Here is a 57,486-nt window from a genome sequence, read left to right on the forward strand (position 1 = left end):
CTTTCACTTCGGTTTCCACGCCGCGAATGCGCGCCTTGTTGACGTTGTAGTATTTAAAGATCGGATTGCCGTTGCTGTCGAAACCAACGAAGTTCGGGTAAGTCGGCGCTTCCGTTCTGCTGGCGGTACGGTTGATGCCAATCATATCGTCGACGTTGTTCTGGAAGGCGGTCACGCTGCCCGTTACGCCGTCTAAAATCCCTTCGTCACCGGCAAAGTACAGGCCCAGCTCGAAGCTTTCGCTGGTTTCCGGCTTCAGATCCGGGCTGCCGATAATCTTACAGCTGCCGCGGCAGGAGTTGCTGCTCCAGTCCGGGCTAAGCTGCAACAAAGAAGGCGCTTTAAACGCCGTCGCCCAGCCGCCTTTTACCGTAACGGTATCGGTCGCGCTATAGACCAGGTACGCACGCGGGCTCCAGTGGTCGCCGTAGGTTTCGTGATCGTCCATGCGCACGCCGGTGGTCAATGACAGCGGCTCGAAGATGCGCCATTCGTCTTCCACAAACAGGGCGTACTGGCTGGCGGAGGTGGCGGAACTGCTGCCGCCGGTCAGGTTAACCGGGTCGGTGAGCTTATCGTGACGCCATTCGCCGCCGAAGGTCAGCAGCTGGTTAATCTCGCCCAGCGGCAGGGTCAGCTTGCCGTCAACGCTGTTGTTGCGGGCGGTAATAGGATCGCTGTTGCCGGGGTTCAGGTTATCCACTTTGTCGCCGTAGAAGCGCAGCTCGGTATTACCGTAGTCCCAGCGGCCGTTGTGGGAAAGAGAGTAGTCCTGGCGCTCCATGCGGTTTTTGTTCAGCGAGTCGGAATCGCGGTCCTGGCGGTCAAAGCCGTAGCCAAAAAGAACTTCCTGATTATCCGTTGGCGTCAGCGTGAACTCCGTGCTGGCGCCGCGCGTGGTGTAGCCTTCAATGCGCGGCGTTTCGCCAGAAGCGGCCGTATCGGACGGCTCCTGCTTATCTTTTTCACGCTTGCCGAGGTTGCCGTACACTTTTACGCCCAGCAGGTCGTCAATCAGCGGCCCGCTGGTAAAGAAGTTGCCGTTATAGGCATCACCGCGATCGCGGTTTTCCTGAATGGTTGAATCCAGAGAGACGGTGCCGTGCCACGCCTTGCCCACTTTGCGGGTGATAATATTCACCACGCCGCCCAGCGCATCGGAACCGTACAGGGAGGACATCGGGCCGCGCACCACTTCGATACGCTCAATGGCATCCACCGGGATCCAGTTGAGGTCGAAGTCGTTGTGGCGGAAGACGGCGTTGCGGGAGTTGACCCGCTTGCCATCCACCAGGATCAGCGTATAGCTGCTGCTCAGGCCGCGAATGCTGACGCCCTGGCGGTTATCGCCCTCGTTGGTCAGCTGCACGCCGGGCACTTCCTGGAGCACGTCTTTCAGGTTCTGAATCGGTTTCTTTTGCAGGTCTTCCTGCGTGATTACGCTGATACTGGCGGGGGCATCTTTGAGGTTTTGTTCGGTCGCTGAAGCGGTCACAACCACGGTGTCTTCACGACTCTCTTCGCGCTCAACCGCTGCGGCTGGAAACGCCAGCGTGATAACCGACGCGCACAGTCCTCCCCGGACGATGGGATTCAACCTTAACATTCCTTTTCTCTCCATGAGGTAAATACAACAAAGTCTTACGTTGAATGCGCTCACATTCCTTGCTGCGCCATCCGCTACTTTGGCGGGCGGCTGCGGTCGTGCTAAAAAACTGCCGACACCATAAATTAAATGATAATGATTATCAATTGAATTGTTAATATTTACTACGGAGGGGGGAATGATGGAGAGAGGGGTAAAGAAAAGGGCGCGAAAATCGCGCCCTTTTTCACCGGTAAAGCTTATTTCTTAACGCTTGCCGGGAAGGTCATTTCGCTGTACTTCACGAAACGCGTGCCCTTGGTGATCCTGTAGCCGAACCAGATGGCGAGGAACAGCGGGATGCCGATATAGGTCGCCATGACGCCGCCCCAGTCTATGGTATCGGCCAGGAATGCTTCGTAGTTCTGGCCCAGCGTGATGATCAGGCACAGCACGAAGGCGAACATTGGCCCCAGCGGGAAGAAGCCGGAGACGTACGGCAGATCTTTAATGTCGTAGCCCTGCTTCACGTAGCCGCGACGGAAACGGTAGTGGCTGATGGCAATGCCCAGCCAGGCAATGAACCCGGTCATCCCCGAGGTGTTAAGCAGCCACAGGTAAACGGTCTGGTTGCCGAACATGGAGGTCAGGAAGCACAGCGCGGCAATCACGGTGGTTGCATAGAGCGCGTTACGCGGTACGCCGCCTTTAGAAAGCTTAGAGAAGATACGCGGCGCTTTGCCATCGCACGCCAGGGTGTAAAGCATACGGGTGGACGCATACATGCCGGAGTTGCCCGCAGACAGCACCGCGGTCAGGATCACGGCGTTCATGATTGCCGCCGCTGACAGCAGGCCAGCGTGCTGGAAGACCAGGGTGAACGGGCTGACGCCGATGTCTTTCACGTCGTTACGCAGCAGGCTCGGATCGGTATAAGGAATGATCAGGCTGATAATCAGGATGGCGAACACGTAGAACAGCAGGATACGCCAGAATACCTGACGCACCGCGCGGGGAATGTTCTTGCCGGGATCTTCAGACTCGCCCGCGGCAATACCAATCAGCTCGGTACCCTGGAAGGAGAAGCCGACTATCATCGCCACCCCAATCATCGCCGAGAAGCCGCCCGCGAACGGCGCATCGCCAATCGACCAGTTGCTCCAGCCCGCAGGCTGCTCGCCTTTGAAAATGCCGAAGATCATCAGTACGCCAACCGCAATAAAGATGATGACGGTGGTCACCTTGATCAGTGAGAACCAGTATTCCGCTTCGCCAAAGCCTTTTACGGAGATGTAGTTGAGCAGGAACATGATGCCGAGGAACAGCGCGCTCCAGATCCAGCCCGGGGTGTCCGGGAACCAGTAGTTCATCACCAGCTGCGAGGCCACGAGGTCAACGGCGATGGTCACCGCCCAGTTGTACCAGTAGTTCCAGCCCAGCGCGAAGCCGAAGCCTTCTTCTACGTACTGCTGACCATAGGTCGCAAAGGAGCCGGAGACCGGCATATAGGCAGCCAGTTCGCCCAGGCTGGTCATCAGGAAGTAGACCATCAGGCCGATGAGCATGTAGGACAACAGCGCGCCGCCGGGGCCCGCCTGAGAAATGGTCGCCCCAGAGGCGACAAAAAGCCCCGTGCCGATGGAGCCGCCAATGGCGATCATCGTCAGGTGGCGCGCTTTTAGCTCACGACGTAAGCCAGGCGCTTGTGTGGTTTTATCTTGAGAAACCATAGAATATTGCGGTCCATCCAAAAAATGAGGCGAGATTGTAGCAAAACAACCCGCGACATATAGCGTAAATGACGGGTTATAAGAGAGCTTCATGATCGACGGCGGATTATAAGTAAAGCACTTATCGGTGGCTTTACCCGCATTTCTGGCTATCTTTTAGACAGCGGCCTCGCGCGGCTTCAGGGCTGTCTTATTTTTGACATCCTTTCCTGCTTATTCTGAGCCCGGTGCAATAAAGCGGATCGCAGCAAAGCCGCTGATATAACTTAGCAACGCCTGTTAATCCGATCGGATATATCCTGCTGATTTAGTTGGTAATGATAATTATTATGTTATTATCATATATTCATGACGTTAATCATTTCAGTCACCCCATGCGGTCTGACTGATTGATGCTGTGCCCGCAGTTTGCGCAGCAGCGCCTGCCAGGCCTGGCCACTGAGGAAGATTATGGACCACATCGTTTATGTCGTTGATGATGACCAGTCGGTCAGGCAATCGATTGTCCGGCTGCTGGACTCGGCGGACTACAGCGCCGCTGATTTCGCCTCCGCCGACGCCTTTCTTGCCCACCCCTTCGCCGACCTGCCCGGCTGCGTGATTTTAGATATGCAGATGCCCGACAGGGACGGGCTTGAGGTAGTCGAGGCGCTGAAGGCCTGCGGGCGGGAAATGCCGATCATCTTTCTCACCGGCTACGGCACCATTCCCCTCTCGGTGCAGGCGATGAAAGCCGGAGCCTGTGAGTTTCTGACCAAGCCGGTCAACGCCGACGATCTGCTCCGCGCGGTGCAGGAAGCGCTGACGCTGGCGGCGGAAAACTCGGATCGGCTGCGGGATTTTCACAGCCTTAAGCAGCGCCATCTGACCCTCACTCCGCGCGAACAGGAGGTGCTGGCGCTGACGATTCAGGGACTGCTGAACAAGCAAATTGCCGCCGAGCTGGGGGTAAGCGAAATCACGGTGAAGGTCCATCGCCGCAGGGTGATGGATAAAATGCAGGTGCGTTCGCTGGCTGATTTAGTGCGCCACGCCGAACGCCTGAATATCAATAAAGCCAAAGCTTCCTGAAGTCCCGTCGGCTGGAGTAAAGGCAGGGCCTCGTGCGCCCTGCCCTCATTCTGATTAACGTGCCTGCAGGAAGGCCAGCAGATCCTGATTAAGCTGCTCCTGGTGCGTCACCGCGAAGCCGTGCGGCGCATTCTCATACACCTTCAGCTCCGCTCCGCGAATCGCCTCGGCCGCCGCCCTGCCCGTCGTCTCGAACGGCACGATCTGATCGTGGCTGCCGTGGATCACCAGCGTCGGCACATCTACTTTCGCCAGATCGTCGCGGAAGTCGGTTTCCGAGAACGCCGTGACGCAGTCAATCGTCCCCTTCAGGGAGGCCAGAAGCGCGATATTCAGCGTCTGGGTCAGCACGCCCTCGGACACCGTCTGGCCCGCGTTGGTGCCGTAAAACGGCGCGGCAAAGTCGCTGATAAACTGCGCGCGGTCTTTGCGCAACCCGTCGCGGATACCCTCGAACACCGAAAGGTCAACGCCGTTCGGGTTGGCGGCGCTTTTACCAAATACCGGCGTCACCGCCCCCAGCAGTACCAGGCCCGCAAGGCGCTCGTTGCCGTAGCGGCCGATATAGCGCGCCACGTCCCCGCCGCCCATGGAGAAGCCGACCAGCGTCACCTCACGCAGATCGAGCTGGGTGATGAGGTCGTTAATATCCGACGCGAACGTATCATAGTCATAGCCCGTCCACGGCTGCTCTGAACGACCAAAGCCACGGCGGTCGAAGGCGATAACGCGGTAGCCCCGCTCGGCCAGATAGTTAAGCTGGCTGTCCCACATATCCGCATCCAGCGGCCAGCCGTGGCTGAACAGCACCGGCTTTCCCGTTCCCCAGTCTTTGTAATAAATCTGCGTGCCGTCTTTGGTTTTGATGGTGCTCATGGTGTACCCCTATGTTGGTGTGTGTTGTGAACAGGTCGGCGCCCCGGCGAGTCAGGCCGGAGCCACCAGATAACGCACCACGGGACGAGCTTCGCCCTGGTGATAAAGCTGGACGCGGCGTTCAATTTTCCGGTCGTTCATGGTGTAGCGCTCTTCCTGGCGCAGGTGCTCAACCCACGAGCCGACCAGAAAGGTTTCGACGAAGATGCCCGGCTGCAGAATGTCCTCATACACCGACCAGCTCATCGCCCCGCCCCGCCGCCGCACGCGGCGCATATCCTGCATGCAGACCGTAAAGCCACGGGCGTCTTCCGGCCTGATGAGATATTCGTAGCTCACCATCACCGGACCGCGATCCAGGCGGACGTCCAGCTCGATTGCCGCCAGGTTGTCGCTGCTGGCCTCAAGATTAAGATCCGGGTCTTTATTCAGCCGCCAGCGAAGGACGGTGGCGCTGCCGAGCACCATGCCCAGGGCCGCCGCGCAAAGCGAAGCCGCGATGCCGTAGTGGGAGGCGATCTGGCCCCACAGGGCGCTGCCCAGGGTCATCGACCCGAAGAAAACGGTGAGATAAACCGCCAGCGCGCGGGCCTTCACCCACTTAGCCGCGCTGCGCTGGGCGCCGAGGTTGAGCGTCGAGAGCACCGCAATCCAGGAAAATCCGGTAAAAAACTCGCAGGCGTTAAGCAGCCAGAAATGCCGCACGAAGGCCAGAGCGAGCATGGTGGCGGCAAACATCAGGCTTGCCAGCACCATCAGACGGTCAGGATTAAAATGCGTGCGCAAACGCGGCAGCATCACCGCGCCGAAAATCGCGCCCAGCCCGATAGAGGCCAGCATGATGCCGTAGCCGCCGGGGCCAAGGCCCAGCTCGCGGCGGGCAACCAGCGGCAACAGCGCCCAGCCCGCGCTGCCAAACAGGAAAAAGGCGACGGTGCGGGCCAGCACGTTTCGCAACACCGGCGCGGCGTGAACGTAGCGCACCCCGGCGCGCACGGCGGAGAAAAAGTTTTCCGCGGGCAGCCGCTGGACGGCGGGTTCGGTTTTCCAGCGGTACAGCACCCAGGCCACGCCCAGCACCGACACCGCGTTCAGGGCGAACACGACCCAGGCTCCGGCAAAAGAGAGGATCAGCCCGCCCAGCGCCGGGCCGATGGCGCGGCTGATGTTAATCCCCAGCGAGTTCAGCGCGATGGCCGCGCCCAAATCCTGTCTGCTCACCAGATCCGGCACGATCGCCTGAAAAGGCGGGGAGCTCATGGCCGCCCCGGTGCTCATCAAAAAGGCGGCGATCAGCAGTACGGCAGGCGTCACCAGCCCCGCCACCGACAGCAGCGTCAGCCCGACGGCGGCGATTAAGGTCCACAGCTGGGAAAACAGCAGGTATTTACGTCGGTCAACAATATCCGCCATCACCCCGGACGGCAGCGCGAAGAGAAACATCGGCAGGCTGCTGGCCGCCTGGATCATCGCCACGGACAGCGGGTCGGCGCTGAGCGTGAGCATCGTCCAGTTCATGCCCACATCGTTCATCCATGAACCGATGTTGGAGACGACGGTGGCTATCCACAGCATGCGGAACACCCGCTGGCGCAGCGGCTGCCAGGGGGAACCTGTTACTCCGCCCGCCTCCGTCAGCGCCTCGGCGCTGACGTGGTGAACCTCATTTACCGTTGCCATACCGCCACTCCTGTCGTCTGTCCGCGCCAATACGCCAGCCTCCCGGTCCGGTTAGCGCAAGCGTGGTAAAGATGATGAGCAGCAGCCAGCCGAACTGCCCTTCGGCAACGCTCCAGCCGGGATGCACCACCAGCATCGCCACCAGCAGCACGGCGATGATCGGCAGGCAGGCCAGGCGCGCCCGGTAGCCGACGATAATAAACAGCGGGCAGATGACCTCGGCGAAAATAGCGGGCAGCAGGCTCATGTACGGCCCCATGCCGAAAGGATCCTCGATGCGCGTCAGCTCTTCGCTGAAGTGAAACACCTTCGGCAGCCCGTGCACGTAAAGCAGCAGCAGGCTCCCCGCCAGGCGCAGGAAGAACAGCCCAAGGTCGATCCGGGGCGGGAAAGAGACGTTCGATGAACTCTTCATGATTAAAACGCAAAGCAGCTGCAGCCGAGCGCGCCCCAGAATGCAGAATCATCCGCAACGGGTACGCCTGCGCCGCGGGCGAGATCGTGATTATGAGTATGCACGCCACACGGGCCGGAACAGTGGTGCGCCTGGGGCATCATGCCAGCCCGGCTAGCCACAGGCGGCGCGGCACGATAGTGCCCCGGGACGTTAACCACCGGCGACCACTCCGGCAGGACCGGAATCGACGGCGGCGACAGCGGCCCGAACGCGCCTGCGGCATAGACAATATTGCCGTCAACGACCGTCAGCACGGATTCGATGCCTTTGATCTCTTCTTCGCGGACGCGGAAATAGTCCTGGCTGAGCACCGCCATGTCCGCCAGCTGCCCTTTTTTGATCTGCCCTTTTTTGCCCTGTTCGCTGGAGAACCACGCGCTGCCCTGGGTCCAGAGCATCAGCGCGGTTTCGCGATCCAGCCGCGCGTTGACGTCATACATCTGCATGCCGCCGACGGTGCGCCCGGACACCAGCCAGTACAGCGCCGTCCACGGGTTATAGCTTGCTACGCGGGTAGCATCCGTTCCCAGCCCCACCGGCACGCCGGTTTCCAGCATGCGGGCAACCGGCGGCGTGTGGCGGGTCGCTTCGATACCGTAACGCTCGGCAAAATATTCGCCCTGGAATGCCATGCGGTGCTGAACGGCAATGCCCCCGCCCAGCTCCTTAATACGGTCGATATTTTTCTGGGTGACGGTCTCGGCGTGGTCAAAGAACCAGTGCAGGCCGTTGAACGGAATATCGCGGTTAACCTTTTCAAACACGTCCAGCATGCGGCTGATGGATTCGTCGTAGGTGGCGTGCAGGCGGAACGGCCAGCGGTGTTCCACCAGATGGCGCACCACGCGCTCCAGCTCGTCCTCCATACCCGGCGCAAGATCCGGGCGCGGCTCGAGGAAATCTTCGAAGTCGGCGGCGGAAAAGACCAGCATCTCGCCCGCGCCGTTGTGGCGGAAGTAGTCGCTGCCCTGGCCCGGCGTCAGCATGTCGGTCCACTTTTCGAAATCTTCCAGCTCGTGGCCGGGGCGCTGGGTAAACAGGTTATAGGCGATGCGCAGGGTCATCTGCTTCTTCTGGTGAAGTTCGGCTATCACCTCGTAATCTTCCGGGTAGTTCTGGAAGCCGCCCCCCGCGTCGATGGCGCTGGTCAGCCCCAGGCGGTTCAGCTCGCGCATAAACTGGCGGGTGGAGTTAATCTGCTGCTCCAGCGGCAGCTTCGGCCCTTTGGCTAAGGTAGAGTAAAGGATCATCGCGTTAGGGCGGGCAATCAGCATCCCGGTCGGGTTGCCGTTGCCGTCGCGCTGGATCTCACCGCCCGGCGGGTTTGGCGTGTCTTTGGTGTAGCCCACAACCTTCAGCGCCGCGCGGTTCAGCAGCGCACGGTCATAGAGATGCAGAATGAAAACGGGCGTCTCCGGCGCGGCCTCGTTAATTTCATCCAGCGTCGGCATGCGGCGTTCGGCAAACTGGAACTCCGTCCAGCCGCCCACCACGCGAACCCACTGCGGCGAAGGCGTGCGCAGCGCCTGCTCTTTCAGCATCCGCAGCGCGTCGGCCAGCGACGGCACGCCCTCCCAGCGCAGCTCAAGGTTGTAATTCAGGCCGCCGCGAATCAGGTGCAGGTGCGAATCGTTAAGCCCCGGAATGGCCGCGTGCCCCTTAAGGTCGACTACCTTCGTCCCTTCGTCGTGGTGCTGCATCACCTCGGCGGTGGTGCCCACTTCAATAAACTTTCCGTCGCGGATCGCCACCGCTTCCGCCAGCGGGTTTTCGCGGTCGACGGTGTGAAACTGCCCGTTAACCAGAATTAAATCAGCTTTGCCCAGCGCAACCATACATCCTCCACTCTCAGGTTTCCGGTTCGGGCAGCCGCCCTCCCGGAGAAGAATACGGGCCGCAACGGGCCACGTGAATGGAGGTGAGTATGTGAATGAGGGTCAGAAAAGACTAGTTATACAAAGGGATAGTTATACCAAAGTATAGTTATACCTGAGGATAGTTATACCATCAGATAATAGTTTTACCCGGCTGGCCGACCTACCATTCAGCCCGTCGATAGCCTTCATTCACGGCGGCTGTCCCGGCTGTCGCTGCGCCAGAAGCGCGGCGGTTTTGATACTTTTAACCTCATACCAACGGGTAATTTTATGACAACCTCTAAGCTTGAAGTCCTCACGCCTGCCAACTGTCAGATGATTTTTATCGATCAGCAGCCCCAGATGGCCTTTGGCGTGCAGTCCATCGACCGCCAGGTGCTGAAAAACAACACCGTCGCCCTGGCGAAGGCCGCTAAGGTCTTTAATATTCCGACGATTATTACCACCGTTGAAACCGAGAGCTTCTCGGGCAATACCTATCCCGAGCTGCTGGACGTGTTCCCCGGCAAAGATATCCTTGAGCGCACCTCAATGAACTCCTGGGACGACCAGAAGGTCCGCGACGCGCTGGCGGCAAACGGCAAGAAGAAAGTCGTGGTCTCCGGCCTGTGGACGGAAGTGTGCAACAACAGCTTCGCCCTGTGCGCCATGCTGGAAGGCGACTATGAAATTTACATGGTGGCGGACGCCTCCGGCGGCACCTCCAAAGAAGCCCATGATTACGCCATGCAGCGCATGATCCAGGCCGGCGTGATCCCGGTAACCTGGCAGCAGGTGATGCTGGAGTGGCAGCGCGACTGGGCGCACAAAGAGACCTACAACGCCGTGATGGACATCGTTCGCGAACACTCCGGCGCTTACGGTATGGGCGTTGATTATGCCTATACCATGGTGCACAAAGCCCCTTCCCGCCAGAAGAGTGAGCACACCACTCTCGCTGCGGTAGCCGCGCGCTAATCCGCTCCGCTGACCGGCAGCAAACCGGTCAGCCTGCCCTGTGGAGAATTAAGATGAGTGCAGGACTGCTATCCCTGTTCGCGGGCGTGGTAATTGGCCTGCTGTACGCCCTGCTGAAGGTCCGTTCACCGGCTCCGCCCGCCGTCGCGCTGGTGGGCCTGCTGGGCATGCTGGCCGGTGAGCATCTGACTTCCGAAATGCTCAGGCCGGTACAGACGGCGGCGCAGCAAAGCTGTCAGCTGCCGTCCGCGACCTGCGCCGAAAGAGGTAAATAATGAAGACATGGCTTGTTTCTCTGGCCGTTGGCCTGCTGGCCGGCGCGCTTTACGCCGCGGCGGATATTCATTCACCGGCACCGCCGGTTATCGCCCTGCTCGGCTTATTCGGCATGCTGGTTGGGGAGCAAATTATCCCGATAGCCCGCAGGCTTTTCAGCCGCCAGCCGCTGACCCTCGCCTGGTTCCGCCACGAATGCGTGCCTAAAATCAGCGGCACCCCGCCGCCCGCAGTCGCCACGTCAGACGCCGAGGGCCGCAAGCTCCAGCGATGACCGGTGAGAGGAATGACCCGATGACGCTGCCGCAGCGTATTGCCATTGTCGATGACGAACCTTCCGTACGCAGCGGGTTGAGCAACCTGCTGCGCTCCGACGGCTATTCAACGGCCTGCTTTGCCTCCGCCGAGGCGCTACTGGCCGATCCCGGCGCGCTGGCGGACGCCGCGCTGCTCGTGATTGATATCAAGCTAAAAGGCATGAGCGGCTTCGAACTCTTCAACCATATGAAAACTCACGCCGCCTCCGCTGCGCCGGTCATTTTTATCTCCGGCCACGGCGACGAGCAAATGCAGCGGTACGCTCTTGAGCAGGGCGCCGCTGCTTTTTTACGTAAGCCCATCGACATTGAGCAGCTGCTGAACCATATTCAGAACGAGCTAAGACCCGGTAAAACATAATAAGAACGCATCGCGTGAGACCCCCTAATGAATAACAAGCCGACCCCGTCCGACCGTGCCGTTCTTGCCGACCTTCAGGAAGGGCAGCTATTTTCCTTCAGGGACGACGTGATTTTTACGTCGCTTATCAGAGAAGGCAGCATCGCCTGGATGAACGGCAGGCACCCCTTTTCAGACGGAGCCTTTATTCTGGCGACCGCCGTGAGCGATGAGGCGGAGCCGGACGCGACGCAGCTGCTAAAAAATGAGTTTGCGCTGCGCCCCTGGCTGTCCAGCGCCTGGGCCGTGAAGCCCGCAGCCTGCACCCAGTATCGCGGCCGCTACGCCCTGGTTTATCCGACCTTCTCCTTCGAACCGCTGACGCGGGTGACGGGCCAGCCGATGAGCTGCATCGCCAGCTTCCTGGCGCTGGCCATCCGCATTTGCCATCCGCTGCGCCTGATGCACATGCGTAACCTGATTCACGGCGACATCAAGCCTGGCCATATCTTTCTCAACGGCGACGCCGCCTGCCGCCTCGCGGGCTTCGGCCTGACTACCGGCACCTCGAAAGAGCTGAAGCAGGCCCGGCTCGCTTTCTCCGGCGGCACGCTTGCCTATATGTCACCGGAGCACACCAACCGCACCCAGCGGCCGGTGGACAGCCGCAGCGATCTTTATAGCCTCGGCATTGTGCTGTACGAGCTGCTGACGGGGACGCTGCCCTTCGACCTGAGCGCCGGGGGGCTGGCCGAGTGGGCGCATCATCACATCGCCTCTGAACCCCGCCCGCCGCATCTCGTCAGAAACACGATTCCGGTGATGCTTTCCGGCATCATTCTGCGCCTGCTCGCCAAGTCGCCGGATAACCGTTACCAGACCGTGGATGGCCTGGTGGCGGATTTGCGCCGCTGCCAGGCCACGCTCGACGAAAACAGCGACATCCCGCCTTTTACGCCGGGGTTACAGGATCTTTCCCCGGAGGTGCATCTCACCGACACGCTGTACACCGCGCATCCGCAGTCGCGGGAGCTTGTCGCGGCCTTCGACGAGGTTAATCAAAGCGGTAATCACCTGCTGGTGGCGATCGGCGGTCCGTCCGGGATCGGTAAGTCCTCCCTGATTGCCTCAGCCCTGAAGGAGCTGCAGAACAGGCATGCTCTGCTCGCCATAGGCAAGGTCGATCAGTTTTCCGCTTCGCTGCCTTACGGCGTGCTGACTTCTGCGTTCCGTTCGCTGACGCTGACCCTGCTCGGCCTGCCCGCTGAAGAAGTTGCGGTATGGAAGATGCGCCTCTCGCGCGCCCTTGAAGGCTACGAGGGGCTGGCGATTAATCTTGTTCCCGAACTGGGGCTGCTGATTGACGCGAAGTCCCACCGCGCGCCCGATCCGCTGTCGACGGATGCCAGGGCGAGATTTGATCATATGGTGCTGAACCTGGTCACTACCTTTGCCACGCCGGGCTGCCCGCTGATCCTGCTGATAGACGATCTGCACTGGATTGACACCGCCAGCCTGCACGTCCTGACATTTATCCTGAAAAACAGCGCCGCGCTGCCGCTGCTGATGGTCATTGCCCTGCGGGAAGGCGCAGCGCCAGACAAGAGCGGAGTTTCCGGCGCGCTGGAACAGCTGTCCGGGGCCGCGCAGCGGCTAAAGGCGATTGCCCCAGCCCCGCTGTCGGTGAAGGCCATCGCCCGCTGGCTGGCGGATGTTTTCCAGCAGCGCTCGGCGGACACCCCGGACCTTGCCAGACTGATCCATGAGAAAACAGGCGGTAATCCGCTCTTTTTGCACGAGTTCTTCAAGCGCATCGTGGAGGACGGGCTGGTTACCCACAGCAAATACCAGGGGAAATGGCACTACGATCTGGCGGCGATCCGGGCGCGCCATTACACCGAAAACGTCGTCAGCCTGGTGCTTCAGCAACTGGAGAAAATGCCGCCGGAGACCCGCAGGCTGCTGGGAAGCCTCGCCTGCCTCGGCAGCCGGGGCGAGCTGGATACCGTCAGCCGCGTGCTGAGCATCTCCGATGCCGATATCCGCTATCAGCTGCATCCTGCCGTCACGGCGCAGCTGCTTACCCTGTCGACGGACGGCTGGGCCTTTACCCACGACAAGGTGCAGGAGGCGGCTTTTGCCCTGCTGGACAGCGCCGAAAAAGGCCGTCTGCATCTCACCACCGCCAGCATTATGGCGGAGGCCTCCCGGCTGGCAGCGGGCAACGAAATGCTGTTCCGCGCCATCCACCACGTCTCGGCGGCGATAGACTGCGTTCAGCCGCCCGCGCAGCGCAAAATGTTCCGCGAGCTGAGCATGCTGGCGGCGCAGCGGGCCAGGCGGACCGGCGATTACCTGTCGGCGCTGCGCTATCTGCAGACCGCAAGGGCGCTGGAGGGCGGCGCTGCCGAAAACGCTGCCGACCTGCGGCTGGAGCTGGAGGAAGCCGAGTGCGAGTTTTTACTCGGCAACCTCGCCGCCGCCCGCCAGCTTTGCGATCGGCTGCTGGGCTCCCCCGGCGGGATGACGGAGAAAGTCGCCGCCGCCAACCTGCTGGCAGAAATTCACATGCGCCAGTCCGACAACCAGCTGGCGCTGGAAACCACCCTGTGCTGGCTGTCCGTTTCCGGGATTTCCATCGACCGCCATCCTGATGCCAGCGGATGCAACGCGGCCTGGGAGGCGCTCAACAATCGCATCGGCGATAACCCGGCGGCGGTGTTTGCCCACCTGCCGGAGATGGCCCATCCCGAAACGGAAGCGGTGATGAACCTGCTGTCCAGCGCCAGCATCTTCGCCAGCTTCAGCAACCCGCACCTGCACTTCATGCTGCTGTGCCAGATGCTGCACCTTACGCTTGAGCGCGGCGTGACCGGAGCTTCAACCTCCGCAATGGGCTGGTTCGGCGTGCTGATTGGCGAACGCTACGCCGAGTACCGGCTGGGCTTCAGGTATGCCCGGCAGGCCCGTGAATTAGTCGAGCGCCACGGCTTCAGCGCCTGCGAAGCCAAAACCCTGCTGCCGCTTGACCAGCTCAGCGTCTGGACGCAGCCGCTCTCCTATACCACCGAATGCGCGAAAGCCTGCTTCACGGCGGCGGTCACCCACGGCGATTTAACCATCGCCTCGTTTGCCGCCTGCCATCAGGTGATCAACTTTTTAAGCCGTGGCGATCACCTGGATAACGTGCTGACCAGCGTCGAGCGCGGGCTGGCCTTCGTGCGCAAAACCCAGTTCCAGGACGTGGAGCGCATCCTGCTGCTTCAGCGCCACTACGTGGACTACCTCAGAAAACCGCCGGTGGGCAGCTGGGAAAGCGCGGAGGCGCTGCCCGACAGCCTGCTGCCCGTGGCGCCCGAACAGGCTCCGCAGCAGATGTCGACGCTTATCTTCTGGTTCTGGCTGTACCGTGGCATGGCGCACTTCATCTCCGGCAGCTACCCGCAGGCGCAGAACGCGCTGGACCAGGCCGCTTCTTTCGCCTGGTCGGCCCCCGGACACATCCATCAGCTGGATCTGCACCTCTACAGCGCCCTGACCCTCACCGTGCAGCTGACGCCGGAAACCTTCACCGCGAAACACCGGCGCAGGCTGGAAACCCACCACCACAAGATTGCCCTCTGGGCGCGCATTAACCCTGAGACGTTCGCCGATAAAGAAGCGCTGGTCTACGCGGAGATTGTTCGTCTTGACGGCATGAACAGCATTGCCCTGGAACAGTACGAAAAAGCCGTGCGGCTCTCCCGTGAAGCGGGATTCAACCCCGGCAACGCGCTGGCGCACGAGCTTGCCGGACGCTTTGCCTCAAGCTGCGGCTACCACACGGCGGCGGACGCGCATTTTCGCGGCGCGATGGCGGCCTGGGGGCGCATCGGCGCGCAGGCGAAGGTGAACCAGCTCATGCAGGCCTATCCCCATCTGGTTTCCGTGGCGCCAGCGACCCCCTACGACACCATCGCCTTCGCCCAGAACGAAGAGATTCGCGATCTGCAAAGCGTGATCAAAGCCTCCCGCGCGCTCTCGGAGGAGATCAATCTTGAACGATTAATTGAGATCCTGATGACCATGCTGCTGGAGCGGGCCGGAGCACAGCGCGGGCTGCTGATTCGCGTGCTGGACAACAATATTCCCCAGGTAGAAGCGAGCGCGCTGACCAGCAGCGACGGCGTGCGGGTGCGCATCCTCAGGGATATGCCGATGGCGAGCGATATGCCGCTGTCGGTGCTGGCGGCGGTGATCCGTACCGGGCAGGAGATCCGTACCGGAAAACCCGAAGAGTTCAGCCCCTTCTCGCAGGACCCCTATCTGGTGACCTCCGGCGCAGCGGTGCTCTGCGTGCCGATGTTTAAGGGTGCACGGCTGGTCGGGGTGCTGTATCTGGAAAATCGCCTGATGCCCGAGGTCTTTACCGCCGAGCACTCTAAGGTCGTCAGCCTGCTCGGGGCGCACGCCGCCGTCTCCCTTGAAACGGCCCGGCTGTATGCCGAGCTGCTGGAGGAGAACATTCAGCGCCGCCGGGTGGAAAAAGAGCTGCGCGCAAGCCAGACCTCGCTGATGCTGGGGGAGCAGATCAGCCATACCGGCAGCTGGCGCTGGGAGATTGAGCAGGACCTGATGTTCATGTCCGAAGAGTACGCCCGCATCCTCGGCCTGCCGGAGAAGCAGAAGATGATTTCCATGGCGGAATTTCTGACCTTCGTCCACCCGGACGACTATCTGCGCGTCAGCGAAGTGGTCACCGACGGGGTGCGCGACGGGCTGACGCTACAGGCAGAATTTCGCATCGTGAATGCCCAGGGAAACATGCGCTACATTCTGGGCATCGGCAGCCCGGTGGGGGTAGGCACCGAGATCTACGAATATTACGGCACCATCACCGATATCACCACGCAGCGGCAGGCGGAAGATGCCGTCAGGGTGGCCCAGGCGGAGTTGGCCCGCGTGTCCCGCGCGACCACCGTCGGCCAGCTTACCTCTTCCATCGCCCACGAGATTAATCAGCCTCTGATGTCGATAGTCTCGAACGCGGGGGCCAGCCTGCGCTGGCTGAATCACGACCCAATCAGACACGATAATATTCGCGCCGGACTGGAGGAAATCGTCGCGGAAGGCCAGCGCGCGGGGGAGATAATCCGCAGCATCCAGGCCCTGACGCGCAAGCGGGAATCCCACTTCTGCCGCATCGACCTGCACTACCTGGTGCGCCACATTATGACGCTGTCGCGCAGCGAAATTGAACAACGAAGGGTGGCCGTGGAGTACGAACTGAAGGCCGACAGGAGCTTTATTTTTGCCGACAGCGTGCAGATCCAGCAGGTGCTCATCAACCTGGTGATCAACGCCGTGGAGGCGATGGCCGATGTCTCTGGCCGCACCCGCACGCTGCGCATAGTCACCGGTAACCCCGATGAGGCCTCGGTGGCCCTGCACGTTACGGACAACGGCACGGGCCTGCCTCCTGAAGTCCGGGAGCGGGTTTTTGATTCGTTTTACACCACTAAGGCGCAGGGCATGGGGATGGGGCTGACCATCAGCCATTCCATTATCGAACGGCACCAGGGCAGGCTGACGGCGCAGCCGAACGTTCCCCACGGCAGCTGTTTCAGCTTCACGCTGCCGACGAAGGAGCGCGAGGCTTCACCGGATGGGGGTTAAACCGATTCCTCGCAGTAGCGCAAAAAACGCTGCAAAGCATTCGAGATATGCTTCTGGCGATGATGGATGCGGTAAAGCGTGCGCTTAAGTTTGGGCAATGGCACCTCGACCTCCACCAGCGAGCCGGTTTCCAGCTGCTCCTGGATTACCCGGCGGGACAGGCAGCTGATGCCAAGGCCGTGGCGCACCGCGTGTTTGATGGCCTCCGAATTGCCCAGCTCCATGCCCAGATGGAACTGCGGCAGATGGGAGAGCAGCAGGTAGTCCACGATTTCACGCGTGCCTGAGCCTTTCTCGCGCAGGATCCACTGCTGCTTCGCCAGCGACTCGAGGGTTACAGGCTCTTTCAGCAATGGGGCTGAAGGTGCCGCAAAGACGACCAGCTCGTCCTCCAGCCAGGGTTCGGTGACCAGCTCGGTCATATGGCTTGGGCCTTCGATCAGGCCGATATCGACGCGGAAATCCGCCACCGCATTGATCACGTCCTGGCTGTTGCCGACGCTCATCTCCAGCGGCAGCGCCGGGAAATCACGGCGATAGCGGGCGATCATCTCCGGCAGAATATAGTTGCCGATGGTGCTGCTGGCGTAGACGCGAATCGCGCCGTTGGCTTCGCGGAAGAGCTGTTCTATTTCTCCTGCCTGCTCGAGCAGGCCCACCACGCGCGGGTAAAGCAGCCTTCCGTGCTCGTTCACCACCAGCCGCTTGCCCACGCGGTCAAACAGCTGAACGCCAAGCTGCCCTTCCAGATCGGATAGCGCCGCGCTGACGGCGGACTGCGACAGGGCCAGCATCTGCGAGGCCTGGGTGGTAGAGCCGCTTTTTAATACCTCAGCAAAAACTTCTAACTGCCGCAGCGTGATGTGCATTGCGTTTCGCCTTAACACTTATTTCGATTGATTATAAATATATAATCAATTTTATTTTTAAGCCAGCCCGCCCTATCCTTTTGCCATCACAAAGGAGAAGGCTATGACTGCACACACTATTCCCGCACCGCGTCACACCCTGCGGCATTTCCTGCCAGGGCTGGCGCTGACCGGTATCATTACTGCATTTGCTCTGTGGATGGGCAATATCCCGTCCGTTGCCGGGCTTGGGCTGGGCGCGCTGACGCTGGCTATTTTATGCGGCATGGTCGTCGGTAATACCCTGTACCCAAAAATCTGGCAGCAGTGCGACGGCGGCGTGCTGTTCGCTAAGCAGCATCTGCTGCGCCTGGGGATTATTCTTTATGGCTTCCGTCTGACGTTTTCGCAAATCGCCGACGTCGGCGCCAGCGGTATTATCATCGACATTCTGACCCTGACCAGCACCTTTACCCTCGCCTGCTGGCTTGGGCAGAAGGTGTTTGGGCTGGATAAACAAACCAGCTGGCTGATTGGCGCGGGCAGCAGCATCTGCGGTGCGGCAGCGATTCTGGCCACCGAACCCGTAGTCAAAGCGGAGGCCAGCAAAGTCACCGTGGCCGTAGCGACCGTGGTTATCTTCGGGACGCTGGCGATATTCATCTACCCGATGATTTATCCGTTCGTCACCCAGTGGTTTACGCCTGAAACCTTCGGGATTTATACCGGCTCGACCATGCATGAAGTTGCGCAGGTTGTTGCTGCGGGCCATGCCATCAGCCCGGAAACGGAGAACGCGGCGGTGATCGCCAAAATGCTGCGCGTCATGATGCTGGCACCGTTCCTGATTTTCCTTGCGGCGCGCGTTAAGCAGCTTGCTCCGGCTGGTGCGGCACAGGCGAGCAAAATCACCATCCCGTGGTTCGCCGTGCTGTTCATCGTGGTCGCCATGTTCAACTCGTTCCACCTGCTGCCCGCAGGCCTGGTGAACGCGCTGGTAACGCTGGATACCTTCCTGCTGGCGATGGCGATGGCGGCGCTGGGCCTGACCACCCACATTGGCGCGCTGAAGAAAGCCGGGGTGCGTCCTCTGCTGATGGCGCTGGTGCTGTTCATCTGGCTGATCGTCGGCGGCGCGGCCATTAACCTGGGCATCCACCATTTAATGGCCTGATGAGAGAAATTTACCTGCTAACCCGCTATCATTGCGTTTTCCCGGTAGCGGGTTTTGACAGGAGAAACAAAGATGAAGTTTATTGGAGCGCACGTCAGCGCCTCGGGCGGATTAGAAAACGCCGCCGTTCGCGCCCACGAACTGGACGCTACCGCTTTTGCCCTGTTTACTAAAAACCAGCGTCAATGGCGGGCTGCGCCGCTCACCGATGAAGTCATCAGCAACTTCAAACGCGCCTGCGAAAAGTACAGCTACGGGCCAGGCCAGATCCTGCCTCACGACAGCTATCTGATTAACCTGGGCCATCCGGTTGAAGAGGCGCTGGAAAAATCCCGCGAGGCGTTTCTGGATGAGATGCAGCGCTGCGAACAGCTCGGGCTGACGCTGCTGAACTTCCACCCAGGCAGCCACCTGAAGCAAATTCCTGAAGAAGAGTGCCTGGCGAAAATTGCCCAGTCCATCAACATCGCGCTGGATAAAACCAAAGACGTGGTGGCGGTTATCGAAAACACCGCGGGCCAGGGCAGCAATCTGGGCTTCCGCTTTGAACATCTGGCGGCGATTATCGACGGCGTGGAGGACAAATCCCGCGTTGGCGTCTGCATTGACACCTGCCACGCGTTTGCGGCGGGCTACGATCTGCGGACCGAAGAGGACTGCGAGAGAACGTTCAGCGAATTCGAACGCATCGTCGGCTTCCAGTATTTACGCGGCATGCACCTGAACGATGCCAAAAGCGAATTCGGCAGCCGGGTTGACCGCCACAACAGCCTGGGCGCAGGTAACATTGGCCATACGCCTTTTGCGTGGCTGATGCGCGACAGCCGCTTCGACGGCATCCCGCTGATTCTGGAAACGACCAATCCGGATATCTGGGCCGAAGAGATCGCCTGGCTGAAAGCCCAGCAGCACGAAACCGCTGTGGCATAATTTTATTACGGCGGATGACGCTTGCCCAACTTATCTCGTAGGGCGGATAAGCGCCAGCGTCATCCGCCGGTACCTTTCAGGCAAACTTCACTAGCCGCTCGCTTAAATTCTCTTCGAGCCACCGCAGCGACTCAAACCCTGCTTCAGCAATTCTGCCCGGCTCCGCCAGCTGATACTCATCGTTAAAAATCTCCAGCGACCACGGCCCGCGATAGCCTTTGTCCACCAGAGTTCTGGCAAACTCCAGCACGGGCAGATCGCCCATGCCCGGCACGCAGCGGTAGTGAAGGCTCCATTCCAGCACTTCCAGGTCCTTGCGCGGCGCGTCGGCCAGCTGCACAAAAAAGATCTTCTCCAGCGGGATGTTTGTCAGGTTGAGTTCATCCCCCAGCGCCAGCACGTGGAAGCTGTCCAGCACTATCCCCAAAGACGCGCTGTTAACGGCTTTTACCCGGTCCCACGACTGCTGATAGCGGTTGACATGCCTGCCCCAGGCCAGCGCCTCATAGCCCACTTTCACGCCGTGCTGGCGGGCAAGCTCCGCTATTTTTCCCAGGTCGCTAATCTGCTTATCCCGGCTCGCGTCGCACTGCTCGTCTACGTTGCTGCACAGCAATAGCTTTTCGCAGCCCAGCTGATTCATCGTCTCGAACGTTCTGCGCGCCCGCTCGAGGTTTTCCGCCAGCTGCGCATCCGGCACTCCCTCGAAGTTACGAAACGGCTGGTACAGCAGGATCTGTAAGCCCAGGCTGCTGGCGAGCTTCGCAATATCACGCGTGCTTCCCTGCCAGGCCTGGAGATCCGGCTCAAAGATTTCCACGCCGCTAAAGCCCGCGCGGGCTATCGCGTGAAGTTTTTCAGGTAACGTACCGGCAAGACAAACGGTGGCTATTGAACGCTGCATACTTTCCTCGGGAACCCAGTGGGAGAGCTTTAATCTTTGAACCAACTGGTTCATTTGGCAACATTCAGGTAACAAATGGCGTTGTAAGCGGGGCTTGCCAGAAATGGAAAGTGAAAACGCCCCCGGTTTTCCCCGGAGGCGTTCAGATGAACTGCTTGATTTTACGGATATTAAGCTGTTTTAACAGCCAGCTCGGCGTCCGGGCGCTTCAGGAAGGCGTAAGACAAACCTGCCAGCAGCGTACCCGCCACAATCGCAATCAGATAGCCCAGCACCGGCGTAATCGCGCCAGGGATCAGCAGGACGAACAGGCCACCGTGCGGCGCCATCAGCTTCGCGCCAACCGCCATGGAGATAGCGCCTGTTACCGCACCGCCCACGATACAGCAGGGCAGAACGCGCATCGGGTCACGGGCCGCGAACGGAATCGCCCCTTCGGTGATGAAGCACAGGCCCAGCACCAGCGCCGCTTTGCCGCCTTCCTGCTCGGACTTAGCGAACTTACGACGGGCAACCAGCGTCGCCAGGCCCAGCGCCAGCGGTGGCACCATACCTGCCGCCATGATGGCCGCCATTGGTGCGTAGGTCTGGGTGCTCAGCAGGCCAACGCCGAAAGCGTAAGCCGCTTTGTTCACCGGGCCGCCCATGTCGGTACACATCATACCGCCGAGGATCGCGCCAAGCAGAACCGCGTTTGCGGTGCCCATGGTCTGCAGCCAGTGGGTCAGGCCTTCGAGGATTTTCGCAACCGGCGTACCGATCAGGTAGATCATCGCCAGGCCAACAACCAGGCTGGAAATCAGCGGAATGATCAGGATCGGCTTCAATGCCTCCATGCTTGGCGGCAGCTTCAGCTTAGTGCTGATCGCTTTCGCCACGTAGCCCGCAAGGAAACCGGCAATGATCCCGCCGATGAAACCCGCGCCGGTGCTGACGGCCAGCATACCGCCGATAAGACCCGGCGTCAGGCCGGGACGGTCAGCGATGGAGAACGCAATGTAACCCGCCAGTACCGGCACCATCAGCGCAAAGGCGGAGCCGCCGCCGATCTGCATCAGCGCAGCGGCCAGCGTGCCCGGCTCTTTAAACGCTTCGATACCAAAGGCGAAGGAGAGCGCGATGCACAGGCCGCCCGCAACAACCATCGGCAGCATGTAAGAAACGCCGGTCAGCAGGTGACGGTATGCCCCGGCCCCCTCTTTCTTGCCTTCTTTTGCAGAAGCCGCGCTCTGGCCTTTGGCTTCAAAGATAGTCGCTTCGGTCTGCGCCTTATCCAGCTCCTGGGCCGTTTTCTTCAGCGCAAGGCCGGTGGAAGTACGGTACATCGGCTTGCCGGCAAACTTCGCCAGATCCACTTCGATGTCAGCCGCCACGATCACCAGATCGGCCTCGGCCACCTCTTCCGGCGTTATGGCATTGCCCGCACCTACGGAGCCACGCGTTTCCACCTTCACCCACCAGCCGCGTTTTTTCGCTTCGGTTTCGATGGCTTCCGCAGCCATAAAGGTGTGCGCTACGCCAGTTGGGCAGGCAGTTACCGCCACAATGCGTTTCGGGCCTTTTGCCGCCGCAGCCGGTGCCGCAGCGGCAACAGGGGCGGTATAAGGTTTGGCTTTGCCTTTTGCTTCGCTCAGGAACAGCTCAGGGTGCAGCACCGCACGGTCGATATCGCCCAGGAAGACATTTTTGCCGTTCAGGGCGGTATCTGCCGGGATGGCGGTGCCCACCACGATAGCCAGTTCGGCCTCGTTCGGGTTGTCGATAATAGTCAGATGCGCTTTCGAAGCCGCAGCGCTCAGCAGGGTTTTCGCGAGGTAAGCGCGCGCCTGGCCAAGCGTAGGATCGATAATCAGCAGCGTTTTCATTGTTCCTCTCCTGCCGTTAGTTAAAGGGTTGCAGATCGACGCGGGCCATCATGGCGGCCAGCTGGGTGCGATCCGTAATGCCAACGTTGCTCTGGCTCACCGCCAGCGCCGCAACGGCCGTGGCCAGGCGCAGGGTATGCTCGCTGGATTCACGCATCAGCAGGCCGTAAATCAGGCCGCCAACCATGGAATCCCCGGCGCCCACGGTGCTGACAACTTCGCAGGCAGGCGGTTTCGCAATCCACTCGCCCGACGCGTTCACCCACAGCGCGCCTTCGGCACCCAGGGAGATAACAACGTGTGCAATGCCCTGCTCGCGCAGGGCGTGCGCGGCTTCGATCACGTCTTTCATTTCAGGAAGCTTGCGGCCAGCCCAGATTTCCAGCTCGCGGCGGTTTGGTTTGACCAGCCACGGCGCGGCCTTCAGCCCGGCTACCAGCGCCTCACGGCTGCTGTCAAAGATGATGCACGGACACTGGCTGCGCAGACGGGTCATCCAGTCGGTGAACGCTTCCGGCGTTACGCCCGCAGGCAGGCTGCCGCTGACGCAGACCATATCGAACTGGCCCAGCCAGCTCAGGGAATCGGCAACGAAGCGCTCCCAGTCGGACGGCGTTACTTCAAAGCCGGAGAAGTTGAAGTCGGTGACTTCGCCGTCTTTCTCGGTCAGCTTGACGTTGATGCGGGTACGGCCCTGCACCACCTGAAAACGGTTGGCGATGCCCAGCTCGCTGAACAGCTGCTGAAAGCCGTCCTGGTTGTCTTTGCCCAGGAAACCGCCCACGGTGACGTCAATGCCCAGGTCCTTAAGGACTTTGGCGACGTTGATGCCTTTTCCGGCAGCGTGCAGGCCGGTCGTGCGAACGAGGTTCACTTCACCGCGTTCAACTTCCGGGGTGTAGCCAACCAGGTCATAGGCCGGGTTCAGCGTAATTGTTGCGACACGTCTGGTCATGCGGCCCCCTCGCCCAGACCGGCGGCGATAGCTTCGCCGATAGCCTGTAATGCCTGTTGTGCGTCATCGCCCTGGGCGGTAAAGCGCAGACGGTGGCCTTTTTTCACGCCCAGCGCGACAACCTTCATCAGGCTGCGGCCGTTAGCGGGTTTACCGGAACCGTCGAGATTGGTCACGGTGATATCACTGCTGAACTGCTTGATGGTATTCACCAGCATTGTACCCGGACGGGCATGCAGGCCGTGTTCGTTGCGGATGGTGAACTCTTCCGTCAGCACGTTTTCAGCCGGTGCGGCATCGCTGGTCAGCAGCGTCAGCAAAGTCGGTGCATCCGCGTTCAGCAGGTGCTCTGCTTTATTGTTGATCAGCAGATCGCTAAGGCGATTCAGTACCTGTAGCGGCTGTTCGTCGGCGACGGCTACGGTCATCAGCATGGAGACCGGCTCGCCTTCCGCTTCAAAAGCAGCGGACGGACGGCTGATAGCCACCGCGCTGCCAAGGTTGCCTTCGGTGCTGTCGCTCAGCCAGATACCCTGACCGAGATTCAGCGGCCTGTTGGAAACGACGTTGCTGACAAAGGAGGCATCCGCCGCGCCAGCCTGTTTGATGCGGCCAGCGTTCAGCGCCTGAAGCGTCATCAGGTCACTTGCGGTGACGTCCAGCGCCAGCAGGGAGTTGTCAAACAGCAGCGCGGCGCTCTGTTTTTCACCCATCAGCAGGGCACGCACTTCTTCTGCGGTCGTTGCGGTGCGCAGCTGTTCAGCAACGGCGTCATCGCTTAATACGTGCGTCAGCTGGCGCAGCAGCCCCAGGTGTTCGTCGGAGCTGGCGGCAATACCGATTGCCACATAGGCTTTCTGCCCTTCCGCCCACTCAATGCCCTGCGGGAACTGGAAGACCTGAACGCCGGTTTTCAGCACCAGGTCGCGCGTATCGGTAGTGCCGTGCGGGATGGCGATGCCGTTGCCCAGATAGGTTGCGGTCTGCTGCTCGCGCGCAAGCATGCCGTCGACGTAGCCTTCGGCCACGTTACCCGCCTGCACAAGTGCAGCGGCAACCTGACGGATGGCCTCTTCTTTACTCCCGGCGCTTTGGCCAGGATGGATGTCCTGAACAGATAACTGGAACATGGATCCTCTCTTCTGCTGAATTGAAACGATTCAGCTGTTATGAGAAAAAAAGCGCCCTCTGGTGTGACAATGGCAACAAGACGACGCTGAAACGTTTCAATGAGTGTGTGTATTTCCCGCAAATCAGGCAAGCACTGTTGCGATTTGTTTACTGGAATTTTGAGGTTACGCACATTTTTATGCTCACCAAAACGTCAGAGCTGAAATAAAGCCCGGCTTTCTTTTAAGCTTCAGCAAACTTCAGCTTTAGCAAAACTTATTCAGAACGCCGTTTTGACTTTTTGTGTCCCTTTTGATTTGAAGCGCTGTTTATTCGCTCACAAGGCGCGTAAACTCCGCGCGTTCACTCATCAACGACCCTGACCCCATGCAAAACACCCCAGTAGCCGCGGCCCGCAAGCCCCTCGATCTGACGTCATCCGCCTTCTTGATTGTAGCTTTTTTAACCGGTATTGCAGGCGCGCTGCAAACGCCTACCCTGAGCCTGTTTCTGACGACGGAAGTCCACGTCCGTCCGGCGCTGGTTGGCTTCTTTTTTACCGGCAGCGCGGTTATCGGCATTCTGGTCAGCCAGTTCCTGGCGGGACGTTCGGACCGTAAAGGGGATCGCAAGGCGCTGATTTTTGTCTGCTGCCTGCTGGGCGCGCTGGCCTGCCTGCTGTTTGCATGGAACCGCAACTACTTTGTTTTACTGTTCGTTGGGGTGTTCCTGAGCAGCTTCGGCTCTACCGCGAACCCGCAGATGTTCGCCCTGGCCCGCGAGCACGCTGACCGCACCGGCCGCGAAGCCGTGATGTTCAGCTCGATTTTACGCGCGCAGGTTTCCCTGGCCTGGGTTATCGGCCCGCCAATCGCCTACGCGCTGGCGCTGGGCTTTGGCTTCACCACCATGTACCTGAGCGCCGCCTTTGCCTTTGTGGTGTGCAGCCTGATGGTCTGGCTGTTCCTGCCGTCGATGCGTAAAGCGCCCGTTGCGGCGACCGGTAAGCTGGAAGCCCCTCGCCGCAACCGCCGCGACGCGCTGCTGCTGTTCGTGGCCTGCACCATGATGTGGGGCTGCAACAGCCTGTACATCATTAATATGCCGCTCTATATCATTAACGAACTGCATCTGCCGGAGAAGCTGGCGGGGGTGATGATGGGAACGGCGGCGGGCCTTGAAATCCCCACCATGCTGATTGCGGGCTACTACGCAAAACGCTTTGGTAAACGCTTCCTGATGCGTATCTCGCTGGTCGCGGGCCTGCTGTTCTATATCGGCATGCTGACGCTGCACAACGAGATGATGCTGCTGGGGCTACAGCTGCTGAACGCGATTTTCATCGGCATTCTGGCTGGGATTGGCATGCTCTACTTCCAGGATTTGATGCCGGGACAGGCGGGCGCGGCCACTACGCTGTATACCAACACCACGCGCGTGGGCTGGATAATCGCCGGCTCAATGGCCGGAGTGGTGGCTGAAATCTGGAGCTATCACACCGTGTTCTTTATTGCGCTGGGCATGGTAGTCATTACGGCTTACTGCCTGCTGCGCATCAAAGACGTTTAGGGGGCCGTTGCGGCCTCAAGCCAGATAAGATAGTCCATCGCCTGCACGCGCGTTGTGCCGCACATTTCGCGGCTGGCCTGCAGGCTGGCGCAAACCTTTGGCCTCAGCGGCGAAAGAAAGATTTTGCAGCGCATATCGTCGCCGAGCTGAACGCAGGGAGTATTTGCCGGTTTGCCGTTGGGCATGCCGGGTATCGGGCTGGATACGGAAGGTGCGGTGCAGCAGGCGCCGCAATCAGGACGACAGTCCATCAGCAATACTCCGGTGGGCTGGCTAAGTGAGCGGACTGTAGCAGCCCCGCTCCGCCTTTACTACGCACATTTATACTTTGTCTCACCAGCGATGAAATCCGCTTGCCTGAACTGCCCCTCGCGAGTAATTTGTCGCAATATTTTCGCCTCTCAAATTTTACAGGAAACACCGATGGCAAGAGCTAACGAAATCAAAAAGGGTATGGTCCTTAACCACAACGGCAAGCTGCTGATTGTTAAAGATATCGATATCCAGTCACCGAGCGCACGCGGCGCGGCTACCCTTTATAAGATGCGTTTTTCCGACGTCCGTACCGGGCAGAAGGTAGAAGAGCGTTTCAAAGGTGACGATATCGTCGATACCATTACCCTGACCCGTCGTTTCGTTGATTTCTCTTATATCGACGGCAACGAATACGTGTTCATGGATAAAGAAGATTACACGCCGTACATCTTCACCAAAGACCAGATCGAAGATGAGCTGCAGTTCATCCCGGAAGGCGGCATGCCTGACATGCAGGTGCTGACCTGGGACGGCCAGCTGCTGGCGCTGGAGCTGCCGCAGACCGTGGATCTGGAAATCGTTGAAACCGCCCCTGGCATCAAAGGCGCGTCAGCAAGCTCCCGCACCAAGCCCGCCACTATGTCCACCGGCCTGGTGATTCAGGTGCCGGAATACATGGTCACCGGCGAGAAGATCCGCATTCATATCGCTGAGAAGCGCTCTATGGGCCGTGCTGATTAATTAAAATGTCGGATGGCGCAGGCTTATCCGGCCTGCGACCAAAAAAAACGCGCCTTCAGGCGCGTTTTTTTATCTCCGTTCAGCTTATTTCAGCAGGTCCGGGAACATAATCTGCTTCAGCGCCAGCTCTACGCCGCGCACCTCTGCCAGCCCTTTCAGGCGGCCAATCGCCGAATAGCCCGGGTTTGTTTTCTTGTGCAGATCGTCCAGCATCTGGTGGCCGTGATCGGGGCGCATCGGAATCGGGCGTAAATCACCGCTCGCTTTACGGCGCTGCTCTTCCGTCAGAATCGCCTTCACTACCGCAACCATATCCACATCGCCCTGCAGGTGCGCGCCTTCATGGAAGGTTTTTGGGTTATCTTCACGGCAGGTGGCGCGCAGGTGGGTGAAGTGAATGCGGTCGCCGAATGTTTCTATCATGCGGACCAGGTCGTTATCCGCGCGCACGCCGTAGGAGCCGGTACACATGGTGAAGCCATTGTTGATGCTGTCTACGGTCTCTTTCAGCCACTGCATATCTTCGATGGTAGAGACAATGCGCGGCAGGCCGAGAATTGGGCGCGGCGGATCGTCCGGATGCACGGCCAGGCGTACGCCCACTTCATCAGCCACGGCTACAATAGCGCGCAGGAAATACGCCATGTTTTCACGCAGCTGCTCTTTGTTAATGCCGTCGTATTCCGCAAGGCGGGCGCGGAACTGATCCAGCGTGTAGCCCTCTTCCGCTCCCGGCAGCCCCGCGATGATGTTGCGGGTCAGCTTCTCAACTTCGGCTTCGGACATGTTATTGAAGTAGTCTTGCGCCTGGCGCTGCTCCTCTTCGCTGTAGTCTGCCTCGGCGCCTTTGCGCTTCAGGATGTGCAGTTCAAACGCCGCGAAGGCAATCTGGTCAAAACGCAGCGCGCGGGAGCCGTCCGGCAGCTCGTACTCCAGGTCGGTACGCGTCCAGTCCAGAATAGGCATAAAGTTGTAGCAGACGGTATCGATGCCGCATTCAGCCAGGTTGCGGATGCTCTGCTGATAGCTGGCGATGTGCTTGTCATAGTCGCCGCTGTGGGTCTTTATCTCTTCGTGAACAGGAATGCTTTCAACAACGGACCAGGTCAGCCCTTTTTCCGCAAGCTCAGCCTGGCGCCGTTTGATTTCCGCCACCGGCCACACTTCGCCGTTTGGGATGTGGTGCAAAGCGGTGACCACGCCGGTCGCGCCCGCCTGGCGCACGTCGTCCAGTGATACAGGGTCTTTCGGGCCATACCAACGCCAGGTTTGTTCCATTGCCAGTTCCTCAGTTAAAAGATGTCATACCAATTTAAGCCGTTCTGTATGACGACTACCATACCGCAAAGCGGTAAATCGTCAATTTACAGCGCAGCATTGGTTGATCGAGCTCACATTAAAGGGATAAAGGCAGCACACCAATTTAATTTGCTGTCATATAACTTTAGACTGCAATTGTTATCATTACGTTAATCAGGATTTGCATTTATGAATACAATTGCTTCCGTCACCCTGCCCGAAGGCGTCCGACAGCCGGGCTACGATCGCCGGGCCCTTAAAACCCGCATCGTCCATTTCGGCTTCGGCGCGTTTCACCGGGCGCACCAGGCGCTGCTTACCGACCGGGTTCTCAACGCTCAGGGCGGTGACTGGGGGATCTGCGAGATCAGCCTGTTTAGCGGCGATAAGCTGATGAGCGCCCTGCGCGCGCAGGATCACCTTTATACCGTGCTGGAGAAAGGGCCGGACGGCAACCAGGCGATTATCGTCGGCGCGGTTAACGAATGCCTGAACGCAAAGCTCGACGGCATGGAAGCAATTATAGAAAAATTCTGCGAGCCGCAGGTCGCTATTGTCTCCCTGACCGTGACGGAAAAGGGCTACTGCATCGATCCGGCAACGGGCAAGCTGGACGCCGCTAACGAACGCATCATGCACGACCTGCAAAACCCTGCTGAACCTCACTCTGCCCCCGGCATTCTGGTGGAGGCGCTTAACCGCCGCCGTGAACGCGGCCTGCCTCCGTTTACCGTTCTCTCCTGCGATAACATCCCGGACAACGGTCACGTAGTGCGAAACGCCGTCATCGGCATGGCGGAAAAGCGCAGCCAGCCGCTGGCCGACTGGGTACGCGAGTTCGTGACCTTCCCAAGCACGATGGTTGACCGCATCGTGCCCGCCGCCACGGCAGAATCTTTGCAGGAAATTACGGACGTGCTGGGCGTGGAAGATCCCTGCGCGATTTCAGGCGAGCCGTTTATCCAGTGGGTAATTGAAGATAATTTCGTAGCCGGACGCCCGGAGTGGGAAGTGGCCGGCGTGGAGATGGTGGACGACGTGATGCCATGGGAGCAGATGAAGCTGCGCATGCTCAACGGCAGCCACTCCTTCCTGGCGTACCTCGGCTATCTGGCGGGCTACCAGCATATTAATGACTGCATGGCCGATGAGCATTTCAAACGTGCCGCCCATCAGCTGATGATGCATGAGCAGGCTCCCACCCTGCGCGTCAAAGGTGTTGACCTCGGGCAGTATGCCAGCAGCCTTCTTGAGCGCTTCGCTAACCCCGCCCTGCAGCACCGCACCTGGCAAATCGCCATGGACGGCAGCCAGAAGCTTCCGCAGCGTATGCTGGAAAGCGTACGCTGGCATCTGCAAAACGGCGATGAGTGGCCCTGTCTGGCTTTAGGAATTGCGGGCTGGATGCGCTACGTCAGCGGCGTAGATGATTCCGGTAACGCCATTGATATCCGTGACCCGCTGGCGCAGAAAATCAAAGATCTGGTAGAGCAAAGTTCAGAAACTGAACGCGTTGCCGCCCTGCTGAGCCTGAGCGAAATTTTTGGTAACGATCTTCCCAAAGACGAGCGCTTTGTGCAGCGCGTCAGCGCCGCCTGGGAGGAACTGCGTAGTAACGGCGCAAAACAGGCGGTGGCTAACCTGCTGTAGTTAACGATCCATGCCCTTAATACGGCCCTGTTCCGCCGCGGGCCGTTTTTATACTTCTTTTTTTCGCAAATGTTGTTCAGGATACTGGCTGTTCTCAACGCCCCCCGGAGCAACTGTGACCAAAACCAATCTGATTACCGGTTTTCTCGGCAGCGGGAAAACCACCACCATCCTGCATCTGCTGGCCCGCAAGCCCGCCGATGAAAAATGGGCCGTGCTGGTCAATGAGTTTGGCGAAGTAGGCATAGATGGTGCCCTGCTTGCCGACAGCGGCGCGCTGCTTAAAGAGATCCCAGGCGGCTGCATGTGCTGCGTGAACGGGCTGCCTATGCAGGTTGGGCTTAATACGCTGCTGCGCCAGGGTAAACCGGATCGTCTGCTTATTGAGCCAACCGGCCTGGGCCATCCAAAACAGATCCTTGATATGCTGACCGCCGAGGTTTATCAGCCCTGGCTTGACCTGCGTGCGACGCTCTGTCTGCTGGATGCGCGCCAGCTGCTCGACGAGCGCAGCACCAATAATGACAACTTCCGCGACCAGCTTGCCGCAGCGGATATCATCATCGCCAATAAAAGCGACCGTGCCAGCGACGAGAGCCAGCTGGCGCTTGCCCGGTGGCGGGAAGAGTTCGCCAGCGGGCGTGAAATTATCCCCGCGCAAAATGGCATGATTGATATCAATCTGCTGGATAATCCTCGTCAGAACCTGAGGGAGCTTCCGGCCAGCCCGGAGCATAGCCATACCCACGCGGCCACCCGTGGCCTGGCCGCGCTGAATCTTCCCGGCCACCAGCGCTGGAGACGCAGCATCAATAGCGGTCAGGGATACGTTGCCTGCGGCTGGATTTTTGATGCGGAGACCGTTTTCGATACCGTGGGTATTCTGGAATGGGCCCGCCAGGCACCGGTCAGCCGGGTGAAAGGCGTGCTGCGCATTGCCGAGGGGCTGGTTCGCATCAATCGCCAGGGGGAAGACCTGCATATTGAAACGCAGAACGTTTCGCCCCCCGACAGCCGTATCGAATTGATCAATGACAAGGATACGGACTGGAACGCCTTGCAAAGCGCGCTGTTGAGGCTACGTTTAAGTTCGTGAGTCTACCCTCCCGAGTCGATATAAGATTTTGAAAACACGCATGATGAAAATACGCTTACCCCTGATTTTATTGCTCAACGCACTAGGCCTGGCGCTGTTCTTTAGCTGGTACCTGCCTGAAAACCACGGATTCTGGTTTAGCCTGGACGCCGGCATATTCCATTTCTTCAATAATGGATTGGTTAATAGCCACGCCTACGTTGTGCTGCTGGCCGTTACCAACAACCGCGTGTTTGACGGTATCTCCCTGCTTGCCATGGGCGCGCTGTTCTCCTGGTTCTGGTGGCATGAAACCCCGAAAGGGCGTCGTCGTCTGGTGATCATGGGCGTCGTAATGCTGCTGTGCGCCGTGATCATTAACCAGTTGGGCCACCTGATCCCGGTATCGCACGTCAGCCCCACGCTCTATTTCCCGGATATTCACCGGGTGAGCGAACTGCTGCATTTCCCGACTAAAGACGCCTCAAAAGATAGTTTCCCCGGCGATCACGGTTTAATGCTGCTTATTTTTACCGGCTTCGTCCTGCGTTATTTTGGTCAAAAAGCGTTCTTTATTGCGCTGCTTATTTTCTTTGTTTTTGCCTCGCCGCGCATAATGATCGGCGCACACTGGTTTACCGATGTGTATGTCGGGTCGCTTTCAATCGCGCTGGTTGGCCTGCCCTGGGCGCTATTAACCCCACTCAGCGATGGGTTAATTAACCTCCTTGACCGCTATCTCCCCGGCAAAAACAAAACAATTGCGTAACACTAATTAAACATGACATAACGCAAACCATCAGGGATCCCTAAAGGATCCCTGATGGTTTTTTAACCCACCCGCCTTTTTGAACATAATTTAACCTTTCTTTTTCCCCTGTGAAATTAAGAATCTGCGCATTTTAACGGCACATTTGGCTAACATTTATGCAAATTGAATTTTCTTCTTATAACATCACAAATTCTTATAAAAAAAGTGGCAAAAGCACTCGCCATGCCTGATTCAATGGGGTAATCTCGAATACGTTTTGCGCTGGCAACCCAATTATTCCCTTGTGAATTAAAATGTGCGTCAAGCCACATTTTTGTTCAGTAGTAATTGTCTCAAAGCGCACAGCTAATTAGTCTCGTCACGTTGGTAATTTTGTATAACGATTCGTATCGTTAAGGACATCAAGGGATAATAAACAAAATGGTCAAATCTCAGCCTATCTTGAGATATATCTTGCGGGCTATCCCCGCCGTTGCTGTGGCAGTAATGCTGTCAGCATGTAGTTCGACTAACACCGCAAATATGCATTCTGAGACGCATGCAGTCAGCAATAAAGATGGTTTTTTACTGCAAGCCTCTCAGGATGAATTCGAAGAGATGGTCCGTAATGTAGATGTGAAGTCACGTCTTATGGATCAATATGCCAGCTGGAAAGGCGTGCGTTACCGCCTGGGTGGCAGCACCAAAAAAGGCATCGACTGTTCCGCTTTTGTGCAGCGAACTTTCCGTGACCAGTTCGGTTTAGAGTTGCCACGTTCAACCTCTGAACAGCAGGATACGGGGAAATCCGTGTCGCGCAGCAAACTTCGCACCGGCGATTTAGTGCTGTTCCGTGCAGGCTCTACGGGCCGCCACGTTGGCATTTATATTGGTAACAACCAGTTTGTTCATGCTTCCACCAGCAACGGAGTGATGATCTCCAACATGGACGAGCCCTACTGGAATAAGCGCTATAACGAAGCGCGTCGTGTCTTAAGCCGTAGCTAATCGTTCTCGCAGTTAATTCCCTTGGCTGCCTGACGAGACGAGACAAACGAATGAAACGCTGCCCCGGCAGCGTTTTTTGTTTCCCGGCCCTGCTGCGTCCCCCTCCCCGCCGTGCGCTCCATTCATTCATATAAACTATTGTTTCCTGGCGAAACTATATGACTCACCGGTGCCTTTTGCGCTATAGTCAGAAAAAATCTCATATAAACCATGCGTCTCTTGCGTCAGCAGGAACATTTCACCGATGCCTTCAAAAAAAATTTTTGTGCGCTATTTTTCCAGCCCACGGCAAATTGCTTCCTTCAGCATTTTATTTGCCCTGCTGAGCGCTTTGCTCTTTGGCGGAATAACCAGCCTTGTTCTGCATAACAAGCGCGAGGCCAGCTACGACGTGCTGGCAAAGGACATTCGAGGCTACCTCAGAAGTTTCTTTCACGACCTTTCCGCTACCGCAGAAGGCATTCAGCCGCTGACCGTAGCTGACTGCGGGCTGGTCACCGGGGAACTCACCTCAAGGGCTGCCTTCAATGTCAACGTCCGCGCGTTTCTGCTGATTAATAACGGCATCGCCTATTGTTCATCCGCCACCGGCTCAATGCGCATGACGATGAAAGAGCTGGTGCCCGACATCGATTTAAATAAAAAAATCGACCTGTCGATCATGAGCGGCACGCCGATGATGCCGGGAAAACCGACCATTGCGGCCTGGTTTAAAAATCCCCTCGTCGAGGGGCGCGGGATATTCACCACGCTGAACGTCAACCTGACCCCCTACCTGCTGTTTACGGCACGTCAGAGCCAGGTCATGTCGATGGCGATTGTGGCAGGAGACAAAGCGTTGAGCACTCTCTCTCCTGAGGCGCTGCCCACCGCTTCGCTCCCGCCGGATCCTACCCGCATCGCCAGTCTGAAAGACTACCCGCTCAGCATTTATATCTACGGCACCGCCTGGCCGTCGGCAGATATCCAGCTCTCTATTCTGGCGGGACTGATTTTTGGTCTGCTGAGCGGCGTGATGTGCTGCTATTTCCTCTCCGTGCGTATGCGGCCGGGAAAAGAGATCCTGATGGGCATCAAGCGCGAGCAGTTCCACGTGGTATATCAGCCGGTTGTTGATGCTGAAGGGTTAGAGATGCAGGGCATCGAGGCGCTGATGCGCTGGGAGCACCCAACCGCCGGGATGATCCCGCCGGATGCCTTTATCGCCTTTGCCGAAGCCCAGCAGCTTATCGTCCCGCTGACCCGCCATCTCTTTGCGCTTGTTGCTCGCGATGCGCAGGAACTGCAAAACATCTTCCCGCCGGGTGCAAAGCTGGGCATCAATCTCGCCCCCAGCCATCTTCACGCCCCGTCATTTAAAGAAGACATTCTTAATTTTGCCGCCTCGCTGCCGCCGCACCACTTCCAGATCGTTTTTGAAATCACCGAGCGCGATATGCTGAAGGAAAAGGAGGCGATGGGGATTTTCGCCTGGCTGCACGAGCAGGGCTTTGAGCTGGCGGTGGATGACTTCGGCACCGGGCACAGCGCGCTTATCTATCTGGAACGCTTCACCCTTGAATATCTGAAAATTGACCGTGGCTTTGTTAATTCTATAGGCATGGAGACGGTCACCGCGCCGGTGCTGGACGCCGTGCTGACGCTGGCAAGGCGCCTGAATATGGCAACGGTCGCAGAAGGCGTCGAAACGCCGGAGCAGGCCAAATGGCTAATTGACCGGGGCGTGAATTATCTGCAGGGCTATTACTTCAGCCGCCCGCTGACGTTACAGCAGCTCATCAGCTGGCATCAGGCCGGACACGACCACCGATTGCTGAAAAACGCGCATTAATTTCACAATCCACGCCGTCTAACTTATGATTTAGCATCATGGTGTTAAAAGGATTGACCAGATTGATGTTTGCGCGCGCCGTCCTGTTACTTTGCCTCAGCCTGTTTGCCGTCCAGAGCCTGGCGGAGAACATCAAAGAGAGCTACTCCTTTGCCGTGCTCGGCGAGCCAAAGTATGCCATTAACTTCACCCATTTCGATTACGTGAACCCGGCCGCCCCTAAGGGCGGAAACATCACGCTGTCGGCAATTGGCACCTTTGATAACTTCAACCGCTACGCGCTGCGCGGCAACCCAGGTATCCGCACCGATACGCTGTATGACTCCCTGTTTACCACCTCGGACGACGAGCCCGGAAGCTACTATCCGCTGGTCGGCGAGATGGCGCGCTATCCGGACAACTTTGCCTGGGCCGAAATCGAAATCAATCCCCTCGCCCGCTTTCACGACGGTTCACCCATTACCGCCAAAGACGTTGCCTTCACCTTTAATAAATTTATGACCGAAGGGGTGCCGCAGTTCCGGCTCATCTACAAAGGGGCAAAGGTGAAAGCCATCGCCCCGCTGACGGTTCGTATTGAGCTGGCACAGCCGAGCAAAGAGCGGATGCTCGGCCTGTTTTCCCTTCCTGTTTTCCCGGAAAAGTTCTGGAAAAATCATAAGCTCAGCGATCCGCTTTCGAGGCCACCGCTTGCCAGCGGCCCCTATAAAATCACCGCCTGGCGCATGGGCCAGTACATCACCTATTCGCGGGTGAAGGACTACTGGGCGGCGAATCTGCCGGTTAACCGTGGGCGCTGGAACTTCGACTCCATTCGCTACGACTACTACCTCGACGATAACGTCGCCTTTGAGGCGTTCAAGGCCGGGGCCTTTGATTTCCGTGCCGAGAGCTCGGCTAAAAACTGGGCAACCCGCTATATCGGCAAAAATTTCGCAAATCATTTTATCGTCAAAGAAGAAGTGAAAAACGATGCCGCCCAGGACGCGCGCTGGCTGGCGTATAATATTCAGCGCCCCCTCTTCGCCGACCGCAGAGTCCGCGAGGCGGTCGGGATGGCCTTCGATTTTGAATGGATGAATAAGGCGCTGTTCTACGGTGCCTACAGCCGCGCCGACAGCTACTTCCAGAATACGGAGTATGCGGCGCGCGGCTACCCGGACGCCGACGAGCTGACCCTGCTTGCCCCGATGAAAAAAGATCTGCCTCCCGAGGTGTTTACAACCATCTACACTCCCCCGAAATCCAAAGGGGACGGTTTTGATCGCGACAACCTGCTAAAGGCGCTGAATCTGTTAAAAGAGGCGGGCTGGGAGCTGAAAAACCAGAAGCTGGTCAATACCAAAACCGGCAAACCCTTCACCTTTGAACTTTTGATTGGCACGACGGGCAACACCCAGTGGGTATTGCCATTCCAGCACAATCTTGAGCGACTCGGGATCGCAATGGAGATTCGCCAGGTAGATAACTCCCAGCTGACCAACCGCCTGCGCAACAGGGATTACGACATGATGCCGACGCTCTACAGCGCCATGCCCTACCCGAGCACCGACGTGCAAATCTCCTGGGCTTCTGAATATGTGGATTCAACATACAACGCGCCGGGGGTAAAAAGCCCGGTCATCGACAGGCTTGTCGCGCAGATCATCGCCAACCAGGGCGACCAGAAAAAGCTGCTGCCGCTGGGCCGGGCGCTGGATCGCGTGCTGACATGGAACTTCTATATGATCCCTATGTGGTACATGACCGCCGACCGTTTCGCCTGGTGGAACAAATTCTCAAAACCGGCAGTACACCCGCTCTACACGTCGGGATTCGATACCTGGTGGTATGACGTCAACAAGGCCGCGCAGCTGCCGGCACAGCGGCGCTGAGGGGTATTGTGGGAAATTATCTATTAAGACGGCTGCTGCTGATCGTCCCGACCCTGTGGGCGATAATCACCATCAACTTTTTTATCGTGCAGATTGCGCCGGGCGGCCCGGTGGATCAGGCAATAGCCGCGATCCAGTTCGGCCACGGCTCCGGGATGCCGGGCGTCAGCACGGACGCTATGGGCAGCGGCCACGCCAGGGTGGGGGTGGCTAACGCCACAGATAACCAGTACCGCGGCGCGCGCGGGCTGGACCCGGAGGTCATCGCGGAAATAACCCATCGCTACGGCTTCGATAAACCGCTGCACGAGCGCTATTTCAAAATGCTCGGGGACTACGTGCGCTTTGATTTTGGCGACAGCCTGTTCCGCAGCGCTTCGGTGCTGCACCTCATCAAAGAGAGCCTGCCGGTGTCGATATCCCTCGGCCTGTGGAGCACGCTGATTATCTATCTGGTGTCGATTCCGCTGGGCATCCGCAAGGCCATCAGCAACGGCAGCCACTTCGACGTCTGGAGCAGCACCCTAATCATCATCGGTTATGCCATCCCGGCATTCTTGTTTGCCATTCTGCTGATTGTGCTGTTCGCGGGCGGCAGCTATCTGGACTGGTTCCCGCTGCGTGGCCTGGTCTCCACCAATTTCGATACCCTGCCGTGGTATGGAAAAATCACTGATTATCTGTGGCACATTACGCTGCCGGTGCTGGCAACCGTTGTGGGCGGATTCGCCACGTTAACGATGCTGACCAAAAACTCGTTTCTGGACGAGATCCGCAAGCAGTACGTGGTCACCGCACGGGCCAAAGGGCTGGATGAGAAAAAAATCCTTTATCGCCACGTTTTCCGTAACGCCATGCTGCTGGTGATTGCCGGGTTTCCGGCCACGTTTATCAGCATGTTTTTCACCGGCTCGGTGCTTATCGAGGTGATCTTCTCGTTAAACGGGCTCGGCCTGCTGGGCTATGACTCCACTATTTCCCGGGACTATCCGGTAATGTTCGGCACGCTCTATATCTTTACGCTGATTGGCCTGCTGCTGAATATCCTCAGCGATATCACCTATACCTTTGTTGACCCGCGTATCGATTTTGAGGGGCGAGGATGAGCCGTTTAAGCCCGATTAACCAGGCTCGCTGGGCGCGCTTTCGCCAGAACCGCCGGGGCTACTGGTCGCTGTGGATCTTCGCCATTCTGTTTGCCCTTAGCCTCTGCTCCGAGCTGGTGGCCAACGATCGGCCGCTGGTGGTGCACTATCAGGATCGTTTCTTCTTCCCGGCGCTGGTTAACTACAGCGAAAGCGACTTTGGCGGCCCGCTGGCGACCGCGGCGGATTACCAGGATCCGTGGCTTGCCGAACATCTGAGCCGGGATGGCTGGACGCTCTGGGCGCCGATTCGCTTTGGCGCGCACGCTATTAACTATGCCACTCCCGTTCCCTTCCCCTCCCCACCGAGCGCTCAAAACTGGCTGGGTACCGATGCAAACGGCGGCGACGTGCTGGCGCGGCTGCTGTACGGCACGCGCATCTCCATCTTGTTTGGCCTGATGCTGACGCTCTTCTCAAGCGTGATTGGCGTGCTGGCCGGGGCGGTACAGGGCTATTACGGCGGGCGGGTCGACCTTTGGGGGCAGCGCTTTATCGAAGTGTGGTCGGGCATGCCGACTCTGTTTCTTATTATCCTGCTGTCGAGCGTGGTCCAGCCCAGCTTCTGGTGGCTGCTGGGCATCACGGTGCTGTTCGGCTGGATGAGCCTTGTGGGCGTCGTGCGCGCTGAATTCCTGCGCACCCGTAATTTTGACTATATTCGCGCCGCCCAGGCGATGGGCGTCAGCGACGGCGCAATCATCACCCGCCACATGCTGCCGAACGCCATGGTCGCCACCCTGACTTTTTTACCGTTTATTCTCTGCGGTTCGATAACCACGCTGACGTCGCTGGATTTCCTGGGCTTCGGCCTGCCGCTGGGCTCGCCGTCGCTGGGCGAACTGTTGCTGCAGGGCAAAAATAACCTGCAGGCACCGTGGCTGGGCATTACCGCCTTTGTGTATCTGTCCATCCTGTTAACGTTATTGATATTTATTGGCGAAGCGGTGCGTGACGCCTTTGACCCGAGTAAGGCGCGCTGACATGACTACCCCTCTGCTTTCCATTAATAACCTCTCCATCGCCTTCCGCCAGGGGGCGGAAACCCGTCTGGTGGTTGACGATCTTTCACTGCAAATAGAGGCCGGAGAGACGCTGGCGCTGGTCGGTGAATCCGGTTCAGGCAAAAGCGTGACGGCGCTTTCCGTGCTGCGCCTGCTGCCCTCGCCGCCCGCCGTCTATCCCGGCGGGGAGATCTATTTTAAAGGACAGGAACTGTTAAAGGCGCCGGAACGCACGCTGCGGGGAATTCGCGGAAATAAAATCGCCATGATTTTCCAGGAGCCGATGGTGTCGCTTAATCCGCTGCACAGCATCGAAAAACAGCTCTATGAAGTGCTGTCGTTACACCGTGGCATGCGTCGCGAAGCCGCCAGGGCGGAAATGCTGACCTGCCTGGACCGGGTGGGGATCCGTAATGCGGCCTCACGCCTGAAGGATTTTCCGCATCAGCTCTCCGGCGGTGAGCGCCAGCGCGTCATGATTGCCATGGCGCTGCTGACGCGCCCGGAGCTGCTGATTGCCGATGAGCCAACGACCGCGCTGGACGTCACCGTTCAGGCGCAAATATTACAGCTGCTGAAAGAGCTGAAGCAGGAGCTGAACATGGGCCTGCTTTTTATCACCCACAACCTCAGCATCGTCAGGCAGCTCGCGAATACTATCGCCGTGATGCGCAACGGTAAGTGCGTGGAGCAGAACAAAGCCGCTGCTCTGCTCCAGTCACCCCAGCATGCTTATACGCAACAGCTGCTGGCAGCAGAACCCAGCGGCGAGCCGTGGCCTCTGGATGCAAGCCTGCCGCCGTTGTTAAAAGTTGACTCTCTGGAAGTGGCCTTCCCCATCCGCCGCGGGCTGCTAAAGAAAACGGTCGGCTATCATTACGGCATTAAAGGGCTGAGTTTTACGCTGAGGCCAGGGGAATGCGTCGGTCTGGTTGGTGAATCCGGATCGGGGAAAAGTACTACCGGCCTGGCGCTGCTGCGGCTGATCCACTCCAGAGGCACCATCTGGTTTGACGGCCATCCTCTGCACGATCTGAACCGCAAAAAGCTCCTGCCGCTGCGCCACCGTATTCAGGTGGTGTTTCAGGATCCTAATTCAGCGCTAAACCCGCGTCTGGACGTGCTGCAAATTATTGAGGAAGGGCTGCGCGTGCATCACCCGGATCTCAGCGCGGCCGAACGCGAGAAACGGGTCGTTGCGGCAATGGCGGAGGTAGGTCTCGATCCCGAAACCCGCCACCGTTACCCGGCGGAATTTTCAGGCGGCCAGCGGCAGCGTATCGCCATCGCCCGGGCGCTGATCCTTCAGCCCCAGCTGATCGTTCTCGATGAGCCCACCTCGTCGCTGGACAGATCCGTCCAGGCGCAAATTCTGGCGCTGCTTAAGTCATTACAGGAAAAGCATCGGCTGGCTTATATCTTCATCAGCCACGATTTGAAGGTAGTGAAATCGCTGTGTCATCAGGTGATCGTGCTTCGGCAGGGGGAGGTGGTCGAGCAGGGAGAGTGTCAGAAGGTCTTTGCCGCGCCGCAGGCAGAATACACCCGCCAGCTACTGACGCTGGCCTGAAGCCGGGGCGTCAGAAAGGATTAGCGCTGGAGAAAGATTCTGCGATGGCGACGCCAAAGTTCTTCAGTCGGCAGGTTGCTGCGGGTTCGTCCTGACGGTCAACAAACAGGCAGGGTTCACCTTCACATTCCACCACCGAGCAGGCGACTTCGATATCGCTTAACGCCTGGCTAAGTTTGTGCATGATTGGCCACGCCTCTTCGCCATCTTCGCTAAGCAGTTTCAGGCCAATGAGGCAGTTTTCAGCCTGCTGAGCGTTTTGCGGAATCGGTTCAACTTTCGAACCTGCAAAGCCCGCCGACCAGCGATAGCTCTGCGGTAGGCGATGAATGATAGAAAGCTGTAACGTATTCAAAATCGTGTCCCCGGGAAAATTCATACAATATATTGCTCAAAGAGTTTACATAAAGGTTAACACATTGTTGCTAAAATGCGTGTAAACAACCTGTAAACCGCTTACATCCGCTGTAGTTTTTTGTTTAATTTTAACTTCCAGACGCTTTTTTGTGCGCCAGCGCACGCGTTTCGGCGCTATATGTAACGCTTTCTGGGATCTAACTCAACCTTTTTAACTACAATGCTGTGACTTTTTGTTGCAGCGGCGTTTACATTCCATAAACAAATTGTAGGCCTGCGAGGGGAAAATTCGTTGATGTGAGTTAACAAAGGGGCATACGTTATGCCCCTTTCAGATTATGCCGATGTTTTATTACGGGGACGGCTTGCGTAGAGATAAAAGAGGATCGAACAGGTGGCGCAGACGGCAATCGACCAGATCATCGGCCATGCGGTGCTGAACGTTGCGACAGAGAGTAGCGCTCCGGTAAACGCACCGATGCCAAAACGAAACGTTCCGGCCAGCGACGACGCCGTACCCGCCATATGGGGAAACTCATCAAGAATGACCGCCATCGCATTTGACGACACCATCGACACACAGCCGACAAACGCCGCAACGCCCAGCACCAGCGCCCAGAAACCGAAGTCAAACTGGGTGCTGATAACCAGCCAGATGGCCATTGCGAACTGCACATAAAGCCCCGTACGGAACATCGCGAGCGCGCCGACGCGGCGTACGAACCGACTGTTAATGATCGTCATGACAAACAGGAAGACGATATTAATCGCAAAGTAGTAGCCAAAGTGCTGCGGCGCCACATGGTTAAGCTCAATGTAAACGAACGGCCCGGCGCTTAAAAACGAGAACATCCCCGCAAAGCTGAAGCCGCTCGCCAGCATATAGCTCAGCACGCGCTTGTGGCGGAACAGCGTGGCGAAGTTGCCGATTGTGGTGCGCAGATGGAACTTCTGGCGATGCTCAACGGGCAGCGTTTCGTGGATGAGGAAAAAAATCATCGCCGAAGCCAGCAGCGCCGCGATAGCCAGGATCCAGAAGATAGCGTGCCAGCTGAACCACACCAGCACCGCACCGCCCACCATAGGCGCGACCAGCGGAGCAATAGTGGTGATCAGCATGACGAACGACATCATGCGGGAGAACTCTTCTTTCGGATAGATATCGCGCATCAGCGCGTTGATCACCACGCTTGCCGCCGCTGCGGATAAACCGTGCAGGAAGCGCATGAAGATCAGATGATCAATGGTCTGGGAAAGCGCGCAGGCTATCGCCGCCGCGGCAAACACCAGCGTCCCCCCCAGCACCACCGGCTTGCGCCCAATGCTGTCAGCCATCGGGCCATAGAACAGCTGGCCGATGGCAAAGCCAAGTATGTAAGTACTTAGCGTCATTTGCGCGCTGCCCGCAGGCACGCCAAATTCAGAGGCGATAACCGGCAGCGCCGGCAGGTACATATCAATCGACAGCGGCATCAACATGGCCAGCAGGCCAAGAATTACAACGATACCGACGGACGAGTTCTGCTTGATGCTCAACGATAACTCCCGAATTTAGCTTTTTGGCATGCCGACGCTGGCAATTTCTTCTTCCGTTAACAGACGGTATTCGCCCGGCTCCAGATCGTCATCCAGGCGGATGCCGCCGATACGCTCGCGGTGCAGGCCAATCACGCGATTCCCCACCGCCGCAAACATACGCTTGACCTGGTGGTAGCGCCCTTCGCTGATGGTCAGGCGCACTTCGGTCGGGGTGATCACTTCAAGGGTAGCGGGCTTTGTCAGGTCTTTTTCATTATGCAGCTGAACGCCCTGCGCAAATTGTTCTGCCGTGTCATCGGAAACCGGGGATTCCAGGGTGACCAGATAGGTTTTCTCGCAGTGGTGACGCGGCGAGGTGATGCGGTGCGACCACTGGCCGTCATCGGTCATCAGCACCAGGCCGGTGGTGTCGATATCCAGGCGTCCCGCAGCGTGTAACTTATAGGCGACGGGTACATCGAGGAAATAAAGCACGGTTGGATGATCGGGGTCTTCCGTTGAGCAGACATATCCCTGCGGCTTGTTGAGCATAAAATAGCGAGGGCCGTTTTGCTGGTTCAGCGGGTTGCCGTCAAACTCAACCTGGTGTTCAGGGCGCAGTTTGAAAGATGCGTCACGCACAATTTCACCGTCGATAGTGATGCGTTGAGCACGGATTTCACGGCCAGCAATGGCACGGCTTACGTCCAGCTGCTGAGAGATAAATTTATCGAGTCGCATTAAGTCTTGCCTGTGTCATGGAGGTACCGGCTTCAATCGCCGGTCGGGCTTTATCGCCCGTTTTTGAGGACAAAATCGTTTGCCTGTTAATTAGTTTGCCAGTATAGCGGGATAGAAAACTCTCTCAAGCTAAAACCCCGTTTCATGCCATAATCGCCGCTGAAGCATTCAATGAACCAATCAATGAAGCCAGATTTCTGATGTCCTTTACTCTACGCCCGTACCAGCAAGAAGCGGTGGATGCCACCCTCGCCCATTTTCGTAAGCACCTGGAGCCAGCCGTTATCGTGCTGCCAACCGGCGCAGGTAAAAGCCTGGTGATCGCCGAGCTGGCGCGTATTGCCCGTGGACGCGTGTTGGTACTTGCTCACGTTAAAGAGCTGGTTGCCCAGAACCACGCAAAATATCGCGCGCTGGGGCTTGAGGCCGATATCTTTGCCGCCGGTCTGTCGCGTAAAGAGAGCCACGGCAAAGTGGTTTTCGGCAGCGTGCAGTCCGTGGCGCGAAACCTTGACCAGTTTCACGGAGAGTTTTCGCTGCTGATCGTGGACGAATGCCACCGCATCGGCGAGTCCGACGACAGCCAGTATCAGCAAATACTTTCTCATCTGCGCACCGCCAACCCTAAGCTGCGCCTGCTCGGGCTGACCGCTACGCCCTATCGTCTTGGCAAGGGCTGGATTTATCACTTTCATTATCACGGCATGGTGCGCGGCGATGAAAAAGCGCTGTTCCGCGACTGCATCTACGAGCTGCCGCTGCGCTATATGATTAAAAATGGTTATCTGACGCCGCCTGAGCGGCTGGATATGCCCGTTGTGCAGTATGATTTCAGCCGCCTGCAGGCCCGGTCCAACGGCTTATTCAGCGAAGCCGATCTTAACCGCGAGCTAAAACAGCAAAAGCGCATCACGCCCCATATCATCAGCCAGATTGTTGAATTTGCCGCCGAGCGGCGCGGCGTAATGATTTTCGCCGCTACCGTTGAACACGCGAAGGAAATTACCGCCCTGCTGCCCGCAAGCGACGCCGCGCTGATTACCGCAGACACGCCCGGCCCGGTTCGCGACACGCTGATCGAAGCTTTCAAACAGCAGCAGTTCCGCTATCTGGTCAACGTGGCGGTGCTTACCACCGGTTTTGACGCCCCCCATGTGGATTTGATTGCCATCCTGCGACCAACGGAATCAGTAAGTCTTTACCAACAGATCGTGGGGCGCGGGCTGCGCCTGTCGCCTGGCAAAACCGACTGCCTGATTCTGGACTATGCCGGTAACCCGCACGATCTCTTTACCCCGGAAGTTGGCAACGCGAAAGGCAAAAGTGACAACGTGCCGGTACAGGTTTTTTGCCCTTCCTGCGGCTTTGCCAATACTTTCTGGGGCAAAACCACCGTCGACGGCACCCTCATTGAGCATTTTGGCCGCCGCTGTCAGGGCTGGTTTGAAGATGACGAAGGGCATCGCGAGCAGTGCGATTACCGCTTCCGCTTCAAAAATTGCCCGCAGTGCAATGCGGAAAACGATATTGCCGCCCGCCGCTGCCACACCTGTGACCATGTGCTGGTCGACCCGGACGACATGCTGAAGGCGGCGCTGAAGCTGAAAGATGCGCTGGTCCTGCGCTGTAGCGGTATGGCGCTGCAGCACGGCGGCGATGCGAAAGGCGACTGGCTGAAAATCACCTATTACGACGAGGACGGAGCGGATGTAAGCGAGCGCTTCCGTCTGCACACCCCGGCCCAGCGCATGGCCTTCGAGCAGCTGTTTATCCGCCCTCACAGCCGCGCACCGGGCGTCCCCTTGCGCTGGATAACGGCGGCTGACGTTGTCACCCAGCAGGCGCTCCTGCGCCATCCTGATTTTGTCGTCGCCCGTAAAAACGGCAGCTTCTGGAACGTTCGGGAAAAGGTATTCGACTACGAAGGGCGCTACCGCCGGGCAAATGAATTGCGCGGTTAGTGGCGATACGCATTGCCCATCCGGTCAGATATGGCTATAATGCCGCCCGCTTTTGCATCCGCAAAGCAGATAACTTACCTGTTGCTGGGTCGCCTGTAGCAGGCTTATTTAGAGAGAAACATTTAATGTTTACTATCAATGTTGAAGAACGCAAAGAGCAGGGCAAGGGTGCGAGCCGCCGCCTGCGTGCAGCAAACAAATTCCCAGCTATCATCTACGGTGGCAAAGAAGCTGCAATCTCTATCGAACTGGACCACGACTCCGTAATGAACCTGCAAACTAAGCCAGGTTTCTACGAAGAAGTTCTGACTCTGGTTGTTAACGGTAAAGAAGTAAAAGTGAAGGTTCAGGCTGTTCAGCGTCACCCGTTCAAGCCAAAACTGTCTCACATCGACTTCGTTCGCGCTTAATCGCGAATCAGGCTCGAAAAAAAACCCGCTTCGGCGGGTTTTTTGCTTTCTGGCTCAGGGATAAGAGCGTGTCGGATAGCGCATACTCGTATTCCACCTACTTAACTTGTAGGGTGGGTAAGCGCTAGCGTCACCCACCGAAGCTGTTACTTGCCTGAACTGCGGCGCTGGAGCTGATCGCGCAGGTTTGGTGGGGTGCCTTTGATGGTCAGGGTGTCGGTAGCCGGATCCCAGAAGATGCGCTCACCGAGCAGCATGGCGTCGAAGTTAATCGTTAAGCCACCGCCGCTGCCGGCATATTTGGTCAGCTGGCGCAGGGTGCTGCGATCCGCCGGGAAGCTCTCTTCCAGCTCGTAGCCTTTTTCCGCGGTGAACTGCTGGAAGTTTTTGTCATCAACGGCCCACGGCAGCTCATCCGCCAGGGACGACAGCTCGATTTCTTCACCGGCCTGCAGCTGCTCGTTGCAGTAGGCGTATACCTGCTGGCGAGCCGTCTGGCGCTCATTCTTATCCAGCTGCGCTTCGTTGGTGAAGTCATCCAGCGCCTGTAGCAGGCCCTTGTTCTGCGCTTTGGCATTCAGCCCTTCGCTGGCGCCAAGGAAGTCCATGAAGAAATCGGATACCTTACGGCCAACGCGTCCTCTGAGGAACGTGAGGTAACGGGTAGATTCCGGATTCGTTTCCCATTCGGTCAGGTCGACCCGCGCCACGATATCGGCGTGGTTGATATCCAGATAATGCGTGGAGCTGATATCCAGCTCTTCGTTGACGCGCATGCTGCTCAGGTTGTTGAGCACCGCCACCAGAAGATATTCCACGGCCAGGTAACGATAGTGGCAAAACAGCACGATACCGCCATCCGCAAAGGGATATTTCGCCAGTTCATCGCGCAGACGGCCGGTCGCCGCACGGCTGAAGGCAAGGAAATCCTCATCCCCTCTGCGCTGTGAACGCAGGGCTTCTGCCAGTTCGCTCTCTTCGCTGAACAGGCCGTAAGCTTTATTTTTGGCGCTGTACACACGGTGCAGCTCAGCCATCATCTCTTCTACGGCACCGTTAGTTGCCAGCAGGGAATCGCGCAGCACCACCTCAAGCGTCTCTTCGCCGCGCTTGATAAGCTGATGCAGGGCAATCTGGTTGATATCCAGACTCATGTTAAACTCTCCTTTTAGACCGGGCGGTATTCAACCACTGCCGGCAGCCTTGTGCAACAGAAGATAAAAATGCAGAAAAAAAGGCGCTGCTACGGTAAGATAACGCCCTTTCCTGAACATAACCGATTCTGAATTTATGCCACAAATATCCCGTTATAGTGATGAACAAGTAGAAGAGCTGTTGGCCGAGCTGGCTGGCGTGCTGGAAAAACACCATGCGCCTACCGATCTTTCCCTGATGGTTCTGGGAAATATGGTCACCAACCTTATCAACACCAGTGTGGCTTCGGCCCAGCGCCGCACGCTGGCTCAGTCCTTCGCGCAGGCGCTGCAAGCCTCCGTGAGTGAAGACAAAGCTCATTAAGGGATTGTAGCTACGAGTTATGGTGACTAACCGTCAGCGCTACCGCGAAAAAGTTTCCCAGATGGTCAGTTGGGGACACTGGTTCGCCCTGTTCAATATCCTGCTGGCCACGCTGCTGGGTAGCCGCTATTTGTTCGTCGCCGACTGGCCAACGACGCTAACCGGGCGTATCTACTCGTACCTGAGCGTTATTGGTCACTTTAGCTTTGTGGTGTTTGCGGCGTATCTGCTGATACTCTTCCCGCTGACCTTCGTCGTCATGTCGCAGCGGCTGATGCGCTTCCTGTCGGCGGCTTTTGCCACGGCGGGCCTGACGCTGCTGCTTATCGACAGCGAAGTCTTCACCCGTTTCCACCTCCATCTCAACCCCATCGTCTGGGAACTGGTGATTAACCCCGACCAGAGCGAAATGGCGCGCGACTGGCAGCTGATGTTTATCAGCGTGCCGGTGATCCTGCTGATTGAGATGCTGTTTGCGACCTGGAGCTGGCAGAAGCTGCGCAGCCTGGGACGGCGCAGACACTATGCCAGACCGCTTGTCGCCCTGTTCTTTGTGGCCTTCTTCAGCAGCCATATTATGTATATCTGGGCGGATGCGAATTTCTATCGCCCAATCACCATGCAGCGTGCAAACCTGCCGCTGGCCTATCCGATGACGGCCCGCCGCTTCCTCGAGAAGCACGGCCTGCTGGATGCAAAAGAGTACCAGCGCCGTCTCGTTGAGCAGGGCAATCCGGAAGCGGTATCGGTACAGTACCCGCTGAGCAATCTGCAGTTCAGCGATATGGGCACCGGACATAACGTTCTGCTGATCACCGTTGATGGCCTGAACGCCTCGCGCGTCGCCAAAGACCTCCCTTCCCTTAACCAGTTCGCCCAGAGCAACGTGAACTTCACCCAGCACATGAGCGCGGGTAACGGCACGGATAACGGCATCTTCGGCCTGTTCTACGGTATTTCACCGGCCTATATGGACGGCGTGCTTTCCGCCCGCATTCCGGCCGCGCTGATCACCGCGCTTAACCAGCAGGGCTACCAGCTCGGCCTGTTTGCCTCTGACGGGTTTAACTCGTCCATGTATCGTCAGGCGCTGCTCTCTGACTTCTCTTTACCGTCGGCCAAAAGCCAGTCGGACAGCGAGACCGCCTCGCAGTGGATCAACTGGCTGACCCAGTACGCATCCGAAGACAACCGCTGGTTCTCCTGGATTGCCTTTAACGGCACCAGCATTACCGACGACAGCAATCAGCAGGCCTTCACCCGCCGCTATGCCCGCGCGGCCCATAATGTAGATGCACAGATTCAGCGGGTGCTGGACGGCCTGAAGGCCACCGGCAAGCTCGAAAATACCGTAGTGATCATCACTGCCGGTCATGGCGTACCGCTGGGCAGCGAAAGGGACTCCTTCGCCTGGTCACGTTCGCGCATTCAGGTGCCGCTGGTCATTCACTGGCCGGGCACGCCGGCACAAACCGTCGGCAAGCTGACCGATCATCAGGATATTATGACGACCCTGATGCAGCGTCTGCTGCATGTTAAAACCCCGCCGAACGAGTATTCGCAGGGTGAAGATCTGTTTGCCGCTACCCGTCGTAATAACTGGGTAGTGGGCGCGGATAACAACAGCCTCGCAGTGACCATGCCGCAGATGACCCTGGTGCTGGATAATAACGGTAACTACCGCATTTATGACTTGCAGGGCGAACGCGTAGAAGAAACCAAGCCGCAGCTGGGGCTTCTGCTTCAGGTTCTGACAGATGAGAAGCGCTTCATCGCTAACTGACTGTCTATTTATAAGGCACTTAGCATGGCATCATCTTGCAATGGCCGACAAAAGCGGTAATATTTTTACCCAGTTGTCGGCACGTAGCGCAGCCTGGTAGCGCATCGTCATGGGGTGGCGAGGGTCGAGAGTTCAAATCTCTCCGTGCCGACCAAATTTCTTATCCAGGACAGAGGGTTAATCGAAAGATTAGCCCTTTTTCTTTTCTACAGCCCATTACCTTCAGCGGCCTGCTTCCCTCTCAAGCTCGATTTGTGACTCACCCCCCTTCCCTGTGCACCACTTTAAACCGTACGATTAATGTTCAATTCCATCATGGAGCGGAGGAAATTGAATGCCGGTAGATGAAAGCATAGAACCCACATCAGGTACGCGGATCCAACCTGGAGGGGTAAGACAGCTGACGACAGGAGAAATAGCCTTAGCAAAAAACTTATACGGTTACAGCATCAAATACAGCTAGGTTTGGGTACACAGAGAAAGTTACCTACCCTTTAATTTGCAGCCTGTCGACGTTGCAATGAGTCCGAACGGCGAGATGTGGTTCAGAGAAGAGACCTACTCCCCGGACTTTTCTTTAGAGTTTAAAATCGACAAAAAACACAGATTTATGCATGAGATGATGCATGTCTGGCAAGCCCACAAAGGTATGTTCGTCAGAACCAGAGGGCTGTTCTCACGTTTCGCCGATTACACTTACAGCCTGGATAAAGCTGATTTACTTCACTATGGATTAGAGCAGCAGGCTTCGATAGTCAGTGATTATTGGCTCTTGCTTAATGTCGGTTTTGCAGGAAGAAAGGGATTATATGATTATCGAGATTACGATCCTCATGAGTCGATATATTCTCTGATAGCCAGATACAAGGCAGTATTAAAAGGATTTCCCGGATGAAACGACTAATTATTTTACTATCATTCCTGCTGTCAGGCTGTCCGGGCGGAAACCCGGCCCCTCATCCAAGAGCTACGTTCATTGATGGTGAACATCTTTGCTTCAGTTTAGATAGCAAAGATGTGCTCGATTATTATCGCATTGAATCAAGTGAAAATATAAAAAATAGCCTGATAACATATGAAGATGACTTACATCTTTCTTACCCCAATGATTGTATAAATTTCAAATGGCGCTACGGATATTCGTATGCCATTACTTATAGCCTTAATAACAACAAATATGTGCATGAATTTTTTATAGATAACAATGGACGTTTAACCCATCTGGGAGGTTTATAATGTCACTACCCGCATATTTATTTCTCTACGATGAAAGGGCGAGCTGGTCAAGGGCGACTGTACGGCCCCCGGCAGGGAGGGCGCTATCGAAGTGATGAACAGCAGCTACGGGATTAGGCTCGGCGTGGACAGCCACACCGGTAACATGACGGGCTCCCGGCAGCACAATCCCTTTATTATTCATAAACAGCTTGATAAAGTCAGCCCCTGGCTTGCCGTCGCCGTTTGCGAATCGAAAAGGCTGCAGAAAGCGGTAATCCACTATTATGAGATCGTAGACGCCGGAATAGAAACCGAAGTTTATCGGGTGACGTTAGATAGCGTTGTCATCGTCTCTTTAGATTTCAGCCACGTTTATTATCCCGGCAGTACAGCACCGAATATGCATGAAGTAGTCGGTTTCAGATCCAGAGGAATTGAGTGGAACTATCTTAAAGGCAATATTAAATATGATGATGCCTGGATAAAACCGCAAAACAGCGAGCAGAACAATCCATAACAGAAAGGGGCCTGAAGCCCCTTGCGTTTAATTATCTGGCCATCCTCAAAGCAGGAATATTGTCGCCAGCCCGAGAAATATAAAGAAGCCGCCGGTATCGGTCAGGGCGGTGATCATCACGCTGGAGCCTACCGCCGGATCTTTTCCCAGCCTGGTCATGATCATTGGGATCAGCACGCCCATTAATGCCGCGACCAGCAGGTTTAAAACCATCGCCAGCGTCATCACTCCACCCAGCGCGGGGTCGTCATACAGTAGCCAGGTGACGGTGCCCATTACCCCGCCCCAGACAATCCCGTTGATCAGCGCCACGCCCAGCTCGCGAAAAACTAAAAACGAGTAGTTGCCCGCCTGAATATGCTGCAGGGCCAGCGCGCGAACAATCATGGTAATGGTCTGGTTGCCGGTGTTACCGCCGATCCCCGCCACAATCGGCATCAGCGAGGCGAGGGCCACCAGCTGGGAGATGGTATGTTCGAACATCCCGATGACGCGCGAGGCAACGAACGCCGTGCAAAGGTTTATCGCCAGCCATGCCCAGCGCGCTTTAACCGCTTTGGTTACCGGTGCAAAAACATCTTCTTCCGCGCTTAAGCCCCCCATGCGGCGTAAATCGCTGTCCGTCTCCTCATAAACTACGTCAATGATTTCATCGATGGTGAGGCGGCCCATCAGCCTGCCCGCGGCGTCGATGACGGCGGCGCTGATCAGGTTATCCCTTTCAAAGGTGCGGGCCGCAGTCTCGTCGTGATCTTCGGGGGCAAAGCACGTCGGGTTATCGTCCATCACCTTCAGTACAGGTGTTTCAGGGGAGTGAAGCAGGATGGTGGTCAGCCCCAGTTCGCCCAGCAGCGTCTTGTCGCGGCTGGTGACAAACAGTTTATCGGTGTTTTCCGGCACCCTGCCGCGCAGGCGGAGATAACGCTGAACAACGCCCAGCGTAACGTCGGCACGGACGGTTATCACCTCAAAGTCCATGATCGCGCCGACGCTGTGCTTGTCGTAGTGCAGGACTTTACGAACCTGGGCGCGCGAATCCTGCGGCAGCGTCGACAGCAGGCGCCCCATCAGGTCGCGGGGCAGATACTGCGCAAGATAGATCTGGTCGTCGATATCGAGCGGGGCCAGCGCCCTCAGCAGCTCTTTATCGCTCATATCTTCGATAAGGTCGTCCCAGACGGTTTCTGACGCTTCAGTCAGCACCGGTCCGCGCTTGTCTTCTTTGACCAGGCTCCACAGCGCGTCACGCTCTTCGCTGGGCAGCGCTTCAAGCACGTCCGCAAGGTCAGGGGCCGGCAGCCGGGTAACCAGCTCGACAAGTTCGTTAATATCCTGCTCTGGCGTTTGCGCATCGGGCGAAGGTAAACGCCCGAGAAGGCCGCTGGCGACGGCTTTATTAGTAAGCAGAATCTGAAGGATTCGGGCGCGATCTTCGGCGCGTTGTCTGGTGCTGTACTTAGGCGTGGCTGACATCTGGCGTTTTTCCCTGATAACGACGACGTTAGTTATAGCCTTAAGCCGCCCAGAAAACAAAAAACCAGCCTTTAACAGCTGGTTTTTTAATACTTAACTTCCCGTTCTGGCTACCGCATCCCGGGAAGCGCTGTCACGCTCGTGCCCGGTCAGTTCGCTTAGCTGCCCTTTGCGCATCTCCAGCAGGCGGTCAGCGTGGATAAAATAGTGGTCGTCGTGGCTGATGGCGAAAATCGTTTTGCCCATCTGCTGCATCAGCGGCAGCAGCTCCTGATAAAACTCCCTGCGGAAGTGAGGATCCTGATCGGCGGCCCACTCGTCGAGCAGGATGATGTCCCGCTCTTCCGCCAGCGCCAGCAGCAGCGCCACGCGTTTTTTCTGCCCCTTGGAGAGCTTCAGATTGAGGATGGTGCCGTTGTCCAGCTCCAGCTTTTCGCTCATTTTCAGGCGTTCCAGCCAGCTGGCAACCAGCTCGGGCTTAGCCTGTGCGCCCTGCTGCCCCAGCAGCCGGTCAAACAGCCAGACGTCGGTAAAGACCGCGGAGAAGAGCTTGCGGTAGTCATCCATGCTGCCAGCGTCGATCTGCCTGCCGTCGAGGTAAATCGCGCCGGAAACCGGATGATAAAGTCCGGTCAACAGCATCGCCAGCGTCGATTTGCCGCTGCCGTTGCCGCCTATCAGGAAAATAAGCTCGCCGCGTTCGATCTTCAGGTTCAGCGGCCCGACGGAAAAGGCGTTGTCGCCATATTTAAAGACGACGTCGCGCATCTCCAGCGTCTGCCACTGCCCCGCTTCTTTCGAGCGAGGAAAGGCCGCATCGTAAGGGGCGAGCTCAAATTTTTTCAGCTTGTTGAACGCCACCTGTGCGCTTAGCAGCGTCGGCAGCGCGCCAACGGCGGAAAGCATCGGCGTACGCAGGAAAAGCAACGTCAGCGAGAAAGTTGCGGCAACGTTAGTATCCGACCAGCCGAGGCTGTTGGCCATCCAGAACACCAGGCCAATCACGCCCAGCATCATAATATTTGACCAGTTAACGGCGCTCAGGTGGAAGGTGTCAGCGCGAATAATGTGGCTGCGGTAGTCGCTGGCGTGAGGAACATAGGTATCTTCATAAAGGCGTTCAGCACGCTCGCGGTTCAGCGCCAGCTCTTTACGGCCTTCGATAACCGTCTGGTAATCGTTATAAAGCTGATCCTCGATGTCGCGCAGCCTGGCAAGATGCTTATAGACGCGGGCCACCAGCACGAAGCCGCCGAAAATCGTGATCGCCACCCAGACGGCGGTCACCGCCAGCATTTTTGGCGAGAGCCACGCCAGATAGGCGGCGGAGCCGAAGGTCAGGATGATCCCCTGCACCAGCTCGGGCAGGCGCACGAAGGCGATGGTGATATTGCGCACGTCGCTGGTCAGGCCCGCCAGCAGCGCGGCGCTGCCAAGCTGCTCAACGCGCTCGACGTGGGTATCCATCAGGCGCTTGATGAATTCGCTGCGCAGGCGATAGACGAAATGGTGGCCGAGCGTGGTAAGCGCCAGCTGCGAGCCAAGCGTTACCGCCATCAGAAGCAGCAGCAGACCGAGGAACTCGGGGAGTACCGACAGAGAAATATCCGGGGTTTCAATCAGCCGCTGGTTGATAAAGGCAATCAGGCCGATACCCAGCGCGGCGCTGGCGAGGCTAAGGACCATCACCATGATAAATGGCCAGCGGTACTGCCGGTAAACTACGCGTAAAAGTTCCATCACTCACTACCCGAAAACAAAAACAGCGAGCAGTTTAAACGGCAACGCGCCCACAGCAAGAATAATTCTTATTTTTATTCGCTTTTTGATGTACTGCGGAAGGTGAGGTTATACCGGGCTTCGCCCGTGGCGGCATGCTGTCCCGGCTTGAGCGGTAAAATACCGTGGTAGAACAGGCGTGACGCCCCGCCCCAGACCACAACGTCGCCGTGCTCCAGCATAACTTTTTGAAGGTGATCGTTACGTTTCAGCCCGCCAAACTGAAAGACCGCGGGCAGGCCGAGCGAAACGGAAACGATAGGCTGCTGCAGGTTCGGCTCGTCCTTATCCTGGTGCAGCGACAGCTTCGCCCCGGGCACGTAGCGGTTGATAAGACAGGCATCCGGTGAGAAACCGGGATAGCCCGCTGCGGCAGAAGCGGCGTCGGACAGCGCCCGGAAAGCCTGTGGCATAGCGGGCCAGGGTTGACCGGTAAGCGGGTCGTCCGGGGAATAAAGGTAGCCGTACTGGTTAGTCGTCCAGCCTCTCTCGCCGCAGTTAGTCATCGCCACGGACATGGTGTAGCCGCCCGGCGTGACCATCTGGCGAAACGGTGAGTGCCGGGCGACGTGCGCAATCTGCGCAAGCAGCTCGTCTGCCTGAGCGCGGGAGAAACGCCGCAGGATCACGGCTCCGTCCGCCAGCGGCTCCTGCCAGGGAGATTCGTCCGCAAAGAGATCCAACATTATTCTTTCCTCTGCTGCGCTTCCAGATTGAGAAGCAGCTGCTTGCGCTCCACGCCCCAGCGATAGCCGGAAAGCGCGCCATCGTTCCGCACCACACGATGACATGGGATAACGACGGCCAGCCGGTTTGCGGCACAGGCCCCCGCCACTGCCCTGATCGCTTGCGGATTACCCATTCGTTCGGCAATCTGCCGGTAGCTGGCCGTTTCGCCCGCCGGAATAGCCCGCAGCGTCTGCCAGACCTGCCGCTGGAATGCCGTTCCCTGGATATCAAGCGGCAGTTCGAATGCCCCGCCAGGATGGTCAAGATAGCTCACCACGCCTGCGACACGCTTCGCAAAAGCCTCGTCGCCCGCTGACACGGTAGCCTGCGGAAATAGCGACTCAAGTTCGGCAATTAATTCTTCTGGCGCGTTACCTAACAGTATGGCGCAAATCCCCCGCTCGCTCTCGGCAACCAGAAACTCGCCCAGGTTGCAGGTGCCCACAACAAACTGGATGGCCGTGCTCTTGCCGCCCTGGCGGTACTGGCGGGCGGTCATGCCCAGCGTGTTATCGGCCTGTTGATAGAAACTGCTGCCCGACTGAAAACCGGCGTCATAGGCGGCCTGGGTAACGGTACCACTTTTCGTAAGCTGCTCGCGCAGCCGCCGGGCGCGCAGCGCTTTTTGCCAGGCGGAGGGGGTGACGCCGACGATGCTTTTAAAGATGCGGTGGAAATGAAAAGGGCTCATCGCCACGCTGGCTGCCACGGCCTCAAGCGTCAATGCCTCCGGACTGGCCTCCATAATACGGCAGGCCTGCATGATGCGTTCCGCACGCTGCTGCTCCGGGGCGAGCTTATCCGGCTGGCAGCGCTTGCAGGGGCGAAAACCCGCTGCTGAAGCCGCGTCAGGGCTGTGGAAAAAAAGCACGTTTTTGCGCAGCGGATGACGCGCTGTACAGGAAGGACGGCAGAAAATACCGGTCGTCCTGACGGCAAATACAAATTCGCCGTCGGCCTGAGCATCACGGGTTTCCACGGCCTGCCAGCGCCGCTCATCAGCGGTAACGTCATTCATCGTTTTCATGACCTGCTCCTCTGTTTGCTGTCACAGGATGACTTTGCCACGCTTGCCGGGACGGAAAACCCACATTCTTGCTTTCTAATTCTACTCGCTCAGCAGGAAGGTTTTAAACTGGGGCGACATCCAGGTTGAGAAACCGTCGCCCTCTTTAGTAATAAGGTAGACCGCCAGCCCCTCTTTCTGGGCAACCTGCTTCGCTTTCTCTGTGCCGAGGACCATCAGCCCCGTGTCCCAGCCGTCGGCTTCCAGCGCCGTAGTGGCGATAACCGTGGCGGAGACCAGCCGGTGCTGGATAGGCGCGCCGGTCGTCGGGTCGATAACGTGCGACAGGCGTTTGCCATCCAGCTCGTAGTAATTGCGGTAGCTGCCGGAGGTGCTGATCCCGTGACCGTTCAGGTCGACCACCGCCTGCACGGCGTTTTCCCGGTCAGTCGGTTTCTGAATCGCCACGCGCCAGGCCTTGCCGTCCGGGTTAGTGCCACGCGTCACCACCGCCCCACCGACGGAGACCAGATAGCGCCCAATGCCGTTTTGCTCCATCAGGCGCGCCAGGTGGTCTGCAGCGTACCCCTCCCCTACGGTCGAGAGATCGACATACAGGCCCGGCAGATCTTTTTGCAGCCACTGCTCGCCTGCCTGATTAATCACTTTCAGGTGCTGCAGGCCGGTCAGTGCCCTCGCCGCGTCAATCTGCGCCTGGTCCGGCGTCTTCACCGGCTGCTTATCCGGGCCGAACCCCCACAGGTTAACCAGCGGGCCAACCGTAATATCCATTGCGCCATCGGTTTTCGCGCCAATTCGCAGCGAGAGCGTCACGATGTCGCTCATCCCTTCGCTGACCCGGTAAGGTTCGGTGCTGCGGGACTGGTTAAAGCGCGACAGCGCGGAATCTGATTTATAAGTCGACAGCAGGCGGTCGTCGGCGTCCAGCTGAGCCTGAATTTTCGCCCGTAGCTCGCTCTGGCGAGCTTTATCGACGCCGGCCAGGCTGGCGCGCCAGAAGGTGCCCATAGTTTTACCTTCCAGCACCATGCCCGTGCTTTCTTTAGCTGGCTGATTATCGCACCCGGCGAGTACAAGAAGTGCCACGGCGAACAGGCCACGGCGAAGCAGTTGTCGTTCCATTGGTGTCTTTCTCCAGTTCTGAGGCGCAAGAGTATATCAAAAGGGGAAAGCGATGAGGCAAAGCGGGGGTTTTGTTGAGCTTAAAGAAAGAAAAAAGGCGCCCTGAGGCGCCTTTTATAACGAATGTCGGACTTAGAACTGGTAAACCAGGCCCAGCGCAACGATATCGTCGGTACCTACGCCAGAAGCGCGGGTGAAGTCGTTTTCGTCCAGCAGGTTGATTTTGTAATCAACGTAGGTGGACATGTTTTTGTTGAAGTAGTAAGTCGCGCCAACATCAACATATTTCAGCAGGTCCTGATCGCCGTAACCTTCGATGTCTTTACCTTTGGACTGCAGGTAAGCCACGGAAGGACGCAGACCGAAGTCGAACTGGTACTGAGCAACAACTTCGAAGTTCTGTGCTTTGTTAGCAAAGCCCAGGTCGCCTGCGCGAGTTGCGTTGTAGGTCTGGGTGTACTGAGTTGCCAGGTAAACGTTGTTCGCGTCATATTTCAGGCCGCCGGTGTAAGTTTCAGCACGGTCACCTTCGCCAACCAGCATTTCGTTCTGGTCAGTAGTACGCTTGGAGCTGGCAATTGCAGAACCTACGCTGAAGCCTTCGCCCAGATCGTAAGTCAGGGAGCCGCCGAAGCCGTCACCGTTCTGACGCTGTGCGCCACGACCGTTGTTGGTTGAGCCTTCGCCAGATGGGCTGCCGTTTTTACCCTGGTACTGCAGAGCAAAGTTCAGGCCGTCAACCAGACCGAAGAAGTCGGTGTTACGGTAAGTAGCAACGCCGTTAGCACGGGATTGCAGGAAGTTGTCGGAACCGTAGGTGTCGCCGCCAAACTCTGGCAGAACGTCGGTCCAGGAAGTTACGTCGTATACAACGCCGTAGTTACGACCGTAGTCGAAAGAGCCGTAGTCAGCAAAGCGCAGACCAGCAAACGCCAGACGAGTCCAGGAGTTGTT

At 57.8% G+C, this 57,486-nt stretch carries 48 protein-coding genes, 1 tRNA gene and 1 pseudogene (2 of these 50 only partly in view); 27 read left to right on the forward strand and 23 right to left on the reverse strand.

What is annotated here, in order from left to right:
* Nucleotides 1–1,606 carry the 5' portion of a catecholate siderophore receptor CirA gene (gene cirA, locus AAE045_RS12415; RefSeq protein WP_455547993.1) on the reverse strand. 377 nt of this gene lie to the left of the window's left edge, so the window shows 1,606 of its 1,983 coding nt (coding positions 1–1,606); the start codon lies at nt 1,604–1,606; its stop codon lies beyond the left edge, outside the window.
* 239 nt (nt 1,607–1,845) lie between these two features.
* Nucleotides 1,846–3,315 (reverse strand): amino acid permease, encoded by a 1,470-nt coding sequence (locus AAE045_RS12420; protein ID WP_455547994.1) that lies wholly within the window; start codon nt 3,313–3,315, stop codon nt 1,846–1,848.
* Nucleotides 3,316–3,765: 450 nt separating this feature from the next.
* On the opposite strand from AAE045_RS12420, the gene AAE045_RS12425 reads away from it, so the two are divergent.
* Nucleotides 3,766–4,386: a response regulator transcription factor gene (locus AAE045_RS12425; protein WP_202302932.1), complete on the forward strand. Its 621-nt coding sequence runs from the start codon at nt 3,766–3,768 to the stop codon at nt 4,384–4,386.
* A 54-nt stretch (nt 4,387–4,440) separates the two neighbouring features.
* Here the strand turns inward: AAE045_RS12425 and AAE045_RS12430 are convergent, their stop codons facing one another.
* The 4 genes from AAE045_RS12430 to AAE045_RS12445 are packed head-to-tail and all read right to left on the reverse strand — an operon-like array spanning nt 4,441 to nt 9,234.
* Entirely contained in the window at nt 4,441–5,262 is an 822-nt protein-coding gene (locus AAE045_RS12430; protein WP_202302934.1) for an alpha/beta fold hydrolase, read from the reverse strand.
* Between the two features lie 51 nt (nt 5,263–5,313).
* Nucleotides 5,314–6,942, reverse strand: a complete 1,629-nt coding sequence (locus AAE045_RS12435; protein WP_455547995.1) for an MFS transporter — start codon at nt 6,940–6,942, stop codon at nt 5,314–5,316.
* On the reverse strand, nt 6,926–7,357 hold the full coding sequence (locus AAE045_RS12440) for a DoxX family protein (protein ID WP_202302938.1): 432 nt from the start codon (nt 7,355–7,357) through the stop codon (nt 6,926–6,928). Before AAE045_RS12440 ends, AAE045_RS12435 begins: the two co-directional genes overlap by 17 nt.
* 2 nt (nt 7,358–7,359) lie before the next feature.
* Nucleotides 7,360–9,234 (reverse strand): amidohydrolase, encoded by a 1,875-nt coding sequence (locus AAE045_RS12445; protein WP_202302940.1) that lies wholly within the window; start codon nt 9,232–9,234, stop codon nt 7,360–7,362.
* A 312-nt stretch (nt 9,235–9,546) separates the two neighbouring features.
* On the opposite strand from AAE045_RS12445, the gene AAE045_RS12450 reads away from it, so the two are divergent.
* From AAE045_RS12450 to AAE045_RS12470, 5 genes are read left to right on the forward strand one after another with little or no spacing between them, the layout of a single operon-like run.
* On the forward strand, nt 9,547–10,233 hold the full coding sequence (locus AAE045_RS12450) for a hydrolase (protein ID WP_202302942.1): 687 nt from the start codon (nt 9,547–9,549) through the stop codon (nt 10,231–10,233).
* Nucleotides 10,234–10,286: 53 nt separating this feature from the next.
* Nucleotides 10,287–10,508, forward strand: a complete 222-nt coding sequence (locus AAE045_RS12455; protein ID WP_455547996.1) for a DUF1427 family protein — start codon at nt 10,287–10,289, stop codon at nt 10,506–10,508.
* Nucleotides 10,508–10,783 (forward strand): DUF1427 family protein, encoded by a 276-nt coding sequence (locus AAE045_RS12460; protein ID WP_202303244.1) that lies wholly within the window; start codon nt 10,508–10,510, stop codon nt 10,781–10,783. The genes AAE045_RS12455 and AAE045_RS12460 overlap by 1 nt, the downstream gene beginning before the upstream one ends.
* A 20-nt stretch (nt 10,784–10,803) precedes the next feature.
* The gene (locus AAE045_RS12465; RefSeq protein ID WP_455547997.1) at nt 10,804–11,187 is read left to right on the forward strand and encodes a response regulator transcription factor; all 384 of its coding nucleotides are present in this window, start codon (nt 10,804–10,806) and stop codon (nt 11,185–11,187) included.
* Nucleotides 11,188–11,214: 27 nt separating this feature from the next.
* Nucleotides 11,215–16,821 carry an AAA family ATPase gene (locus tag AAE045_RS12470; protein WP_455547998.1) on the forward strand — a complete coding sequence of 1,869 codons (5,607 nt, stop codon included), beginning with the start codon at nt 11,215–11,217 and terminating at the stop codon, nt 16,819–16,821.
* On the opposite strand, the gene yieE is transcribed toward AAE045_RS12470, so the two are convergent.
* On the reverse strand, nt 16,818–17,690 hold the full coding sequence (gene yieE / locus AAE045_RS12475; RefSeq protein ID WP_455547999.1) for a DNA-binding transcriptional regulator YeiE: 873 nt from the start codon (nt 17,688–17,690) through the stop codon (nt 16,818–16,820). The two genes, AAE045_RS12470 and yieE, sit on opposite strands and share 4 nt — an antisense overlap.
* A gap of 103 nt (nt 17,691–17,793) precedes the next feature.
* Between yieE and AAE045_RS12480 the strand changes: the two genes are divergently transcribed.
* Both AAE045_RS12480 and nfo read left to right on the forward strand, forming a co-directional pair.
* Entirely contained in the window at nt 17,794–18,843 is a 1,050-nt protein-coding gene (locus AAE045_RS12480) for a YeiH family protein (RefSeq protein ID WP_455548000.1), read from the forward strand.
* Nucleotides 18,844–18,915: 72 nt separating this feature from the next.
* A complete protein-coding gene (gene nfo, locus AAE045_RS12485; RefSeq protein WP_455548001.1) occupies nt 18,916–19,773 on the forward strand; it encodes a deoxyribonuclease IV in 858 nt (285 codons plus the stop codon).
* A gap of 76 nt (nt 19,774–19,849) precedes the next feature.
* Here nfo and AAE045_RS12490 read toward each other — a convergent pair whose 3' ends face one another.
* The 4 genes from AAE045_RS12490 to fruB form a co-directional block, all read right to left on the reverse strand.
* The gene (locus AAE045_RS12490; RefSeq protein WP_455548002.1) at nt 19,850–20,677 is read right to left on the reverse strand and encodes a sugar phosphate isomerase/epimerase family protein; all 828 of its coding nucleotides are present in this window, start codon (nt 20,675–20,677) and stop codon (nt 19,850–19,852) included.
* Between the two features lie 170 nt (nt 20,678–20,847).
* Nucleotides 20,848–22,542: a PTS fructose transporter subunit IIBC gene (fruA, locus tag AAE045_RS12495; RefSeq protein ID WP_455548003.1), complete on the reverse strand. Its 1,695-nt coding sequence runs from the start codon at nt 22,540–22,542 to the stop codon at nt 20,848–20,850.
* Between the two features lie 16 nt (nt 22,543–22,558).
* Complete coding sequence (gene fruK / locus AAE045_RS12500; protein WP_202302960.1) at nt 22,559–23,497, reverse strand: 1-phosphofructokinase; 939 nt, start codon at nt 23,495–23,497, stop codon at nt 22,559–22,561.
* The gene (gene fruB / locus AAE045_RS12505) at nt 23,494–24,627 is read right to left on the reverse strand and encodes a fused PTS fructose transporter subunit IIA/HPr protein (RefSeq protein WP_455548004.1); all 1,134 of its coding nucleotides are present in this window, start codon (nt 24,625–24,627) and stop codon (nt 23,494–23,496) included. The genes fruK and fruB overlap by 4 nt, the downstream gene beginning before the upstream one ends.
* 367 nt (nt 24,628–24,994) lie before the next feature.
* Between fruB and setB the strand changes: the two genes are divergently transcribed.
* Nucleotides 24,995–26,176, forward strand: a complete 1,182-nt coding sequence (gene setB / locus AAE045_RS12510; protein WP_455548005.1) for a sugar efflux transporter SetB — start codon at nt 24,995–24,997, stop codon at nt 26,174–26,176.
* On the opposite strand, the gene AAE045_RS12515 is transcribed toward setB, so the two are convergent.
* Nucleotides 26,173–26,427, reverse strand: coding sequence for a YkgJ family cysteine cluster protein (locus tag AAE045_RS12515; protein WP_455548006.1), 255 nt, complete (start codon nt 26,425–26,427; stop codon nt 26,173–26,175). The genes setB and AAE045_RS12515 overlap by 4 nt on opposite strands.
* Before the next feature lie 172 nt (nt 26,428–26,599).
* Here AAE045_RS12515 and yeiP point away from each other — a divergent pair, with 172 nt between their 5' ends.
* Nucleotides 26,600–27,172 (forward strand): elongation factor P-like protein YeiP, encoded by a 573-nt coding sequence (gene yeiP / locus AAE045_RS12520; RefSeq protein WP_271129273.1) that lies wholly within the window; start codon nt 26,600–26,602, stop codon nt 27,170–27,172.
* Nucleotides 27,173–27,256: 84 nt separating this feature from the next.
* Here yeiP and uxuA read toward each other — a convergent pair whose 3' ends face one another.
* Nucleotides 27,257–28,450, reverse strand: coding sequence for a mannonate dehydratase (uxuA, locus tag AAE045_RS12525; protein WP_455548007.1), 1,194 nt, complete (start codon nt 28,448–28,450; stop codon nt 27,257–27,259).
* Between the two features lie 210 nt (nt 28,451–28,660).
* On the opposite strand from uxuA, the gene AAE045_RS12530 reads away from it, so the two are divergent.
* The 9 genes from AAE045_RS12530 (at nt 28,661) to yejF (ending at nt 40,379) form a co-directional block, all read left to right on the forward strand.
* Complete coding sequence (locus AAE045_RS12530; protein WP_455548008.1) at nt 28,661–30,121, forward strand: mannitol dehydrogenase family protein; 1,461 nt, start codon at nt 28,661–28,663, stop codon at nt 30,119–30,121.
* Between the two features lie 115 nt (nt 30,122–30,236).
* Nucleotides 30,237–31,217, forward strand: coding sequence for a CobW family GTP-binding protein (locus AAE045_RS12535; RefSeq protein WP_455548009.1), 981 nt, complete (start codon nt 30,237–30,239; stop codon nt 31,215–31,217).
* 43 nt (nt 31,218–31,260) lie between these two features.
* Nucleotides 31,261–31,965, forward strand: a complete 705-nt coding sequence (locus AAE045_RS12540; RefSeq protein ID WP_455548065.1) for a phosphatase PAP2 family protein — start codon at nt 31,261–31,263, stop codon at nt 31,963–31,965.
* A gap of 423 nt (nt 31,966–32,388) precedes the next feature.
* Complete coding sequence (gene mepS, locus AAE045_RS12545) at nt 32,389–32,955, forward strand: bifunctional murein DD-endopeptidase/murein LD-carboxypeptidase (RefSeq protein ID WP_455548010.1); 567 nt, start codon at nt 32,389–32,391, stop codon at nt 32,953–32,955.
* 244 nt (nt 32,956–33,199) lie between these two features.
* On the forward strand, nt 33,200–34,786 hold the full coding sequence (locus AAE045_RS12550) for a cyclic di-GMP phosphodiesterase (RefSeq protein ID WP_455548011.1): 1,587 nt from the start codon (nt 33,200–33,202) through the stop codon (nt 34,784–34,786).
* A 65-nt stretch (nt 34,787–34,851) separates the two neighbouring features.
* The gene (locus AAE045_RS12555; RefSeq protein ID WP_455548012.1) at nt 34,852–36,660 is read left to right on the forward strand and encodes an extracellular solute-binding protein; all 1,809 of its coding nucleotides are present in this window, start codon (nt 34,852–34,854) and stop codon (nt 36,658–36,660) included.
* 8 nt (nt 36,661–36,668) lie between these two features.
* Nucleotides 36,669–37,766 (forward strand): microcin C ABC transporter permease YejB, encoded by a 1,098-nt coding sequence (locus AAE045_RS12560; protein ID WP_455548013.1) that lies wholly within the window; start codon nt 36,669–36,671, stop codon nt 37,764–37,766.
* Nucleotides 37,763–38,788 (forward strand): microcin C ABC transporter permease, encoded by a 1,026-nt coding sequence (locus AAE045_RS12565; protein ID WP_455548014.1) that lies wholly within the window; start codon nt 37,763–37,765, stop codon nt 38,786–38,788. The genes AAE045_RS12560 and AAE045_RS12565 overlap by 4 nt, the downstream gene beginning before the upstream one ends.
* 1 nt (nt 38,789) lies before the next feature.
* Complete coding sequence (gene yejF / locus AAE045_RS12570; protein ID WP_455548015.1) at nt 38,790–40,379, forward strand: microcin C ABC transporter ATP-binding protein YejF; 1,590 nt, start codon at nt 38,790–38,792, stop codon at nt 40,377–40,379.
* Nucleotides 40,380–40,389: 10 nt separating this feature from the next.
* Here yejF and AAE045_RS12575 read toward each other — a convergent pair whose 3' ends face one another.
* The 3 genes from AAE045_RS12575 to rsuA form a co-directional block, all read right to left on the reverse strand.
* Complete coding sequence (locus AAE045_RS12575; protein WP_455548016.1) at nt 40,390–40,734, reverse strand: YejG family protein; 345 nt, start codon at nt 40,732–40,734, stop codon at nt 40,390–40,392.
* A gap of 338 nt (nt 40,735–41,072) precedes the next feature.
* Nucleotides 41,073–42,272 (reverse strand): Bcr/CflA family multidrug efflux MFS transporter, encoded by a 1,200-nt coding sequence (locus AAE045_RS12580; RefSeq protein WP_455548017.1) that lies wholly within the window; start codon nt 42,270–42,272, stop codon nt 41,073–41,075.
* A gap of 15 nt (nt 42,273–42,287) precedes the next feature.
* The gene (gene rsuA / locus AAE045_RS12585; protein WP_455548018.1) at nt 42,288–42,995 is read right to left on the reverse strand and encodes a 16S rRNA pseudouridine(516) synthase RsuA; all 708 of its coding nucleotides are present in this window, start codon (nt 42,993–42,995) and stop codon (nt 42,288–42,290) included.
* A 200-nt stretch (nt 42,996–43,195) separates the two neighbouring features.
* Between rsuA and AAE045_RS12590 the strand changes: the two genes are divergently transcribed.
* Together AAE045_RS12590 and rplY are read left to right on the forward strand one after the other, a co-directional pair.
* Entirely contained in the window at nt 43,196–44,956 is a 1,761-nt protein-coding gene (locus AAE045_RS12590; RefSeq protein WP_455548019.1) for a DEAD/DEAH box helicase, read from the forward strand.
* 125 nt (nt 44,957–45,081) lie between these two features.
* A complete protein-coding gene (gene rplY / locus AAE045_RS12595; protein WP_455425195.1) occupies nt 45,082–45,366 on the forward strand; it encodes a 50S ribosomal protein L25 in 285 nt (94 codons plus the stop codon).
* Between the two features lie 146 nt (nt 45,367–45,512).
* Here rplY and yejK read toward each other — a convergent pair whose 3' ends face one another.
* On the reverse strand, nt 45,513–46,520 hold the full coding sequence (yejK, locus tag AAE045_RS12600; RefSeq protein WP_271132512.1) for a nucleoid-associated protein YejK: 1,008 nt from the start codon (nt 46,518–46,520) through the stop codon (nt 45,513–45,515).
* A 136-nt stretch (nt 46,521–46,656) separates the two neighbouring features.
* Between yejK and AAE045_RS12605 the strand changes: the two genes are divergently transcribed.
* The 6 genes and pseudogenes from AAE045_RS12605 to tssD all read left to right on the forward strand — a co-directional run bounded on the left by AAE045_RS12605 (nt 46,657) and on the right by tssD (nt 50,402).
* The gene (locus AAE045_RS12605; protein ID WP_202303004.1) at nt 46,657–46,884 is read left to right on the forward strand and encodes a YejL family protein; all 228 of its coding nucleotides are present in this window, start codon (nt 46,657–46,659) and stop codon (nt 46,882–46,884) included.
* 19 nt (nt 46,885–46,903) lie between these two features.
* Complete coding sequence (yejM, locus tag AAE045_RS12610; protein WP_455548020.1) at nt 46,904–48,667, forward strand: LPS biosynthesis-modulating metalloenzyme YejM; 1,764 nt, start codon at nt 46,904–46,906, stop codon at nt 48,665–48,667.
* Between the two features lie 77 nt (nt 48,668–48,744).
* Nucleotides 48,745–48,821 (forward strand) — tRNA-Pro (locus tag AAE045_RS12615).
* A 180-nt stretch (nt 48,822–49,001) separates the two neighbouring features.
* Nucleotides 49,002–49,562 (forward strand): annotated as a pseudogene (locus AAE045_RS12620) (type IV secretion protein Rhs).
* Nucleotides 49,559–49,903, forward strand: coding sequence for a putative T6SS immunity periplasmic lipoprotein (locus AAE045_RS12625; RefSeq protein ID WP_455548021.1), 345 nt, complete (start codon nt 49,559–49,561; stop codon nt 49,901–49,903). The pseudogene AAE045_RS12620 and the gene AAE045_RS12625 overlap by 4 nt, the downstream one beginning before the upstream one ends.
* Nucleotides 49,904–49,997: 94 nt before the next feature.
* Nucleotides 49,998–50,402: a type VI secretion system tube protein TssD gene (gene tssD, locus AAE045_RS12630; RefSeq protein WP_455548022.1), complete on the forward strand. Its 405-nt coding sequence runs from the start codon at nt 49,998–50,000 to the stop codon at nt 50,400–50,402.
* Between the two features lie 45 nt (nt 50,403–50,447).
* On the opposite strand, the gene mgtE is transcribed toward tssD, so the two are convergent.
* The 6 genes from mgtE to AAE045_RS12660 all read right to left on the reverse strand — a co-directional run.
* A complete protein-coding gene (gene mgtE / locus AAE045_RS12635; protein WP_455548023.1) occupies nt 50,448–51,875 on the reverse strand; it encodes a magnesium transporter in 1,428 nt (475 codons plus the stop codon).
* A gap of 93 nt (nt 51,876–51,968) precedes the next feature.
* Nucleotides 51,969–53,615: a multidrug ABC transporter permease/ATP-binding protein gene (locus tag AAE045_RS12640; protein WP_455548024.1), complete on the reverse strand. Its 1,647-nt coding sequence runs from the start codon at nt 53,613–53,615 to the stop codon at nt 51,969–51,971.
* Nucleotides 53,616–53,689: 74 nt separating this feature from the next.
* The gene (gene alkB / locus AAE045_RS12645; protein WP_455548025.1) at nt 53,690–54,340 is read right to left on the reverse strand and encodes a DNA oxidative demethylase AlkB; all 651 of its coding nucleotides are present in this window, start codon (nt 54,338–54,340) and stop codon (nt 53,690–53,692) included.
* On the reverse strand, nt 54,340–55,401 hold the full coding sequence (gene ada / locus AAE045_RS12650; RefSeq protein WP_455548066.1) for a bifunctional DNA-binding transcriptional regulator/O6-methylguanine-DNA methyltransferase Ada: 1,062 nt from the start codon (nt 55,399–55,401) through the stop codon (nt 54,340–54,342). Before ada ends, alkB begins: the two co-directional genes overlap by 1 nt.
* A 90-nt stretch (nt 55,402–55,491) precedes the next feature.
* A complete protein-coding gene (gene apbE, locus AAE045_RS12655) occupies nt 55,492–56,532 on the reverse strand; it encodes an FAD:protein FMN transferase ApbE (RefSeq protein ID WP_455548026.1) in 1,041 nt (346 codons plus the stop codon).
* Between the two features lie 132 nt (nt 56,533–56,664).
* Nucleotides 56,665–57,486 carry the 3' portion of a porin OmpC gene (locus AAE045_RS12660; protein ID WP_455548027.1) on the reverse strand. The gene runs 267 nt beyond the window's last position, so 822 of the gene's 1,089 nt are visible here — the last part of the coding sequence; the start codon falls outside the window, past its right edge — the gene reads right to left on this strand; its stop codon occupies nt 56,665–56,667.

This window comes from Dryocola clanedunensis, from assembly GCF_038405435.1.
In the GTDB taxonomy this organism is placed as follows: domain Bacteria; phylum Pseudomonadota; class Gammaproteobacteria; order Enterobacterales; family Enterobacteriaceae; genus Dryocola; species Dryocola clanedunensis_A.

What these genes read in the sequence shown, in the direction of transcription:
- AAE045_RS12530 (WP_455548008.1), top strand. Translation starts at nt 28,661, where the DNA reads ATGAATACAATTGCTTCCGTCACCCTGCCCGAAGGCGTCCGACAGCCG.
- yejF (WP_455548015.1), top strand. Translation starts at nt 38,790, where the DNA reads ATGACTACCCCTCTGCTTTCCATTAATAACCTCTCCATCGCCTTCCGC.
- AAE045_RS12465 (WP_455547997.1), top strand. Translation starts at nt 10,804, where the DNA reads ATGACGCTGCCGCAGCGTATTGCCATTGTCGATGACGAACCTTCCGTA.
- AAE045_RS12625 (WP_455548021.1), top strand. Translation starts at nt 49,559, where the DNA reads ATGAAACGACTAATTATTTTACTATCATTCCTGCTGTCAGGCTGTCCG.
- apbE (WP_455548026.1), bottom strand. Translation starts at nt 56,532, where the DNA reads ATGGAACGACAACTGCTTCGCCGTGGCCTGTTCGCCGTGGCACTTCTT.
- fruB (WP_455548004.1), bottom strand. Translation starts at nt 24,627, where the DNA reads ATGTTCCAGTTATCTGTTCAGGACATCCATCCTGGCCAAAGCGCCGGG.
- AAE045_RS12605 (WP_202303004.1), top strand. Translation starts at nt 46,657, where the DNA reads ATGCCACAAATATCCCGTTATAGTGATGAACAAGTAGAAGAGCTGTTG.
- AAE045_RS12590 (WP_455548019.1), top strand. Translation starts at nt 43,196, where the DNA reads ATGTCCTTTACTCTACGCCCGTACCAGCAAGAAGCGGTGGATGCCACC.
- AAE045_RS12470 (WP_455547998.1), top strand. Translation starts at nt 11,215, where the DNA reads ATGAATAACAAGCCGACCCCGTCCGACCGTGCCGTTCTTGCCGACCTT.
- yeiP (WP_271129273.1), top strand. Translation starts at nt 26,600, where the DNA reads ATGGCAAGAGCTAACGAAATCAAAAAGGGTATGGTCCTTAACCACAAC.
- setB (WP_455548005.1), top strand. Translation starts at nt 24,995, where the DNA reads ATGCAAAACACCCCAGTAGCCGCGGCCCGCAAGCCCCTCGATCTGACG.
- AAE045_RS12450 (WP_202302942.1), top strand. Translation starts at nt 9,547, where the DNA reads ATGACAACCTCTAAGCTTGAAGTCCTCACGCCTGCCAACTGTCAGATG.
- fruA (WP_455548003.1), bottom strand. Translation starts at nt 22,542, where the DNA reads ATGAAAACGCTGCTGATTATCGATCCTACGCTTGGCCAGGCGCGCGCT.
- rsuA (WP_455548018.1), bottom strand. Translation starts at nt 42,995, where the DNA reads ATGCGACTCGATAAATTTATCTCTCAGCAGCTGGACGTAAGCCGTGCC.
- AAE045_RS12540 (WP_455548065.1), top strand. Translation starts at nt 31,261, where the DNA reads ATGAAAATACGCTTACCCCTGATTTTATTGCTCAACGCACTAGGCCTG.
- yieE (WP_455547999.1), bottom strand. Translation starts at nt 17,690, where the DNA reads ATGCACATCACGCTGCGGCAGTTAGAAGTTTTTGCTGAGGTATTAAAA.
- uxuA (WP_455548007.1), bottom strand. Translation starts at nt 28,450, where the DNA reads ATGGAACAAACCTGGCGTTGGTATGGCCCGAAAGACCCTGTATCACTG.
- fruK (WP_202302960.1), bottom strand. Translation starts at nt 23,497, where the DNA reads ATGACCAGACGTGTCGCAACAATTACGCTGAACCCGGCCTATGACCTG.
- yejK (WP_271132512.1), bottom strand. Translation starts at nt 46,520, where the DNA reads ATGAGTCTGGATATCAACCAGATTGCCCTGCATCAGCTTATCAAGCGC.
- AAE045_RS12425 (WP_202302932.1), top strand. Translation starts at nt 3,766, where the DNA reads ATGGACCACATCGTTTATGTCGTTGATGATGACCAGTCGGTCAGGCAA.
- AAE045_RS12640 (WP_455548024.1), bottom strand. Translation starts at nt 53,615, where the DNA reads ATGGAACTTTTACGCGTAGTTTACCGGCAGTACCGCTGGCCATTTATC.
- ada (WP_455548066.1), bottom strand. Translation starts at nt 55,401, where the DNA reads ATGAATGACGTTACCGCTGATGAGCGGCGCTGGCAGGCCGTGGAAACC.
- AAE045_RS12555 (WP_455548012.1), top strand. Translation starts at nt 34,852, where the DNA reads ATGTTTGCGCGCGCCGTCCTGTTACTTTGCCTCAGCCTGTTTGCCGTC.
- mgtE (WP_455548023.1), bottom strand. Translation starts at nt 51,875, where the DNA reads ATGTCAGCCACGCCTAAGTACAGCACCAGACAACGCGCCGAAGATCGC.
- AAE045_RS12445 (WP_202302940.1), bottom strand. Translation starts at nt 9,234, where the DNA reads ATGGTTGCGCTGGGCAAAGCTGATTTAATTCTGGTTAACGGGCAGTTT.
- alkB (WP_455548025.1), bottom strand. Translation starts at nt 54,340, where the DNA reads ATGTTGGATCTCTTTGCGGACGAATCTCCCTGGCAGGAGCCGCTGGCG.
- AAE045_RS12515 (WP_455548006.1), bottom strand. Translation starts at nt 26,427, where the DNA reads ATGGACTGTCGTCCTGATTGCGGCGCCTGCTGCACCGCACCTTCCGTA.
- yejM (WP_455548020.1), top strand. Translation starts at nt 46,904, where the DNA reads ATGGTGACTAACCGTCAGCGCTACCGCGAAAAAGTTTCCCAGATGGTC.
- AAE045_RS12565 (WP_455548014.1), top strand. Translation starts at nt 37,763, where the DNA reads ATGAGCCGTTTAAGCCCGATTAACCAGGCTCGCTGGGCGCGCTTTCGC.
- AAE045_RS12480 (WP_455548000.1), top strand. Translation starts at nt 17,794, where the DNA reads ATGACTGCACACACTATTCCCGCACCGCGTCACACCCTGCGGCATTTC.
- tssD (WP_455548022.1), top strand. Translation starts at nt 49,998, where the DNA reads ATGAACAGCAGCTACGGGATTAGGCTCGGCGTGGACAGCCACACCGGT.
- mepS (WP_455548010.1), top strand. Translation starts at nt 32,389, where the DNA reads ATGGTCAAATCTCAGCCTATCTTGAGATATATCTTGCGGGCTATCCCC.
- AAE045_RS12435 (WP_455547995.1), bottom strand. Translation starts at nt 6,942, where the DNA reads ATGGCAACGGTAAATGAGGTTCACCACGTCAGCGCCGAGGCGCTGACG.
- AAE045_RS12430 (WP_202302934.1), bottom strand. Translation starts at nt 5,262, where the DNA reads ATGAGCACCATCAAAACCAAAGACGGCACGCAGATTTATTACAAAGAC.
- rplY (WP_455425195.1), top strand. Translation starts at nt 45,082, where the DNA reads ATGTTTACTATCAATGTTGAAGAACGCAAAGAGCAGGGCAAGGGTGCG.
- nfo (WP_455548001.1), top strand. Translation starts at nt 18,916, where the DNA reads ATGAAGTTTATTGGAGCGCACGTCAGCGCCTCGGGCGGATTAGAAAAC.
- AAE045_RS12460 (WP_202303244.1), top strand. Translation starts at nt 10,508, where the DNA reads ATGAAGACATGGCTTGTTTCTCTGGCCGTTGGCCTGCTGGCCGGCGCG.
- AAE045_RS12440 (WP_202302938.1), bottom strand. Translation starts at nt 7,357, where the DNA reads ATGAAGAGTTCATCGAACGTCTCTTTCCCGCCCCGGATCGACCTTGGG.
- AAE045_RS12550 (WP_455548011.1), top strand. Translation starts at nt 33,200, where the DNA reads ATGCCTTCAAAAAAAATTTTTGTGCGCTATTTTTCCAGCCCACGGCAA.
- AAE045_RS12455 (WP_455547996.1), top strand. Translation starts at nt 10,287, where the DNA reads ATGAGTGCAGGACTGCTATCCCTGTTCGCGGGCGTGGTAATTGGCCTG.
- AAE045_RS12490 (WP_455548002.1), bottom strand. Translation starts at nt 20,677, where the DNA reads ATGCAGCGTTCAATAGCCACCGTTTGTCTTGCCGGTACGTTACCTGAA.
- AAE045_RS12420 (WP_455547994.1), bottom strand. Translation starts at nt 3,315, where the DNA reads ATGGTTTCTCAAGATAAAACCACACAAGCGCCTGGCTTACGTCGTGAG.